Source organism: Pseudomonas sp. NPDC007930 (assembly GCF_042958985.1).
Taxonomy (GTDB): Bacteria; Pseudomonadota; Gammaproteobacteria; order Pseudomonadales; family Pseudomonadaceae; genus Aquipseudomonas.
Genome location: NZ_JBIBKC010000018.1, coordinates 1 through 55,658, shown reverse-complemented (window position 1 = coordinate 55,658; position 55,658 = coordinate 1). Strand labels below are relative to the sequence as shown.

49 protein-coding genes (1 of these 49 running past the window's edge) are annotated in these 55,658 nt (G+C 67.8%); 13 read left to right on the top strand and 36 right to left on the bottom strand.

Annotated features, from left to right (window positions below; translation table 11 throughout):
- The 5 genes in view from ACFZCE_RS23920 to ACFZCE_RS23900 are tightly spaced (at most 26 nt apart) and all read right to left on the bottom strand, a layout consistent with a single transcriptional unit that may run on beyond the window.
- On the bottom strand, positions 1 to 173 hold the 5' end (the start) of the coding sequence (locus ACFZCE_RS23920) for an ABC transporter permease subunit (protein ID WP_390943018.1). It extends 787 nt beyond the left edge of the window; 173 of the gene's 960 nt are visible here — the first part of the coding sequence; its start codon is at positions 171 to 173; its stop codon lies beyond the left edge, outside the window.
- Positions 170 to 1,765 carry an ABC transporter substrate-binding protein gene (locus ACFZCE_RS23915; protein WP_390943017.1) on the bottom strand — a complete coding sequence of 532 codons (1,596 nt, stop codon included), beginning with the start codon at positions 1,763 to 1,765 and terminating at the stop codon, positions 170 to 172. Before ACFZCE_RS23915 ends, ACFZCE_RS23920 begins: the two co-directional genes overlap by 4 nt.
- Before the next feature lie 18 nt (positions 1,766 to 1,783).
- Positions 1,784 to 2,974, bottom strand: a complete 1,191-nt coding sequence (locus ACFZCE_RS23910) for an acyl-CoA dehydrogenase family protein (protein WP_390943016.1) — start codon at positions 2,972 to 2,974, stop codon at positions 1,784 to 1,786.
- A gap of 26 nt (positions 2,975 to 3,000) precedes the next feature.
- Positions 3,001 to 4,380, bottom strand: a complete 1,380-nt coding sequence (locus ACFZCE_RS23905; RefSeq protein WP_390943015.1) for an NtaA/DmoA family FMN-dependent monooxygenase — start codon at positions 4,378 to 4,380, stop codon at positions 3,001 to 3,003.
- A gap of 16 nt (positions 4,381 to 4,396) precedes the next feature.
- On the bottom strand, positions 4,397 to 6,520 hold the full coding sequence (locus ACFZCE_RS23900) for a TonB-dependent receptor domain-containing protein (protein WP_390943014.1): 2,124 nt from the start codon (positions 6,518 to 6,520) through the stop codon (positions 4,397 to 4,399).
- Between the two features lie 195 nt (positions 6,521 to 6,715).
- On the opposite strand from ACFZCE_RS23900, the gene ACFZCE_RS23895 reads away from it, so the two are divergent.
- Positions 6,716 to 7,654: a LysR substrate-binding domain-containing protein gene (locus ACFZCE_RS23895; RefSeq protein ID WP_390943013.1), complete on the top strand. Its 939-nt coding sequence runs from the start codon at positions 6,716 to 6,718 to the stop codon at positions 7,652 to 7,654.
- Between the two features lie 324 nt (positions 7,655 to 7,978).
- Here ACFZCE_RS23895 and ACFZCE_RS23890 read toward each other — a convergent pair whose 3' ends face one another.
- From ACFZCE_RS23890 to ACFZCE_RS23855, 8 genes are all read right to left on the bottom strand, one after another.
- Complete coding sequence (locus ACFZCE_RS23890) at positions 7,979 to 9,658, bottom strand: dipeptide ABC transporter ATP-binding protein (protein WP_390943012.1); 1,680 nt, start codon at positions 9,656 to 9,658, stop codon at positions 7,979 to 7,981.
- Positions 9,655 to 10,494, bottom strand: a complete 840-nt coding sequence (locus ACFZCE_RS23885; RefSeq protein ID WP_390943011.1) for an ABC transporter permease subunit — start codon at positions 10,492 to 10,494, stop codon at positions 9,655 to 9,657. The genes ACFZCE_RS23890 and ACFZCE_RS23885 overlap by 4 nt, the downstream gene beginning before the upstream one ends.
- On the bottom strand, positions 10,491 to 11,450 hold the full coding sequence (locus ACFZCE_RS23880) for an ABC transporter permease subunit (RefSeq protein ID WP_390943010.1): 960 nt from the start codon (positions 11,448 to 11,450) through the stop codon (positions 10,491 to 10,493). The genes ACFZCE_RS23885 and ACFZCE_RS23880 overlap by 4 nt, the downstream gene beginning before the upstream one ends.
- 34 nt (positions 11,451 to 11,484) lie before the next feature.
- A complete protein-coding gene (locus ACFZCE_RS23875; RefSeq protein WP_390943009.1) occupies positions 11,485 to 13,113 on the bottom strand; it encodes an ABC transporter substrate-binding protein in 1,629 nt (542 codons plus the stop codon).
- A 29-nt stretch (positions 13,114 to 13,142) separates the two neighbouring features.
- A complete protein-coding gene (locus tag ACFZCE_RS23870) occupies positions 13,143 to 14,342 on the bottom strand; it encodes an acyl-CoA dehydrogenase family protein (protein ID WP_390943008.1) in 1,200 nt (399 codons plus the stop codon).
- 78 nt (positions 14,343 to 14,420) lie between these two features.
- A complete protein-coding gene (locus ACFZCE_RS23865; RefSeq protein WP_390943007.1) occupies positions 14,421 to 15,602 on the bottom strand; it encodes an acyl-CoA dehydrogenase family protein in 1,182 nt (393 codons plus the stop codon).
- Positions 15,599 to 16,219, bottom strand: coding sequence for a peroxidase-related enzyme (locus ACFZCE_RS23860; RefSeq protein WP_390943006.1), 621 nt, complete (start codon positions 16,217 to 16,219; stop codon positions 15,599 to 15,601). The genes ACFZCE_RS23865 and ACFZCE_RS23860 overlap by 4 nt, the downstream gene beginning before the upstream one ends.
- 210 nt (positions 16,220 to 16,429) lie before the next feature.
- Complete coding sequence (locus ACFZCE_RS23855; RefSeq protein WP_390943005.1) at positions 16,430 to 17,176, bottom strand: SDR family oxidoreductase; 747 nt, start codon at positions 17,174 to 17,176, stop codon at positions 16,430 to 16,432.
- 218 nt (positions 17,177 to 17,394) lie between these two features.
- On the opposite strand from ACFZCE_RS23855, the gene ACFZCE_RS23850 reads away from it, so the two are divergent.
- The 3 genes from ACFZCE_RS23850 to ACFZCE_RS23840 all read left to right on the top strand — a co-directional run bounded on the left by ACFZCE_RS23850 (position 17,395) and on the right by ACFZCE_RS23840 (position 19,289).
- Positions 17,395 to 17,946: a GGDEF domain-containing protein gene (locus ACFZCE_RS23850; protein WP_390943004.1), complete on the top strand. Its 552-nt coding sequence runs from the start codon at positions 17,395 to 17,397 to the stop codon at positions 17,944 to 17,946.
- 96 nt (positions 17,947 to 18,042) lie between these two features.
- Complete coding sequence (locus tag ACFZCE_RS23845; RefSeq protein WP_390943003.1) at positions 18,043 to 18,321, top strand: hypothetical protein; 279 nt, start codon at positions 18,043 to 18,045, stop codon at positions 18,319 to 18,321.
- A gap of 614 nt (positions 18,322 to 18,935) precedes the next feature.
- Positions 18,936 to 19,289 carry a hypothetical protein gene (locus ACFZCE_RS23840; RefSeq protein WP_390943002.1) on the top strand — a complete coding sequence of 118 codons (354 nt, stop codon included), beginning with the start codon at positions 18,936 to 18,938 and terminating at the stop codon, positions 19,287 to 19,289.
- Positions 19,290 to 19,405: 116 nt separating this feature from the next.
- On the opposite strand, the gene ACFZCE_RS23835 is transcribed toward ACFZCE_RS23840, so the two are convergent.
- Both ACFZCE_RS23835 and ACFZCE_RS23830 read right to left on the bottom strand, forming a co-directional pair.
- Positions 19,406 to 20,026: a DapH/DapD/GlmU-related protein gene (locus tag ACFZCE_RS23835; protein ID WP_390943001.1), complete on the bottom strand. Its 621-nt coding sequence runs from the start codon at positions 20,024 to 20,026 to the stop codon at positions 19,406 to 19,408.
- 96 nt (positions 20,027 to 20,122) lie between these two features.
- On the bottom strand, positions 20,123 to 21,841 hold the full coding sequence (locus ACFZCE_RS23830; RefSeq protein ID WP_390943000.1) for a thiamine pyrophosphate-dependent enzyme: 1,719 nt from the start codon (positions 21,839 to 21,841) through the stop codon (positions 20,123 to 20,125).
- A 261-nt stretch (positions 21,842 to 22,102) separates the two neighbouring features.
- Between ACFZCE_RS23830 and ACFZCE_RS23825 the strand changes: the two genes are divergently transcribed.
- A complete protein-coding gene (locus ACFZCE_RS23825) occupies positions 22,103 to 24,298 on the top strand; it encodes a TonB-dependent siderophore receptor (protein ID WP_390942999.1) in 2,196 nt (731 codons plus the stop codon).
- Positions 24,299 to 24,456: 158 nt separating this feature from the next.
- Here the strand turns inward: ACFZCE_RS23825 and ACFZCE_RS23820 are convergent, their stop codons facing one another.
- The 3 genes from ACFZCE_RS23820 to ACFZCE_RS23810 form a co-directional block, all read right to left on the bottom strand.
- On the bottom strand, positions 24,457 to 25,215 hold the full coding sequence (locus tag ACFZCE_RS23820) for a TSUP family transporter (RefSeq protein ID WP_390943036.1): 759 nt from the start codon (positions 25,213 to 25,215) through the stop codon (positions 24,457 to 24,459).
- A 53-nt stretch (positions 25,216 to 25,268) separates the two neighbouring features.
- Entirely contained in the window at positions 25,269 to 26,336 is a 1,068-nt protein-coding gene (locus ACFZCE_RS23815; protein ID WP_390942998.1) for a TauD/TfdA family dioxygenase, read from the bottom strand.
- A gap of 490 nt (positions 26,337 to 26,826) precedes the next feature.
- The gene (locus ACFZCE_RS23810; protein ID WP_390942997.1) at positions 26,827 to 28,821 is read right to left on the bottom strand and encodes a DUF3656 domain-containing protein; all 1,995 of its coding nucleotides are present in this window, start codon (positions 28,819 to 28,821) and stop codon (positions 26,827 to 26,829) included.
- 76 nt (positions 28,822 to 28,897) lie between these two features.
- On the opposite strand from ACFZCE_RS23810, the gene ACFZCE_RS23805 reads away from it, so the two are divergent.
- Positions 28,898 to 29,329, top strand: a complete 432-nt coding sequence (locus ACFZCE_RS23805) for a glyoxalase superfamily protein (RefSeq protein WP_390942996.1) — start codon at positions 28,898 to 28,900, stop codon at positions 29,327 to 29,329.
- Here the strand turns inward: ACFZCE_RS23805 and ACFZCE_RS23800 are convergent.
- Positions 29,326 to 30,651: a sugar porter family MFS transporter gene (locus ACFZCE_RS23800; RefSeq protein ID WP_390943035.1), complete on the bottom strand. Its 1,326-nt coding sequence runs from the start codon at positions 30,649 to 30,651 to the stop codon at positions 29,326 to 29,328. The two genes, ACFZCE_RS23805 and ACFZCE_RS23800, sit on opposite strands and share 4 nt — an antisense overlap.
- A 334-nt stretch (positions 30,652 to 30,985) precedes the next feature.
- Here ACFZCE_RS23800 and ACFZCE_RS23795 point away from each other — a divergent pair, with 334 nt between their 5' ends.
- Complete coding sequence (locus ACFZCE_RS23795; protein ID WP_390942995.1) at positions 30,986 to 32,509, top strand: FGGY family carbohydrate kinase; 1,524 nt, start codon at positions 30,986 to 30,988, stop codon at positions 32,507 to 32,509.
- Here the strand turns inward: ACFZCE_RS23795 and ACFZCE_RS23790 are convergent.
- The 5 genes from ACFZCE_RS23790 to ACFZCE_RS23770 form a co-directional block, all read right to left on the bottom strand.
- Positions 32,506 to 33,474 (bottom strand): sugar-binding domain-containing protein, encoded by a 969-nt coding sequence (locus ACFZCE_RS23790; protein WP_390942994.1) that lies wholly within the window; start codon positions 33,472 to 33,474, stop codon positions 32,506 to 32,508. The genes ACFZCE_RS23795 and ACFZCE_RS23790 overlap by 4 nt on opposite strands.
- 40 nt (positions 33,475 to 33,514) lie before the next feature.
- Entirely contained in the window at positions 33,515 to 34,369 is an 855-nt protein-coding gene (locus ACFZCE_RS23785) for an ABC transporter permease subunit (protein WP_390942993.1), read from the bottom strand.
- 1 nt (position 34,370) lies between these two features.
- Positions 34,371 to 35,333 carry an ABC transporter permease subunit gene (locus tag ACFZCE_RS23780; RefSeq protein ID WP_390942992.1) on the bottom strand — a complete coding sequence of 321 codons (963 nt, stop codon included), beginning with the start codon at positions 35,331 to 35,333 and terminating at the stop codon, positions 34,371 to 34,373.
- Positions 35,334 to 35,541: 208 nt separating this feature from the next.
- A complete protein-coding gene (locus tag ACFZCE_RS23775) occupies positions 35,542 to 36,870 on the bottom strand; it encodes an extracellular solute-binding protein (protein WP_390942991.1) in 1,329 nt (442 codons plus the stop codon).
- 42 nt (positions 36,871 to 36,912) lie between these two features.
- Entirely contained in the window at positions 36,913 to 37,944 is a 1,032-nt protein-coding gene (locus ACFZCE_RS23770; protein ID WP_390942990.1) for an alcohol dehydrogenase catalytic domain-containing protein, read from the bottom strand.
- A gap of 118 nt (positions 37,945 to 38,062) precedes the next feature.
- Here ACFZCE_RS23770 and ACFZCE_RS23765 point away from each other — a divergent pair, with 118 nt between their 5' ends.
- Positions 38,063 to 39,202, top strand: a complete 1,140-nt coding sequence (locus ACFZCE_RS23765; protein ID WP_390942989.1) for a sn-glycerol-3-phosphate ABC transporter ATP-binding protein UgpC — start codon at positions 38,063 to 38,065, stop codon at positions 39,200 to 39,202.
- A 220-nt stretch (positions 39,203 to 39,422) separates the two neighbouring features.
- Here ACFZCE_RS23765 and ACFZCE_RS23760 read toward each other — a convergent pair whose 3' ends face one another.
- Entirely contained in the window at positions 39,423 to 40,064 is a 642-nt protein-coding gene (locus tag ACFZCE_RS23760) for an HD domain-containing protein (protein WP_390942988.1), read from the bottom strand.
- A 120-nt stretch (positions 40,065 to 40,184) separates the two neighbouring features.
- On the opposite strand from ACFZCE_RS23760, the gene ACFZCE_RS23755 reads away from it, so the two are divergent.
- On the top strand, positions 40,185 to 41,144 hold the full coding sequence (locus ACFZCE_RS23755; RefSeq protein WP_390942987.1) for a helix-turn-helix domain-containing protein: 960 nt from the start codon (positions 40,185 to 40,187) through the stop codon (positions 41,142 to 41,144).
- 46 nt (positions 41,145 to 41,190) lie between these two features.
- A complete protein-coding gene (locus ACFZCE_RS23750) occupies positions 41,191 to 41,751 on the top strand; it encodes a DsbA family protein (protein WP_390942986.1) in 561 nt (186 codons plus the stop codon).
- 13 nt (positions 41,752 to 41,764) lie between these two features.
- Here the strand turns inward: ACFZCE_RS23750 and ACFZCE_RS23745 are convergent, their stop codons facing one another.
- The 10 genes from ACFZCE_RS23745 to nac (ACFZCE_RS23700) form a co-directional block, all read right to left on the bottom strand.
- Entirely contained in the window at positions 41,765 to 42,973 is a 1,209-nt protein-coding gene (locus tag ACFZCE_RS23745) for an aspartate transaminase (RefSeq protein ID WP_390942985.1), read from the bottom strand.
- Between the two features lie 22 nt (positions 42,974 to 42,995).
- A complete protein-coding gene (locus tag ACFZCE_RS23740) occupies positions 42,996 to 44,189 on the bottom strand; it encodes a CoA transferase (protein WP_390942984.1) in 1,194 nt (397 codons plus the stop codon).
- A gap of 1 nt (position 44,190) precedes the next feature.
- Complete coding sequence (locus tag ACFZCE_RS23735) at positions 44,191 to 44,985, bottom strand: enoyl-CoA hydratase (protein ID WP_390942983.1); 795 nt, start codon at positions 44,983 to 44,985, stop codon at positions 44,191 to 44,193.
- A 71-nt stretch (positions 44,986 to 45,056) separates the two neighbouring features.
- Positions 45,057 to 45,890, bottom strand: a complete 834-nt coding sequence (locus tag ACFZCE_RS23730; protein ID WP_390942982.1) for a transporter substrate-binding domain-containing protein — start codon at positions 45,888 to 45,890, stop codon at positions 45,057 to 45,059.
- Between the two features lie 104 nt (positions 45,891 to 45,994).
- A complete protein-coding gene (locus ACFZCE_RS23725; RefSeq protein WP_390943034.1) occupies positions 45,995 to 46,765 on the bottom strand; it encodes a 5-oxoprolinase subunit PxpA in 771 nt (256 codons plus the stop codon).
- A 27-nt stretch (positions 46,766 to 46,792) separates the two neighbouring features.
- Entirely contained in the window at positions 46,793 to 47,758 is a 966-nt protein-coding gene (locus tag ACFZCE_RS23720; RefSeq protein WP_390942981.1) for a 5-oxoprolinase/urea amidolyase family protein, read from the bottom strand.
- Positions 47,755 to 48,411 (bottom strand): 5-oxoprolinase subunit PxpB, encoded by a 657-nt coding sequence (gene pxpB / locus ACFZCE_RS23715; protein WP_390942980.1) that lies wholly within the window; start codon positions 48,409 to 48,411, stop codon positions 47,755 to 47,757. The genes ACFZCE_RS23720 and pxpB (ACFZCE_RS23715) overlap by 4 nt, the downstream gene beginning before the upstream one ends.
- Before the next feature lie 139 nt (positions 48,412 to 48,550).
- Positions 48,551 to 49,483 carry a nitrogen assimilation transcriptional regulator NAC gene (gene nac / locus ACFZCE_RS23710; RefSeq protein ID WP_390942979.1) on the bottom strand — a complete coding sequence of 311 codons (933 nt, stop codon included), beginning with the start codon at positions 49,481 to 49,483 and terminating at the stop codon, positions 48,551 to 48,553.
- Between the two features lie 57 nt (positions 49,484 to 49,540).
- On the bottom strand, positions 49,541 to 50,476 hold the full coding sequence (locus ACFZCE_RS23705) for an EamA family transporter (RefSeq protein ID WP_390942978.1): 936 nt from the start codon (positions 50,474 to 50,476) through the stop codon (positions 49,541 to 49,543).
- A 228-nt stretch (positions 50,477 to 50,704) separates the two neighbouring features.
- On the bottom strand, positions 50,705 to 51,622 hold the full coding sequence (nac, locus tag ACFZCE_RS23700; RefSeq protein WP_390943033.1) for a nitrogen assimilation transcriptional regulator NAC: 918 nt from the start codon (positions 51,620 to 51,622) through the stop codon (positions 50,705 to 50,707).
- A 288-nt stretch (positions 51,623 to 51,910) separates the two neighbouring features.
- On the opposite strand from nac (ACFZCE_RS23700), the gene ACFZCE_RS23695 reads away from it, so the two are divergent.
- The 3 genes from ACFZCE_RS23695 to ACFZCE_RS23685 are packed head-to-tail and all read left to right on the top strand — an operon-like array spanning position 51,911 to position 55,130.
- On the top strand, positions 51,911 to 53,431 hold the full coding sequence (locus tag ACFZCE_RS23695; RefSeq protein WP_390942977.1) for an MFS transporter: 1,521 nt from the start codon (positions 51,911 to 51,913) through the stop codon (positions 53,429 to 53,431).
- Positions 53,432 to 53,463: 32 nt separating this feature from the next.
- The gene (pxpB, locus tag ACFZCE_RS23690; protein ID WP_390942976.1) at positions 53,464 to 54,165 is read left to right on the top strand and encodes a 5-oxoprolinase subunit PxpB; all 702 of its coding nucleotides are present in this window, start codon (positions 53,464 to 53,466) and stop codon (positions 54,163 to 54,165) included.
- A complete protein-coding gene (locus ACFZCE_RS23685; RefSeq protein ID WP_390942975.1) occupies positions 54,162 to 55,130 on the top strand; it encodes a 5-oxoprolinase/urea amidolyase family protein in 969 nt (322 codons plus the stop codon). The genes pxpB (ACFZCE_RS23690) and ACFZCE_RS23685 overlap by 4 nt, the downstream gene beginning before the upstream one ends.
- Before the next feature lie 71 nt (positions 55,131 to 55,201).
- On the opposite strand, the gene ACFZCE_RS23680 is transcribed toward ACFZCE_RS23685, so the two are convergent.
- Positions 55,202 to 55,405: a hypothetical protein gene (locus ACFZCE_RS23680; RefSeq protein WP_390942974.1), complete on the bottom strand. Its 204-nt coding sequence runs from the start codon at positions 55,403 to 55,405 to the stop codon at positions 55,202 to 55,204.
- Positions 55,406 to 55,658 lie beyond the last annotated feature (253 nt).

Here is a 55,658-nt window from a genome sequence, read left to right as displayed (position 1 = left end):
TCGAGCCCATAGCTGGCGCGGATTTCATCGATCGAGGCCTGCGACACCTGCCCCTGCAGGGCGTTGGCGATGGGGTCGCCGGGGGCGGCGTGGGCGATCAGGAACACCAACACCGACACCACCAGCAACAGCGGCAGTGCCTGCAGCAGGCGCAACAGCGCGAGCCGGCTCATGCCTGCAACCACACACGGGCGAGGTCGTAGAAGTTCTGCGCCGGTACGTTGAAGCCGCGCACCTTCGGCGCCGTGGTGAAGTACCGGTTGAAGGTCAGCAGCGGGACGATGGCCGCCTGTTGCTGCAGCAAGGCATTGGCCGCGCGCCAATTGTGCAGGGCCTGTTGTTCATCCACCGTGCTGGCGGCGGCGTCGATCGCCGGGCCCAGCGCAGCGCCGAGCAGGGCGCCGCCACCGCCACGGGCGACCACGTAGCCGTCGTAGACGAGCTTGAGCCAGTAGGGCGTGACGAAGCCCCATTCCATGGCGAACAACGCGGTGTCGTCATCCAGCTTGGCCAGCCGCGAGGTGTAGCTCAGCCACTCCTGGGAAACGATCTTCACCTCGATGCCCACCTTGGCCAGGTCATCGCGCAGCCATTCGATCACCGGCTGGTTGGCCACATCGGTGGCAATGGTGAAGCTCACCGAGCCCTCGGCGTGGCCGGCGTCGCGCAGCAGCTTGCGGGCGCTGTCCGGGGCGTAGGGGTAGTCTTGCTGGTGGGGGTCGTAGGCGCTGTTGCCGAGGTTGTAGATGTTGCGGTTGGGCCGCGCGTAGCCGCCGAACAAACTGCTCGCCAGGCCGTCGCGGTCGATGGCGTGGATCACCGCCTGGCGCACGGCGAGGTCTTTGGCAAAGCGATTGTTGAAGTTCCAGCTGAGGAACAGCTCACCGGCGTTGCTGCTGTCGTGCACGGTGAAACCGGCGCTTTGCAGGCTGGGGATGGCATCGGTGGGGGTGCGCGTGAGCAGGTCGATCTCGCCGCCCTGCAGCGCGCTCAGGCGGGTGGCGTCATCGGCGATGGGGCGGAAGATCAAGCGCTCGAGCAGCGGCGCCGGCCCCCAATAGTGAGGGTTGCGCAACAGCTCGGTTTTTTCCCCGCGCACCCGCGCCACCAGGGTGTATGGGCCGGTGCCGCAGGCATGCTCGGCCAGGCCGTTCTGGCCATGGGTTTGCAGCGCCTTGGGGCTGAAGAACCCCGACACGTAGTTACCCTGGGGCAACAGCCGCAGAAAGTCCCGGAACGGCCGGGCGAACACATACTGTACGCGGTGGCTGCCAAGTACGTTGAGCGCCTTGAGCTGGCCATACACTGGGCGCATCGAAGCGCTGGCCTGCACGTCGAAGTACTCGAAGCTGGGGTCGGTGAAGCGCCGCACGTTGAAGCGCACCGCCTCGGCGTCGAACGGCGTGCCGTCGTGAAAGCTCACTTGCTGGCGCAGGGTGAAGGTGAAGGTGGTCTGGTCGGCGCTCACCTCCCACTGCTCGGCCAGCGCCGGCACCAGCGGCGGCGGGCCAGCGCTGGCCGGCTGGCTGAGGTCTTCGCCGACCAGCGATTCATAGATGTGCCGGTCGACCCGGTAGGTTTCCCAGGAGTACTGGCGGTTCGGGTCGTAGAAGGTCGGCTCCTGGTACTGGCCGATCACCAAGGTGCCACCGCTGCGCGGGGCATCGCCGGCGGCGAATGCCCAGCCGTGCTTCAGGGCGAACGGCGCGGCCAGGGCCAGCGAGCCGCTGGCAGTGAGAAAACGACGGCGGGAAATCACAGGCATGGGGGCTCCGGGGCAGGGTTAGAAGGCACGTTGGCGCAGGTCGACGCCGCTGAACCAGGCGCGCAAGGCCACCTCGCCGGTCAACTCGTAGTTGCCGATGGCGCGCAGGCGAAAATCCACCGGGTTGTGGCTGGCCAGGGTGCGGGCGTTGCGCCAGTGGCGGTCCCAGTTGCGGCTTTCGGCCAGCGCCGAGGCGCCGCCGACGTCGAACAGCCGGGTCGCCGCCTCGAGCACCCGCTGCACCAGCAGGTGCTGGGCGCGGAACACGTCATGCTCGAGGCCGTTGAGGGCGTCGGCGTTGGCGCCGGGCTGGGCCAGCCAGGCGACCATGGTGTCGAGGCGTTCGCCGATGTCGCGCACGATCACCGCGCTGCTGTAAGCGGCGCTGCTCAGCTCGCCGACCAGCGCTTGCACCTGGGCGTCGTCCCTGGGCAGTTGGCCGCTGCCATGGCTGAAGTAACGGGTGCGTGCGCGCACGTAGTCCACCGCGTCGGCATGGGCATTGCGGGCGATCCCGGCCAGGGCGATCAGGTGAAAATGCTGGGCCAGCGAGGTGGCATAGGGCGCCAGGCTTTCGAAAATCGGCAGGGCGTTTTCCGCGCCCACCTTGACCCGCTCGAAGCGCGCGCTGCCGCTGGCGGTCAGGCGTTGGCCAAAGCCGTCCCAGTCATCGGGCAGGCTCAGCCCCTCGGCGTCGCGCGGCACCACCAGCAGGGTCAGGCGCTGGTCTTCGTCCTCGGCCAGGGTCGCTACCCAGTCGGCGAACAACGAGCCGGTGGCGTAGTATTTCTCGCCGCTGAGCCAGCGTTCGCCGCCTTCGCTGTGCAACTGGGTGGCGAAGTGATCGGTGTTCACCGGGTTGCGTTCGGTGTGCGCGCCGCCCACCACCGCGCCGGCGGCGATGCGCCGTAGCCAGAGGTCGCGGTTGCTCGAGGGCTCGGCCAGCAGCAGGGATTCCACGAAGATGAAGTGCGCGCGGAACACCTGCACGAAGTTGGCGTCGGCGCTGGCCAGTTGCAGCAGTTGTTCGGTTAGCTGGGCCACGCTCAGGCCGCCGCCGCCCAGGGCGGTAGGCACGCGCAGGGCGCCAAAGCCCAGCGCGGCCAGTTCGGCGACTTCCTGGTAGGGTTGCTCGCGGCGCCGCTCGCGCGCCGCGGCGGTGGCCGCGAGGCGGGCGTACAGGGCCTGCAGTTCGGTGCTGTGGGGCATGGCGGTATCCTCGGTTGAAGTGGCGCTCAGGCGATGCTCAGCCGCCGCGCGTGGTGCTGGCCGGGCAGCCGTGGGCCCTGGCGCAGGAGTTTTTCGCGCAGGGTGCCGGGGTGGTATTCGCGCTGGGCCAGGCCGCGTTGCTGCAGCACCGGCACCACCTGGTCGACCCACTCACCCCACCAGCCCAGGGTGGTCACCGGTACCACGTTGAAGCCGTGCACGCCGGCATCGGCCCAACGCTGTACCAGGCCGGCGATCTGCTCCGGGGTGCCGGCGAAGCGCCCCGGCAACAAGGCGTTGTTGAGCAGGTACTCACCCCAGGTCAGCGGCTTGCCGTGGCCATGGTCGGCGTCGACCGCGGCGCGGAAATTCGAGCGCACGTGGTCGCCCAGTTCGGCGCGGTCCTTCAGCTCGCTCAGTGGCGTGTCGGGGTCGACCCGGGCCAGGTCGATGCCGCTGCCGCCACTGTGGAAGGCTTGTAGCGCGGCGACGTCGATGTTTTCCAGCAGGTGGCGTTGCTTGCGCTTGGCTTCTTCTTCGGTCGAGCCGATCACCGTCGAGAGCATCACGATCTTCTTCAGCGCCTCGCTGCCGCGGCCGTTGGCGCGCAAGGCCTGGTCAAGAATGCCGATGTCGCGGCGGGCGGCCTCGGGCGTGTGCGAGGGCAGGAAGGTGATCTCGGCATTGCGGGTGGCAAAGGCCCGCCCGGCCACCGAGTTGCCCGCCTGGAACAGCACTGGCGTGCGCTGCGGCGACGGCTCGACGATGTGCGGGCCCTCGACCTTGTAGCGCTCGCCCACGTGGTTGATGCGGTGGATCTTCGCCGGGTCGAAGAAACGGTTGCTGGCCGGGTCGTGCAGCACCGCGCCGTCTTCCCAGGAGTGCTCCCAGAGTTTGTAGGCGACGTCTACATACTCCTGGGCCCAGGCGTAGCGGTCGTCGTGGGCGGCGATGGTGTCGTAACCGTAGTTGCGAAAGCCGTTGGAGAGGTACGAGGTGACGATGTTCCAGGCCACCCGGCCGTGGCTGAAGTGGTCCAGCGACGACAACTGCCGGGCGAAGCTGAACGGGTGGCTCTGGATGATATTGCTGGTCACCGCGAAGCCCAGGTGCTCGGTGGCCGCGGCCAGGGCCGAGACGATGGTCACCGGGTCTGGCTCGGGGAACTGCGAGCCGGCGCGGATGGTGGTGGTGCCGTCGCCGAATTCGAGGTCGTACACGCCGACCACATCGGCGATGAACAGCGTGTCGAACAGGCCACGCTCGAGGGTCTTGACCACTTCCAGGTAGGGCTCGAGCTTGCTGTAGCCGTACTGCACGCGGCCCTCTTCGGTGCGCCAGTAGCCGTGGCTGTGGTGGTTGGGGGTCAGGTGCAAAAAGCCGTTGTAGATCAGTTCACGGGCCATGGGCGGGCCTCCCGGGTTAGAAGTGGTAAGAAACGCCGCTGAACGCGGAGAAGCCGTCGCCGGGGTAGAACACCGCCGAATCCTGGCCTTGCAGGTCGTAGGAGTTGCTCACGGCGGTGACGTACTTTTTGTCGGTGAGGTTGCGCAGGTCGAGGTACACGCTCCAGCGCTTGCTCGGCGCCTCGTAGCCGAACTTGGCGCCGAGCAAGGTGTAGGAAGGTGCCTTGAGGGTGTTGGCGTAGTCGGCGTAGTAGCTCGAGCTGTAGCGCAGGTTCAGCCCGGCATAGAAGCCGCGCGTGGCTTGCCAGTGCAGCTCGGCCTGGTACACGGTTTCCGGCAGGCCGGGCAGCTTGTTGCCGCCGAAGGTGCTGTCGTGGCGGTAGAAGTACTGGCTGGCGGTCAGCGCCTGGCGCAGGCTCAGCACGTCGCCGTTGGCGCCCTTCCACAGCTGCGCGTTCAGTGCTGCTTCGATGCCCTGGTGGATGGTCGGCGAGGCGTTCGACCAGCCGATCACCTCGGCGCTGTTGTTGGTTGCCGGCTCCAGCACGGTCGAGAGGATTTCGTCCTTGATCCACGAGCGGTACAGCGCCAGGCTGCCGTCGAAGATGCCGTGCTGGCCACGCAGGCCGAGCTCCGCGGTGGTGCCTGTTTGTGCCTTGCGCGGCTGGATGTAGCGTGTGCCGACCGCACCGTTCTGGTAGTTCCACACCGCCGGGCCATCCACCGAGCGAGTGACGTTGCCGAACACTTGCAATTCGGGGCTGAACTGCCAGCGAAAGCCCAGCCGCGGGGCGAGGAACCACTCGTTGTAATCGACGCTGTCGCGGGTGTGTTCGGCGTCTACCGCCGTGCGGTACGGCAGGCTGACGTCGCGGCCGATGTTGATCGCCGAGAGGCCGCTGACCAGCCAGGTGGTGTCGGTCAGTTGCAGCTCGTTGCCGAACGCCAGTACCGAGTCGTGGGAGTCGTTGTACACGGCTTTTTCGGTGTACGCGCGGTCATCGCCACTGCCGCTGTAGTAACGCGCGTTGCCGTGGCGCAGGCGGATGTCACTGAGGGCGATGGTGGTGTCGCTGTTCAGCCCGAACAATTGGTCGCCGGTGCGCAGGTAACGCAGCGAGGTGCCGATGTCGGTGTAGCGCCACAGGCTGGGGGTGTTGGTGTTGTAGTTCACCTGCAGCGGGTAGCGGTTGTGCTGCAGGCCCAGCTCGAGCTTGGAGCCGTCGTTGAAGGTGTAGGTGGTGCGGTTGCCGAACACCGTGGTGCCGGTGGCGCTGCGCTTGGACACCGCGCCGCTCTGGCGCGGGTCGTCTTTGAGCTGGCGCAGGGTGAGGGTGCCGCCGTTGTACAGCGAGCCCTGACCGAAGCGGAAGAAAAACCGCGTTTCCAATTGGTCGCTCAATTGGTAGCCGAAGTTGCCCACGTAGTACTCGTGGTGGTTGGGCGTGTCGCTCTGGTAGCCACGGCGCTCGTCACTGACCGCGGTGAAGTGGTAGTCGGCGTCGCCGATCACCCCACCGGTGCTGATCTCGCGCTTGCGGTAGCCGAAGCTGCCGCCTTCGAAGCGCAACGTGGTGCCCGGGTCGGTGTAGCCGGTCTTGCTGACGAAGTTGATCGCCCCACCGAGGGAGGTGGCGGTGTAGGCGAAGGCGTTGCCGCCGTAGAGGATCTCGGTGTGGTCCACGCCCACCAGGTTCAGTTGGTCTTCGTGGGTACCGGCCACGCCGGTGACCGGCAGGCCGTCGTAGAGGTATTTGATGCCCAGGCTGTTGCCGCCATAGAACACCCCCAGGCCTGAGCCGCGGATGGAAATCTTGTTGCCAGTGGTGCCGCTGGTGGACTGGGCGAACACCCCCGGTTGCAGGGTGAGTACGTCTTCGGCGTTGGCGCTGCGGCCTTGCTCGACCTTGGCGTTGTCGATCAGCGCGGTGTTGCCGGCCACTTTGTCGAGGGCTTTCTTGGCCTCTTGCTGCTCGGGTTTTTCGCTGCCCTGCACCACCACGGTGGCCAGGTGCGCGTCTTCGGCATGCACCGGCAGGGCGAAGCCGCCCAGGCACAGCGACAACGCGCTGGCCTTGAACAAGGGGCGGTGGGGCAGGGTACGGGTAGGGCTCTGCAACAGCTGTTTCACGTGAGGCATCCTCTTCCGGAATGGAACTCGGGTCAGCGAGCATTTCCGTTGACGGAAGAGAATCGCAGTGATCGACGCATTCGCTATGTGGAATAAAAGTAGAAGTTTTAGTTACTTCTGGTTTGGTTGGCGCAAGATTTATAAGTGGCAGCCCTAGCCGTGGGCAATTGAGAAAAAGCGAATCGAGGGTTGTGAAAAATGCATATGGACCTGCGCACGCTCGGCCACTTCGTGGCGCTCATCGACCACGGCAGTTTTGCCGCCGCGGCCACCGCGGTGAACCTCTCGCAGTCGGCGTTCACGCGGAGCATCCAGAACCTCGAACGGCAGGCCGGGCACTTGCTGGTCGACCGCAACGACAAGGGCCTGCCGCCCACCTCACCGGGGCGCCTGGTGCTCGATTACGCGCGGCCGTTGCTGGAGCACTACCAGGACTTGAAACAGGAGCTCGACCGCTTTTGCGCCGAGGAACAGGGCAGCCTGCGCCTGGCCTGCGCGCCGGCGTTGGTTGGGGCCCTGGTGCCGCAGGCGCTGGCGCAATTGCTGGGCGAGCACCCGGCGCTCAAGGTGCGTTACCGCCAGGCCCGTGGCGCGGCGCTGGAGCGCGCCTTGCACAGCCGCGAGATCGACTTGGCGGTGGCGGAAGTAGGGCAACTGGAGGCCGACCCACGCTACCGTGTGGTGCGCCTGCTGCCGCAGCGCTGGAGTTTCTATTGCCGGCCGGGGCACCCACTGGCGCAGGCGCCGGTGGTCGAGGTGGGGGCGCTGTTGGGCTACCCGTTGGCCACCGCGTTGAGCCTGCGTGAGCTGCGCCGGGGCTTGGGCACGGCGCTGCGCCAGCGCGAGTTCGTGCCGGCGTTCGAGTGCGACAGCGCCCAGGCCGCGCTGGCGCTGGCGCTGAACAGCGACGCCATCGGCCTGCTGCCCCACGCCGGCGGCGCGCCGCAGGCCGCGCAGGGCTTGCAACTGTTGCAAGTGGCCGGGTTGCCCGGCACCGCCGAAGAACGCCAGGCCCGCTACGGCGTCGTCAGCCTGCGCGACTACCCGCTGTCGCCCTGGGCCAAAAGCTTCGTCGAGATCCTTCAGGAGCTCGACCTGCAAGCCGCGCAACAGGCCCTGGCGGGTGCGGCGTTGGCGGTGTAGGCGGCGCTGCCAGCGCAGAGCCCCCCAGGCCGTCAGGTCGCCATCTGGATCAAGCTGTGAAGGCTGATGGTTCAGTACAAGCGCTTCAGTGCCTATCGCCCGGCACAGCCGGCCTCCCACAGGTTCTATATTGCTTCGTATATCAAATATTTATACACATCTGGTGGGAGGCCGGCTGTGCCGGGCGATAGGCACTGAAGTTCATGCACAAATTCAGCAGAGCTCACAGATTGATCCCCTCCATGAAGCCCTGAAATCGCTTAAGTGAACGGCACTCCGGCTGTGCCGGGCGAAGGGCCAGCCAGCGCAGAGCCCCCCAGGCCGTCAGGTCGCCACCCGCAGCACCTCCGGCGCCCTGTGCCCCTGGCCCGCCCGCGCCGCCGCCACCAGCGCCTGGGTATAGGCCGCCTGTGGCCGCAGCAGCACCCGTTCGGCGCTGCCGTGTTCGACCACGCGGCCGTCTTTCATCACCAGCACTTGGTCGCTCACGTGGTGGACCACGTCGAGGTCATGGGAGATGAACAGGCAACTGACCTTCAGCTCCCGCTGTATCTGCCCCAGCAGGTCGAGTATCTGCGCCTGGATCGACACATCCAGCGCCGACACCGCCTCGTCGAACACCAGCAGCGACGGCGCGTGGGCCAGCGCCCGGGCGATCGCCACGCGCTGGCGCTGGCCGCCGGAGAGCCAGCGCGGGCTGCGCGCCAGCAGCGCCTGCGGCAGGCCAACGGCGTCGAGCAGGGCATGCAGTTGTGGCAGCACGGTGCGCGGAGCGCGGCGCTGGCCGAGCAGCAGCGCGTCGGTGAGCACTTGCGCCACCGACCAGCGTGGGTCGAATGAGCCGAGGGGGTCTTGGAACACCACCCCCACCTCGGCCCGCCGCGGCCGCCGCTGCGCCTCGCTGAGCCCCGGCGCCGCCCACGGCTGGCCGTTGAGCAGCACCTGGCCGGCGTCAGGTTGCAACAGCCCGAGGATGATATTGGCCAGTGAAGTTTTGCCCGAGCCGGACTCCCCGACGATACCCAGGGTGGTTCCGGCCGCCAGCTCGAAACTCACCTCGGCCAGTGCCTGGCGCGGCGCTTGCTGGGGCAGGGCAAAGCGCTTGCTCAGGCCCTGCACGCTCAACGCTGCCCCAGCCTTTGCCGGCCCTGGGCGGGCCTGGGCCAGGGCCTGCAACGCCACCGGCGCGGCGTTGCCCAGGCGCTGGCCCTTGCGTTCGGGGCGCGGCACGGCCGCCAGCAGTTGCCGGGTGTAGGCCGAGCGCGGCTGATGCAGCACCTGCGCCGCCAGCCCTTGCTCGACCAGGCGGCCACTGTGCATGACCGCGATGTGGTCGGCCACCTGGGCCACCGCGGCCAGGTCGTGGCTGATCAACAACAGCGCCGTGCCCTGGTCGGCCAGCCGCCGCAGCAGCGCCAGCACCTGTGCCTGCACGCTGGCGTCGAGCGCGGTGGTCGGCTCGTCGGCGATCAGCACCGGGGGGCGCAGCGCCACCGCCGCGGCGATCAACGCCCGCTGGCGCAAGCCGCCGGAGAGTTGCGGCGCGCGCAGGTCGATGCGTTGTTCAGGGTCGCTGATGCCGGCTTCGGCCAGCACCGCCAGCACCTGCTCCCGGCGTTGCGCCGCGCTGAGCTGTGGGCGGTGCAGGCGGAACAGGTCGCCCACCTCGGCGCCAATGCTGCGCAATGGGTCGAGCGACACCAGCGCATCTTGCAGCACGAACCCGGCTTGCTCGCCGCGCAGCCGGCGCCAGGCCCTCCCGCGCAGCGCCAGCAGGTTGTGCCCGGCCAGTTGCAGCTCGGCGGCGCTGACCTGCGCCTGCTCACCGAGCAGCCCCACCAGGCTTTTTGCAATGACCGATTTGCCCGAACCCGACTCCCCCACCAACGCCAGGCACTGCCCGGAGTAAAGGCTCAGGTCTACCCCGTGAACGACCTGGCGCAGCTGCGCGCCGTGGCCAAAGCCGATGGTCAGGTTGCGCGCGGTGACGATCGCGTGGCTCATGGTTGCAGGCTCCTGCCTTCCAGATGGCGCCCCAGGGCGGTGGCGGCGATGGCGGTGGCGGCGATCAACGCGCCAGGGAAAAACGTCAGCCACCACGCCGAATAGATGAAATTCTTGCCGCTGGCCAGCAACAGGCCCCACTCCGAGGCCGGCGGCGCCGCGCCCAGGCCCAGGTAGCCGAGCGCCGCGCCCCAGATGATGGCCTGGCCAATGCCCAGGGTGAACAGCGCCAGCAGCGGCCACATCACGTTCGGCAACAGGTGCCGGCAGAGGATGAACCCCGGCCCGCGCCCCAGCGCCACTGCCGCCTTGATGTAGTCGGCGCGGCGCTGGCTGCGCACCTGGGCGCGGATGATCCGGGCAAAGCCGGGGAACAGCGACAGCCCCACCGCCAGCCCGGTGCTGTAGGGCCCGCTGCCCATCACCGTGATGAACAACAGCGCCAGCACGATCGACGGGAAGGCGAACATCACCTCCACCAGCCGCGTCGCGGCCCAGTCCAGCGCGCGGTTGCCGAGCCCGCCGAGCACCCCGAACAGCAGCCCCAGGGCCAGCCCCAGCAGGGTGGCCAGTACGCCGATCGCCAGCGAGTCGCGGGTGCCGTAGATCACCCGGCTGAGCAGGTCGCGGCCGTTCTCGTCGGTGCCCAGCCAATGGCCGGCGGCGGGCGGGCGCAGCACCGCGGAGGTGTCCATGGCGGTCGGCGCGTACGGCGCCAGCCACTGCGGCAGCAGCGCCGCGGCCAGCAACAGCAACCACACCGCCAGGGCCGCTGCCGCCCCCAGCGGCAACCGTGGCAGTTGCCAGGCCGGGCGCCGCGCAAGGGTCAGGCTCATGGCTGGGCCTCCCCTTGGCCGCGTGGGTCGAGGGCGCGCAAGGCAAGGTCGGCGAGCAGGTTGGCGACCACGTACATCAGCGCCGACAGCGTCACCACCGCCGCCACCAGTTGGATGTCGCGGCTGTCGACGCCAGCCATCAACACCCGCCCCAGGCCCGGGCGGCTGAACACGTTCTCGACCACCACCGCGCCGCTGAGCAGCGCCCCGACAAAACTCGCCGACGCGCTGATCGCCGGCGCCACGGCGTGGCGCAGGGTGTGCCGCAGCAGCACCCCGGCTTCGCTCTCGCCGCGGCTGCGGGCGCTGAGCACGAACGGCGCGCGCTCGGCGTGCTGCAGCGCGCCGCGGAGGATTTGCGCCAGGTACCCGGCGCAGGGCAGCGCCAGGGTCAGTACCGGCAACACCAGCCCGGCCACACTGTGGGCGTCGCTTACCGCCGGCAGCCAGCGCAGCTTGACCGCGAACAGCATGATCAACAGCGCCCCCAGCCAGAAGTGCGGCAGCGAGGCGCCGAGCACTTCGAGCCAGGCGCCAAGCCGCGCCGCCCAGCGCCCGCCGTGGCTTGCCCCGGCGACGAAGGCCAGCGCCAGCAACCAGGCGCACAACAGCGCCAGCGCCGCCAGCAACAGGGTCGGCCCCAGGTAGCGGCCGAGCAGCGCGGCGATGTCATCGCGCAGGCTGTAGGCGTAGCCAAAATGCCCCTGGGCAAAGCCCAGCAGCATGTTCAGGTACTGCTGCGGCAGCGGCAGGTCGAGGCCATACTGGGCGCGCACCTGCGCCAGCACCGCTTCCGGCACGTCGATGCCGCTGCCGCCGCCGGCAATCAACCGCGCGGGGTCCCCGGGGACCACCCGCAGGGCGATGAAGGTAATGCTCACCACCGCCCACATCACCAGCGCCGCGCCGAGCAACTGGCCGGGCAGCGGGCGTAGGGTTCTCAACAGCCTGGCCATCGTGGTGGCCCTCCTTTTGTGATCAGCCCAGGGCTCAACGCTGCGGCGCCAGCCACACGTCATACAGCCCCACGTAGTTCGACGCCGGCCACACCCGCAGCCCGTGCACCTGCGGCTTGTAGGCCAGGCGGGTTTGCTGGTCGGCCACTGGCAGCAGCACCGCCAACTCGCCCAGGCGTGCCTGGGCCTGCTGGTAGAACGAACGCCGCTGGGCGTCGTCGCTGGCGCGGGTCGCTTGTTCCAGCAGGTGGTCGAGGGTGGCGTCGAGCACCGGGGTGGGCGCCTTGTGCGAGCCATCCGGGTTGGCCGTGGCGTTCTCGGAATGGAACATCGCCCGGAGAATGTCGGGTGAGTTCTTGCTGTAGCTCATGCGCACCACGTCGTAGCGCCAGGCGTAGGCGTTGGCCAGCGCGGTGGCGCCATCGACCTGGCGGATGTTCAGCGCGAAGCCCACCTGCTTGAGCGCCTCCTGTGCCTGCTGCAGGGTCGAGACGATCGCCGGGATCTCACTGGCAGCCAGCACGAAGGTCGCCTGCAGGCGTTGGCCGCCCTGGGTGCGGTAGCCCTCGGCATCGCGCCCGGTCCAGCCGGCAGCGTCGAGCAGGGCGTTGGCCTGGGCCGGGTCGTGCTGGTAATACTGGGGCAGGGCCTGGTGGTAGGTGGTGGTCGAACTGATCGGCGAATACAGCGGCGGGTACTGGCCGAAGTACGCGGTTTTCAGCGCCGTGGCGATGTCGACCGCCTTGATGAACGCTTGGCGCACCCGCTCATCGTCGAACGGCGCGTGGGTGCGGTTGAGGAAGAAAATATCCGCGATGCCCTTGCGCGCGGCGGTGATCAGGCTGATCGACGGGTCGGCGCTGAACGCCGCGGTGTTTTCCACGTTCGCCCCTTCGATGGCGTCTACCGCGCCCGACTGCAGCGCCGCCAGCCGCGCGGCGTTGTCGGTGATGAACCGATAGTCGACCTTCTCCAGGTACGCCGGGCCCTGATGGCTAACGATCGGCGGGCCCTGGGTGAAGTGCTCGTTGCGCACGAAGCTCACCCCGGCCTGTTGGTCGAACGCCGCCACCTTGAACGGCCCGGTGCCCGACGGCGTGGCGCAGTTCTGCGCCGGGCCCTGGGCGATGGCTTTGGGCGACTGCATCGGCACGATCGGGTCGGCCAGCGCCTCGAGGGTGCCGCTGTCGGGCTCCAGCAGCTTGATCGCCACCTGGTAAGGGCCCAGCACCTCGGCCGAGGCCACGCGCAGCAGGGAGATACGCGTCCATGAGGTGCTTTTGAGGATGTAGTCGATGTTGCTCTTCACCGCGGCGGCGTCGAACGCTGTGCCGTCGGAGAACACCTTGTCGTGGCGCAGGTTGAAGGTGTACGTGAGGCCGTCGGCCGACACCTGCCAGTCTGTCGCCAGCCAGGGAGGGATGGCGCCGTGTTCGTCTTGGAACACCAGGTTCTCGAAGTACTGCTGGGCGATGGCGCCGGCGGCGCGGTCAGCGTACTGCACGGTGTCGAGGCATTTGACCACCTCGGAAATGGCAAAGCGCAGGGTGCCCCCGGCGACCGGGCCGGTGCTGGCGGTTTTCGGTTCATCGGCCGGGGAGCAGCCGAGCAGGCCGCCGCACAGCAGCAGGGGCAGCAGGCGGGGGCGGAACAAAGCGGTCATGGCGGTCCTTGCAGAGGGGTAGGGGAGGGTCAAAGCCGTTGGCTGAGGTCCACGCCGCTGTACCAGCGGCGCAGGGCAACGGTGCCGTTGAGGTCATGGGCGCCGATCGCCTTGAGGCGAAAGCCGATCGGGTTGTGGCTGGCCAGCGTGCGTGCATTGCGCCAGAAGCGGTCCCAGTTTTTCTGGGCGTCCAGCGCCGAGGCGCCGCCGACGTCGAACAGCCGCGTAGTGGCCTGCAACACGCTGGCGCTGATGCTGTGCTGGGCGCGGAACACGTCGTGCTCGATGGCTTCGATGGCGGCCTGGTCCTGCTCCGGCGCCGCCACCAGCATGCCGAGGGTATCGAGTTGGCGGCCGATGTCGCGCACCAGCACTTCGGCGCCATAGGCGCTGCTGCTCACCTCGCCGACCACGGCCTGGATGATCGGGTCATCCTTGGGCAGCGCGCCGCCGCCCTGGGCAAAGTAACGGGTGCGCCCGCGCACGTAGGCAAGCACCTCGCGGTGCGCGGCGCGGGCGATGCCGGCCAAGCCGATCAGGTGAAAATGCTGCGCCAGCGAGGTGCCGTAGGGGCCCAGCCGGTCGAAGCTGGGCAGGTGGCTGGCCGGGCTCACCGGCACCCGCTCGAAGCGCGTGGTGCCGCTGGCGGTCAGGCGCTGGCCGAAGCCGTTCCAGTCGTCGAGCAGGGTCACCCCTTGCCCTTGGCGCGGCACCGCGACCAGCAGCAGGCGGTCATCCTCGCCCTCGGCGAGGGTGGCGATCCAGTCGGCGTAGAGCGAGCCGGTGGAGTAGTACTTCTCGCCGCTCAGCCACTGGCGCTCGCCGTCCTGCTCCACGCGGGTGGCGAAATGGTCGCTGTTGGCGCGGCCCCGCTCGGTGTGCGCGCCGCCGATCAGGGCGCCGGCGGCGACCCGTTCCAGCCACAGCTCACGGGCAGCCGAGGGCGCCGCCAGCAGTAGCGATTCGACGAAAATAAAATGCGCGCGCAGGATTTGCGGGAAGTTCGAATCCGCCTCGGCCAAGGCCAGCAGGGCCTCGGTCAGCTCGGCCAGGGTCAGGCCACTGCCGCCCAGTTCCAACGGCAAACGCAGCGCGCCGAAGCCGGCTTCGGCCAGGGCCGCGACTTCGGCGTAGGGCAGGGTGCGCAAGCGGTCACGCTCAGCGGCGCTGGCCTGGATGCGCTCGAATAGCGCGCCGAAGCGAGCGTGTAATGCGGGGGTTAAAGCCATGGTGCAGGTCTCGCGGTGAGCCGCCCGTGCCGGGCGGTATCGTCGGGCCGGCGGCGCTGGGCAGCGCCGCCGGTAAGGTCAGCCGAGCAGGTAGGATTGCCCGATCGCTTCATAGCTGGCGTGGGCGCTGGGCGGGTGAAAGCCCCCGGCGCGCACGTCGCGGTACAGCCGCTCCAGCTCGTTGCCGCGCGCCAGCGAGGCGGCGCCGGCGATCTCCAGGGCCAGGTTGACCACCTTCTGCGCCGCCTCTACCGCGTACTGCTTGGCGCCGAGAATCTTCGCTGGCCACAGCGCGCCATGGTCGACGCCGGCGTCCAGCTCGGCGGCCACCTGGTGCAACAGCGCCACGGCGCTGTCGAGGCTGATCGCCGCCTGCGCGGTGGCGTATTGGGTCAAGGGCTTGTGGGCAAAACTTTGCCCACCCAATACCCGCGAGGGGCGCTTGCGCGCGCTGGCCACCGCCAGCTCGAAGGCGCGCTGGGCGATGCCCAGGTAAACCGCGGCAATGCCAGGGATCGCCGCCGCCAGGATGGCATCGGTAAACGCCGAGGCCGGCGGCCCCGGTGGCAGCACCAGGGCCACCTGGGCGGCCGGCGCGACCACCCCTTCAAGCAGCGTGTCGTCGCTGCGGGTGGCGCGCAGGCCAAGGGCGTCCCAGGTTTCAACACTGCGCTGGCCAGGCCAGGCGCGGGCGATGAAGGCGTGGACGATTTTCGGCTGGGCGGGGTCCGAATCGTCGCGGCCATGAATCCCCAGCCAATCCCAGGCGGGGCTGAGCGAGGTGAGCACCTTGCGCCCCTCGAAGCGGTAGCTGCCATCGCCCAGGGGGATGGCCTTCACGTTGGAGTCGGCCAGGCCCGCATCGTTGCCCGGTTCGCCGTGGCCGGCGGCGAACAGCTTGCCCCCGGCCACCTCGCGCAGCACCCACTCCAGGCTGCGGTCACCGGCGTACCACAGCCGCGCGGCGGTGCCCACCCAGTACTGGTGCATGTTGATCGCCAGCGCGGTGGCCGGCGCCCTGGCAGCCAGCGCGCTGTGCTGGCGCACGTACTCCGCCAGGCTCAGGCCGGCACCACCGAGCGCTTGCGGCACCAGCGCCTTGAGGTAACCGGCCTGCTGCAGCTCGGCGAGGTCTTCGTGGAAAAACTGGTTGGCGCGGTCGTACTCGCCCGCGCGGCTGGCGATGCGCTCGAGCAGTTCAGGGCTGAGCAACGCCTGCGCGGTGGCGCTGGGCGCCGGGGTCGGGGTAAGGGCTGTCATGGGGTGGCCTGTTCAAAGAAAACACGGTCGGGGGTCACGCGTAGCGCGGCGGTCAGGCGGTTGGCGTAGGCGAAAAACGCACTCACCTCGAAAATCTCCAGCACCGCGGCCTCGTTGAAGCCGTTGCTGGCCAGCGCGGCGAAGTCGTCGGGGTTGAGGCTGCGGGCGTCGCGGGAGAGTTTTTCCGCCACGTTGGCGAGGATCCGTTCACGCGGGGTGAGGGCGATGTCGTGGTGGTCGCGGGCGATGCGCTGGGCGCGGATCGGGTCGTTCAAGGCGGCGCTCAAGGCCACCGTGTGGTTGAACACGCAGTAGCTGCAGCCGTTGGTGGCCGAGCTGACCACTGCCAGCAGTTCGCGGTCCTGGGCGGTGAGCTGGCTGTGGCGGGGGTCGAACAAATGCTCATAGAACGCCACCAGGCGCACTGCGGTGCCCGGGTTGGTCGACAGCGCGGCCAGCCAATTGGGCACGAAGCCGTAGTGGGTTCTGAACTGCCTGAACAACGCGGCCACCTCCGCCGGCTGCTCAGCCTCGGCGGGGATCGGCAAACGCGAAACCGGTTCATGAAGGGGCGTGGCCACCAAGGGTGGCGCGGGCGCTGCGAGCGGCGCTGGCATAGCGGTTCTCCTGGCCATTACGGGGAAGGGCGAGCCGCTGTTTTGGCGGGTTTTCAGGAGGGTGACAAATGCAACTTTCGCAAGCGGCCGATGCAGGGTTTGCATAGGCCGCCGTTTGGGTGTTTGCCGGGGTTGTTAGCGCCGTTGGTTATGAGGGTGTGCGTAAATGATTGGCTGCACAGCGTTGCACCTAGGCTCGCGACGCCTGGCCTAGGCCCCAAAGCCGCCGTCGATGGTCAAACTGGCCCCGGTGATATACCCCGCCTGCGGGCTGGCCACGAACGCCACGAAATCGGCGATTTCCTCGGCGGTGCCGTAGCGGTCAAGCGCCATCAGGCCGAGCATGCCTGGGGCCATCTCACCGTCGGCGGGGTTCATGTCGGTGTCTACCGGCCCCGGCTGCACGTTGTTCACGGTGATCTTGCGGGGGCCGAGGTCGCGGGCCATGCCCTTGGCCAGGCCGGTGAGGGCGGCCTTGCTCATGGCGTAGGTGGCGCCACCGGCGAAGGGCATGCGCTCGGCGTTGGTGCTGCTGATGTTGATGATCCGCCCACCTTCGCCCATGTGCCGCAGCGCCGCCTGGCTGGCGACGAACACGCTACGCACGTTGATCGCCAGGGTGCGGTCGAAATCGGCCAGGGCCAGTTCTTCGACCGAGCCCAGCGCCAGCACCCCGGCGTTGTTGACCAGAATGTCGATGCCGCCGAAGGCCTCGGCGGTGGCGGCGACCGCGCGCTCGATGGCCGCGGGGTCGGCGCTGTCGGCCTGGATCGCCAGGGCCTGGCCGCCGCCGGCGGTGATTTCATCGCGCAACGCCTCGGCCTTGGCCGCCGAGCTGGCGTAGGTAAAGGCCACACGGGCGCCGTCGGCGGCCAGGCGCCTGGCGATCGCCGCGCCAATGCCACGGGAACCGCCCTGGACCAGGGCAACTTTATCGGCGAGTAGCTTGGAAGGCATGGGAAGCTCCTGAAAGGTGTTCAAACGAAGGTGCCCGCCCCGGATTACCTGCGGTGTGAGCTTGCCAGCATAGAAGGTTTTGCGTGCCGCGCCGGGCCGTGTTACTGAGTCAGCGAAGCGGCGGCAAGGAGTACCCCACCGCCCCACGTAGTCTTTGAGTTCGCGGATGCAGTGGCCAGACCAGGACGGCGCCGAGCCATCCGCCGAGGCCGCCTGCCATGCACGGTACCGACACCAGCCTGGAGCAACACTGCTTCGCCCAGCTGCGCCCGCTGAAAATCTCCAGTGAGATCCTCGCCACCTTTGCCTGCACCCTGGCCGTGACCCTGGTCAGCCTGAGCCAGGCGGTGCCGCCCTGGCTGTACGGCTACTGCGGGGTGGCGGCGATCACCTGCTACCTCACCGTGCGCGCGCGCAGCACCCGCCAACTGTGGCTCAGCGGCCTGCTCTTGCTGTGCACCTGCACCGCCTGCCTGGGCGCGCTGGCCAGCGCGCTGGGCAACCCGCTGCTGTGGTTCCTGCCGATCGGCCTGGTGCTGAGCCTGCCGGCCGCGATCAATGCCAGCCCCTTGGCCGGGGTGCGCGTTACGCTCAGCGCCGGCCTGGCCCGGCATGTGCCAGGCGAGCCGGTGGTGAGCCTGATGCGCCGGGCCGACCATGCGTTGTATAGCGCCAAGAGCGCGGGGAAGAACCGCTATGCGATAAGCACCGCGGGCACCGAGTGCGGCGCGCTGAACTCAGCCCGCGCAGTCGGCAATGTCATTGATTGACAATCCGCCGGGATCGCCCAAGTGGCTTAGCGGTACTGGCAAAATGGCATGCCATCGGCTAAATAGGCTGTTACAAAGGCCAAAAGGAGCTTGCCGATGCGCCGAGCCATGGGGTGCGCGCTACTGATGTTGCTATGCTCGGCGGCCGCATGGGCCAAGCCCGCGCAGCCGGCCGACGATGAAATCGCCCAGCGGATCATCCAGCAGTCGATGGCCGAGTGGCGCGGCAACTGTGCCTGCCCGTACCAGTTGGCGCGCAACGGCAGCCAGTGCGGCCGGCGCAGCGCGTACAGCAAGCCGGGCGGGTATGCGCCGAAGTGTTATCGGGAAGATGTCAGTGACGAGGACATCGCCCGGTTTCGCCGGCGGGAATAACCGGGGGAGGTGCAGCAGGGCGGCCGGCCCTTCGCCCGGCACAGCCGGAGTGCCGGACCACGGCCTCCCACGAGATTTGTGTAAGTACTTGATTTACGAGGCAACACAGAACCCGTGGGAGGCCGGCTGTGCCGGGCGAAGGGCCCTGAAGCCATGCGCACGGTTCGAAACCCGCGATTTCCGCCCTGATTGGCCTGCCATTCAAGCGTCGGCTTGATGGCTAATGGCCTTAAACCCACCCTGGCGGTAAGCTTCACGTTAGCGCTACGCACTGCCGTTGCGATGCTTCTGAAGGATTCGCCATGCTCCCCACCGACCACCGCGAGCAAACCGAACGCTGGCGTGAAGGCCAAGCCCGCCGCCGGCCGCGACGCTCCACGGCGACCGGCTACTACCTGTTCGCCATTGCTGCCCTGGCGCTGGGCGCATTATTCGCCTGGCCGCGGGTCAACCAATGGCTGCATCACACTCCGGTCGTAGCCGGCGCCCCAACACCCCCTGCGCCCCTCCCACGGGTGCCGGCGCCGCCCCCGCCCGTTGTTGCTCAACGCGAAGCCCCCCGCCCGGCGCCCCCGCAGGTACGTGCGGCCGAGCCTCGCCCCGAGCCCCAAGGCATGGTCTCTGCCCAGTACCTGGCCAACTTCCGCGCCGAGCGAGCGAGCCGCCAAGCGCAGGCCCGCAACCTGAGCCGCGATGTAGACCAGCAATGGATCAACGGCTGGGACGGCCGCCATCGCTACCTCGCCCAGTGGGTGGTGGTGAACAACGCCATCGATGGCGGCAGCGTGTGTGAAAACCAGGGCAGGGGGTCTATCGATTACCGGGAATGCCGCAAGGGCGCCAAGGTGTTTTTTCGCGACCAATGCCGGGCCTGGGCTGCGCGCGCCGCGCAAGAACAGCAAACCTGGAGCGACCAGATGAAGGACCGCTATTGCCACGCCGAGAGCGGGTTCAATCCGTTGGGGTGAGGTGGGGGCAACCGCTCACCTTTACCGCGCGCGATCAATGCTGTGTGCCAGGCCTTACCTGTTTCGTGATAGGCGCGGTGCAGGAGGGCAATGGGCCACCCAGGCCACCCCCAGGCTCACCCGCGCCGCGCCACATACTCGAAGAACCCATCGAAATCCGCGCTGCAAAGCATCGGCGATATGGCCGCCACCTCATCGCTGGGCCACGCCCACCACGCGCTGGCCAGCAGCCGCTGGCGAAGGGGCTCATCGAAGCGCCAGCGGATCACTTTGGCCGGGTTGCCGCCGACGATGGCGTAGGGCGCCACGGGCTTGGTCACCACTGCGCCGGCCGCTACTACCGCGCCATGGCCGATGGTCACCCCCGACATGATCGTGGCCCGCTCGCCGATCCAGCAGTCGCTGCCGATCACCACGTCGCCCTTGCTGTAGCTGAAGTCCTGAACCTGCTTGGCTTCCTTGAACACCAGCGGGAAGGGGTAGTTGGAAATCCAGTCGGTACGATGGTTGCCGCCCAGCAGGATGGTCACGTCGCCGGCGATGGAGGTGTAGGCGCCGATGCGCAGCGTGGCGGTTTCACCGTTGAACTGGCGCACGAAAGGTACGCCGTAGGTGCCGGCGCCGACTTCGAACTGGGGGTACTTGAGGCGGATTTTTTCCGGTAAACGGTCGACTTTTTCCAGCTTTGCCAAGTGCCTGCGCTCATGGCGGTTTTGAAATTTCTGCCAGATTTTCATTTTTATAGGCCTGCCGGCGTATCGAGGGAAACACAATAGCGGCTGCACAGGTTTTTGAACACGCCGGCGCCCAGGCGGCGCCGGCTCCGTCGCGGCTCATTTCACGAAGTTGTCCACCAACAGGTGCGCCACATCCCCGGCGCGGCCACCGAGCACCGCCTTGGCCGAATACAGCGCCATGCCGCTGACTTGGGCGATTTCCACTTTGGGCGGCATCACCAGTTCCTCGGGGTTGACCTTTACATCCAGCAACGCGGGCCCGGGGTAGGCGAGAAACGCCGCCACTGCCTGCTCCAGCTCGGCGGCTTCGCTCACCTGCTGGCCGTGGAAGCCCATCACCTGCGCCAGCGCGGCGAAGTCGGGGTTGTGCAGGCCGGTGTAGTTGTCCAGCAGGCCTTCGACCTTTTGCTCGATCTGCACGAAGTTGAGCGAGGCGTTGTTGTACACGACTACCTTGATCGGCAGATTTTCCTGCACCGCCGTGAGCAGGTCGCCGAGCAGCATGGCCAGGCCGCCGTCTCCGCACAGCGCCACCACCTGGCGCCCCGGGTAGGCCTTCTGCAGGCCCAGGGCCTGGGGCATGGCGTTGGCCATGGTGCCGTGGCGCAGGCTGGTGAGGGTGCGGCGTTGGCCGTTGACGTTGATGTGCCGCAGGATCCACACCATCGGCGAGCCGCCGTCGGCGGTGAACAGCGCGTCGCTGCTGGCGTGGGTGTCGAGCAGGTGGGTCAGGTACTGCGGGTGGATCAACGCGCCGTCGCTGTGGCGTTGGTCGTGGGCGAGGGTTTTCAGGGTTTTCTGGCGCACCTTGAGGCATTGCTCGAGGTAGCTGTGCTCGCTGCGTTCTTCGATCAGCGGCAGCAGGCCTTGCAGGGTGGGCAGCACATCGCCGACCACGCCCAGGTCGATCGGGTGGCGCCGGCCAAGGTGGGCGCCCTTGCGGTCGACCTGGATGATCTTCGCCTTGGCCGGGTAGAACTGCGCCCAGGCGAAGTCCGCACCGAGCAGCAGCAGGGTGTCGCAGTTCATCAGCGCATGGTAGCCAGACTCCACCCCGAACACGCCGGTCATGCCCATGTTGTAGGGGTTGTCGTACTCGACGAAGTCCTTGGCGCGGGAGGTGTGGGCGATCGGCGCCTTGAGCCGGCGGGCCAGTTCGACCAGTTCATCGTGGGCGCCTTCGCAACCAAAGCCTGCGTAGATGGCGATTTTCTTCCCCGCTTGCAGCAACGCGGCCACCTCGGCCAGCTCGCCATCGTTGGGGCGCAGCACCGGGCGTGGGTGGTAGGCGTTGAAGGGGCGGTCGTCCTTGGCCTCGGCGTGGCTGATGTCGGCCGGCAGGATGATCACCGCCACGCCGCCTTCGTTGAGCGCGGTTTGCGCCGCCATCATGGTCACCCGGCGCGCCTGCTGCGGGGTGTACACCTGTTCGCAGAACACTGTGCAGGGGCCGTAGATGGCCTTGAAGTCGACTTCCTGGGGGAAGTCCATGCCCAGCTCGCTGGTGACCACCTGGCTGGCGATCAGCACCATCGGCGCGCCGTTGCGCTGGGCCTCGAACACCCCGTTGATGAAGTGCAGCCCACCCGGCCCGCAAGAGCCGGCGCAGGCGGTCAGGCGGCCACTGATGAACGATTCGGCGCCGGCGGCGAAGGCGGCCACCTCCTCGTGGCGCACGTGCACCCAGGCCATGTCGCTGCGGTGGATGGCGTCGGTGACGTGGTTCAGGGTGTCGCCGACGATGCCGTAACAGTTGCGAACCCCGGCGTCGATCAGGGTTTGCACAACGATTTCAGCGACTTTTTTTCCGGCCATGGGCGGCTCCTTTCACTCTGCGCGGTTGGGCTTGCAGGTTTAGGGGGCGGCCGCAAGCGCGAGTTCAGAGCGATTGCGCGGTGCTGTGATGAAAACCCGTTCAGCCAGGGCGACGGGCACGCGGTAGGCGAATGTATCAAAAAGTATATATCGCATATAGTAATGATAATGATTCTTTGTTAACGTCCATCGCCTTTTGACATATTCAGTCAACTATCGGGCTGGGGCCCCGCGCCGTTTACAAGGAATGGAACGTTTCAGATGCCTAACAACACCTATCATCTGCGCATCAACGCCCTGGCGGTGGTCGTCGCCAGCCTGGCCGCCCAAGGGGCCTGGGGGGAGGGCAGCGCCGCCACGCCCATCCAGTTGCAGGCCTCGCAGGTCACCGGCGAGGCGATCGGCGACGGCGCCGACAGCGGTTACCAGGCCACCAGCAGCACGGCCGGCACCAAGACCAGCACGCCGCTGGCGGAAACGCCCCGTTCCGTGTCGGTGGTCACCCGCCAGCGCCTGGCCGACCAGAACGCCCAGACCCTCACCGAGGTGCTGGGCTACGTGCCGGGTATCTTCGCGCCGCCGTTCGCGGTGGGCGACGGCCTGGCCGGCGACCTGTTCTCGATCCGTGGCTTCAACGCCACCGACTACGGCTACGGCCTGCTCAAGGACGGCCTGCGCCTGCAGGGCAACCGTTACGACACCACCACCGAGCCCTATGGCCTGGAGCGCACCGAGGTGTTCCGCGGCCCCAGTTCGATCCTCTACGGTGAAAACGCCCCCGGCGGCTTGGTCAACCTGGTCAGCAAGCGCCCCACCGAACAGGCCCGTGGCGAGTTGGCGTTCACCTATGGCAGCGACAACCGCCGGCAACTGGCGCTGGACGTGTCCGGCCCGCTGGCCGACGACAAGCGCATCCTCGGGCGCCTGGTGATGCTCGGGCGCAATGCCGATACCCAGGTCGACTCGGTGCCCGACGACCGCCTCTACCTGGCGCCGTCGCTGACCTTCAACTTCGATGCCGCCACCTCGCTGACGCTGCTGTCGAGCTACCAGCGCGACCGTACCCAGTTGCTGCTGGGCTACCCAGCCGCCGGCACCCTGCTGAACAACCCCAACGGCAAGATCGGCAAGCACCAGTACAACGGCAACCCCAACTGGGATGACTTCGAGCGCGAAACCTGGACGCTCGGCTACGAGTTCAGCCACCAGTTCAACGACACCTGGCAGTTCCGGCAGAACTCGCGCTACCTACAGTCACGCCTCGACCGCCATGAAACCTGGCCGAACAACCTCAACCAGGGCGGCTTTGGCAGCACCCTGAGCAGCCTGGCCTACGACCGCGACAACAAGTCGGTCACCTATTCGGTCGACAACCAGTTCGAGGGCCACTTCAATGCCGGGGCGCTCGAGCACACCCTGTTGCTCGGCGCGAGCTTCGACCGCACCTCGTTCAACCAGGACTGGAACGCCGGCCTGGGCGGCACTTACAACGTGTTCGACCCGGTGTTTTCCAGCACCCCGCCGAACACCAGCCAGTACGTGCAGAACTCCCAGCTCGAGCAGCACATGATGGGCGCCTATGGGCAGCTGCAAAGCCGCTACGGCGGCTGGATTTTCCTGCTCGGCGGCCGCCAGGACTGGGTGCACAGCGAGTACCGCAACCGCGCCAGCGCCGCCCGCCCCGGCAGCGCCGCGGTGGCCGGCACCGCGCTGGACGGCTGGGACCAGCGCCTTAGCTGGCAAACCGGCTTGATGTACCAGTTCGACAACGGCCTGGCGCCGTACCTGAGCTACTCCACGGCGTTCACCCCCAGCCAGCAGGCCTCGCAACCCGACGGCGGGCTGTTCGACCCGATCCTCAGCGAACAGTACGAAGCCGGCCTGAAGTACCAGCCCAAGGCTTGGAACACCACCTTCAGCGCGGCGGTGTTCGAGCTCACCAAGAACGACGACGTGGTCGCCGACACCACTGGCTTCAGCCGCCAGGTGGGCAAGAGCCAGGCCCGCGGGGTGGAGCTGGAAGCCAACAGCGACGTGACGAAAAACCTCAGCCTGACCGCCGCCTACACCTACACCGATGCGCGGGTGCTTGACGATGTGCCGGGTTCGCTGTTCAAAGACCACCAACTCACCGGCATCCCGCGCAACCAGGCCTCGGCCTGGGCCACCTACCGCTTCCTTGACGGCCCGCTGCGTGGCCTGCGCCTGGGCGGTGGGGTGCGTTACTTCGACAACACCTTCGCCTACACCGCGCCCACCCTCTACGGCAAGCTGAAAACCAGCGACGTCACCCTGGTCGACGCGTTGGTGGGCTATGACATCAACGCCCACTGGGCGGTGGACGTGAACGCGAAAAACCTGTTCAACAAGGAATACGTGAGCGGCTGCAACAACGCCGGGCGCTGTTACTGGGGGCAGGAGCGCACGCTATTGGGTACGGTGGCGTTTCGTTGGTAAGGGGCTGGGGTTGAGGGCCCCTCGCCCGGCACAGCCGGAGTGCCGGACCACGGCCTCCCACTAGATTTATGTAAGCCCCTGATTTTCAGGGCAATACAAAACCCGTGGGAGGCCGTGGTCCGGCACTCCGGCTGTGCCGGGCGAAGGGCCCTCAACCCTTACCCCGGCAGGTTCAGCCAACCCGCCCAAGGCCCTTGCGGTGCCATCAGCAATTTGGCCGCCATGACACAGCACACGCCGATCAACAAGGGTTTGATCAGCCGCGAGCCAAACCGCACAGCACACCGCGCACCCAACTGTGCGCCGAGCAACGCCGCCGCGCCCATGGCCAGCGCCAGCGGCCAGAGAATGTTGCCCGCCAGTGCGAACACGCACAGCGCGCCAAGGTTGCACGCCGCGTTGAGCAGCTTGCTGTTGCACACCGCGCGCAGAATGCCTTGGCCCATGACCAGCACGAACGCCACCATGAAGAACGAGCCCACCCCTGGGCCGAATACCCCGTCGTAGAAGCCAATCAACGGCGCCAGCGTCAGGCAGAAGGCAGCGGCCCCCAGCCGGGCGCGGCGTTCCTGATTGTTCAAGGTGGGGCTGAGCGCGAAGTACAGCGCGACGGCGATCAGTAACGCTGGGGCGAGCGCTTCGAGCAGCGTGCGTGGCACCAGGTTGACCGACAGCGCCCCGGCGGCGCCGCCGAGGAAGGCCATCGCCGCCATGGGCAGGCCCCGGCGCCATTCGATCATGCCTTTGCGGGCAAATGCCGCGGTGGCCGAGACGGTGGCCGAGGCGGCCTGGAATTTGTTGGTGGCCAGCGCGGCGACGGGGTCGATGCCGGCCAACAGCAGGGCAGGCAGGGTAATCAGCCCACCGCCGCCGGCAATGGCGTCGAAAAAGCCCGCGGCCAGGGCAATGCCGGCCATCAGCAGGATCAGTGAAAGGTCGAATTCCACGTAGGTTCCTTAAAGGGCCAGGCTCAGCCCTTGACGATCAATGGGTCGGCGTTGAGCACGATGGGCGTGGCGAAGCGTGAGTAGCCGAACAGGCGGATTAGCAGGCGGCGGTTATCGCGCACGCTGTCGCGGCAGTGCAAGGCGCGGTAGTTGTTGATCAGCAGTGCTTCGCCAGGGCTCAGGGCGAAACGCAGTACGTCAGTGGCCGCCAATGCGCTGGCCAACGCCTCGAGGGCTTCGCCGGCGGCAGGGCTGGCCTGGGCGTTGAGCGTATGCCGATAGCTGTTGTAGCGCAGCGCGAAGCCGCCATGGGGGTCGAACTGCAGCAGTGGCACGCCGCTACCGCCGGTTCCCTGGCCGTGCAGGAAGCAGTCGCTGCGGCTGTAGTCGAATGAGGGGGAGGCCAGTGCCAGCGCGGCCTGTGCGCCGAGGCGGTCGATCACCGGTGCCATCGGGATGATGCTCGTGGGCTCGGCCAGTGGGTTCCAGCGTGCGCTGAGGATCAGCGAAGAGGGCGCGGGTGAATGGCCGCCCTGTGCGTGTACCGCGCAGTGATAAGGCGCCTCGGTGTGCGGGCCGAGGGCCAGCCCGGAGTGGGAGCTGAGCGCTGCGGGCTGCCCGGGCGCTTCCCCGGGCCTGGGCTGTACCCCGCCCCCGGCAAAGTTACCGACGAAGCGGATCAATTGGCCGTCGTTGTCGAGGTCGTAGGCAAAGGCGCGGTGCTGTACCAGGTGCAGCAGGATTTCGCTGCGGGCGGCTAGCAACAGGCAGTACGGGTCGCCTTGCAGGGCGGGTAACGCCGGCAAGTGCGTGGGTGGCGGGGCAGGGTCGGGGTCGACCAGGCCGCGGCACTCGAGTACCGCCAGTTGGCCGTCGGCGTAGTGGCGTACCACCGCTTGTTGGGTACTCTCGAGGTTGCGGTAGAGATGGCGCGCTGCGAGGGCCGCGCGGCTTGCCGCGCCAGGGCATTCCGGGCCACCGGTGGCGGCCACGGCCTGGGCTTCGCAGTGCAGCAGCATGGCTTGGGCAGGGTTGAACTGCAGGCGGCAGAGTTCGGGGTTGTCTAGCGGTTCGGTGCAGGGAGAATGCATGGAGGCGCTTCCATTCTTGTTATTTTGAAGGAGGAGGGGCGCGCCTAGAATCGATTCAGTTCGCGGTGGTGTAAACCGCTGATGAGGATCCAATATATTGCCGAATATGACGATGTAACTGATTGTTTCTGAAGGGAATACGCTACAGAGGTCACGCAGCGGGCCCCTGGCCCGGCTGCGCCGTAATGCTGTTCATTTAAGCAATTAGAGCGCTAATTGAGGGTCAAAAGCCCCGATTTCTCCCGATGATTTTACCGAGCGCATGATCCGACCGGCCCTTCGCCCGGCACAGCCGGCCTCCCACGGGTTCTGTATTGCCTCGTCAATCAAGGATTTATACAAATCCAGTGGGAGGCCGGCTGTGCCGGGCGATAGGCCCTGAAGCTCATGCACAAAATCAGCAGAGCTCACATGTTCATGCCCTCCACGAGGCCATGAAGTTGCTTAAGTGAACAGCATTACGGCTGCGCCGGGCTAAGGGCCCTTGAACCTAGCGCCGAATCGTTTTCAGCAGGTCTTCGGGCGAAATGTGCCCCACCACCTGCTTCACCGCGCTACTGCCCGGCAGTGGCAGGTCGAGGATGTGCCCCTTGATCTTGCCCACTACGTGCATCTCGCACGGCTTGCAGTCGAACTTCAGCGTCAGCACTTCATCGCCATGCACCAGCTGCATTGGCGCCACCTTGGTGCGCACGCCGGTCACGCCCTTGGCCTGCTTGGGGCACAGGTTGAACGAGAAGCGCAGGCAGTGCTTGGTGATCATCACCGGCACTTCGCCGAGCTCTTCGTGGGCCTCGTAGGCGGCGTCGATCAGCTTGACCCCATGGCGGTGGTAAAAGGCCCGGGCCTTCTCGTTGTAGACGTTGGCCAGGAACGACAGGTGCGACTCGGGGTACACCGGTGGCGGGCTGGTTTCGGCCTTGCGGTAGCCGCGCGGGTGGGCGGCCACGCGGGCGCTGTCGAGCGCCTCGATGGCTTCGCGGCGCAGCGCCTTGAGCTGCGAGTTGGGCACGAAATACGCCTGCGGCGCCACCAGCTCGACGGCCGTGGCGTGGTAGGCGGTGGTGCCCAACTGGCCGAGCAGGTCGTGCAGTTGCTCCAGCGCCTGCTCCGGTTTGTTGGCCACGCCGAACGGGCCGTCGAGGGCCACGCTGACGCTCACGCCTTCTTCACTGGTGGCGGTGAGGGTCAGCGCGTCTTCCAGCAGCACGGCGTGCCAGGCCAGGCCGATGCGGCGCTCGGCGGAGGTTTTCTGCAGGGCCTGCTGCCAGTTGTGGTCGAGGTTGCGGCTCAGCGGGTGGTTCGGCCGCAGGCGGTACAGCCCGGCGGGCATCTCGTTGGGTTCGACGCGGTAGCGGTAGCGCGGCGCGCCGTCTTCCTCGAACTCGCCGCGGGCTTCGGCGATGTTGGCGCGAAAGCCCACCACTTCGCGCTTGACCAGCACGTTCAGGCCGTCGCCGTTGCTCAGCGGCTCATGGGTGACCACCAGCATGTCGTGCTTGTTGACCTTCTCGACCACGCCCACCGGCAGGCCGGTGAAGGTCGGCGAGTCGAAGGCGCCGATGTCGATCTTGCGGTCGGTGACGAAGTAATCGGTGCTGCCGCGGTGGAAGGTTTTGTCCGGGTCGGGCAGGAAGAAGTGCGCGGTGCGGCCGCTGGAGGCCGGCGCCAGCTCCGGGCGGCCTTCGAGGATGTTGTCGAGACGCTGGCGGTAATAGGCGGTGATGTTCTTCACGTAGCCCATGTCTTTGTAGCGGCCTTCGATCTTGAACGACCGCACGCCGGCATCGACCAGCGCGCTGAGGTTGGCGCTCTGGTTGTTGTCTTTCATCGACAGCAGGTGTTTTTCGAACGCCACCACCCGGCCCTGGTCGTCTTTCAACGTGTAGGGCAGCCGGCAGGCCTGGGAGCAGTCGCCACGGTTGGCGCTGCGCCCGGTTTGCGCGTGGGAGATGTTGCACTGGCCGGAGAACGCCACGCACAGCGCGCCGTGGATGAAGAACTCGATGGCCGCGTCGGTTTCGTCGGCAATCGCGCGGATTTCCTGCAGGTTCAGCTCGCGCGCCAGCACCAGTTGGGAGAACCCGGCCTGGTCGAGGAATTTCGCCCGGGCCAGGGTGCGGATGTCGGTCTGGGTGCTGGCGTGCAGCTCGATCGGCGGGATATCGAGTTCCATTACGCCGAGGTCCTGCACGATCAAGGCGTCGACGCCGGCGTCGTACAGCTGGTGGATCAGCTTGCGCGCCGGTTCCAGCTCATGGTCGTGAAGGATGGTGTTGATGGTGGTGAACACCCGCGCATGGTAGCGGCGGGCGAACTCCACCAGCGCGGCGATCTCGCCCACCTCGTTGCAGGCATTATGGCGCGCGCCGAAGCTCGGGCCGCCGATGTACACGGCGTCGGCGCCATGCAGGATGGCCTCGCGGGCGATCGCGGTATCGCGGGCGGGGCTGAGCAATTCGAGGTGGTGTTTGGGCAGCGGCATTTTTTCTATTCTGGCGGATCACGGTAGGCGCGCATTGTAGCGGCCAAATGCGCCGGAGGCACGGGGCGCCTGCCCGATGGTGCGCGGCGGCTACGCGGCGGGTATGCTGCGCCACGCCCTCACACCTCGCACAAGGACCTGCCCCGTGATCGCCTTCATGCAAACCTCGCCCATCCTGCGCAGCTTCGACGCCGCCAAAGCCAAGGCTTTCTACCTGGAGTTTCTTGGCTTCAACCTCGACTGGGAACACCGTTTCGAGCCTGAACTGCCGCTGTACATGCAGGTGTCCCGCGCCGGGCTGGTGCTGCACGTGAGCGAACACCACGGTGATGCCTGCCCGGGCTCGACGGTGTACGTGACCATGACCGGCGTCGAGGCTTACCAGCAGGAATTGCTGGCCAAGCAGTACGGCTACCAGCGGCCGGGCATCGAAGTGCAGGCGTGGGGCCGGGTGATGACGGTCACCGACCCGTTCGGCAACCGCATCCGCTTTTGCGAGCCGAGTTAAAGCTCTTTTTTCATGTATTTTTCGATCTGTTCCAGCGACTTGCCGCGGGTTTCCGGCAGGCAGAAGCACACGAACAGCAGCGAGGCCACGTTCAGCGCCGCAAAACCGTAAAACGTGGCGTTGCCGAACCACTGCAGGGCGATCGGGAAGGCAAACGCCACCAGCGCATTGAACAGCCACTGCATCGACACCGCCACGCCGGTGAGCAGGCCGCGCACCTGGTTGGGGAACAGCTCGCTCATCAGCAGCCAGTACACCGGCGAGATGCACATCTGCATGAACAGCAAGAACACCAGGATGCAGGCCAGCGCCAGGTAGCTCTGGGTGAGGTCGTTGGGCAGCAGCAACAGCACGCTGCCCAGCGCCAACTGGGCGACGATCACCACGCTCAGGCCGCCCATCAGCAGGGTGCGCCGGCCCACCCGGCCGATGGCCCAGATGCCCAGCAAGGTCGCCAGCACCGACACCACGCCGTTGCCGATGGTCGCCGCCAGCGCGGCGTGGGTGCCCATGCCGGTGCTTTTGAGGATGATCGGGGTGTAGTACATGAAGGCGTTGACCCCGGTGAACTGGATCACGAAGCCCAGGCCGACACCGATCAGCAGCAGCTTGACCACCCAGCCTTGGTGCAGCAGTTCGCCCACCGGCGGGTGATGCTTGGCGGCCTTGGCGTGTTCGTGCAGTTCGTTGGCTTCTTTCTCGGCTTGTTCGGGGGTATCGCGCAGGCGCTCGAGCACCGCCTTGGCGTCTTTGATCCGGCCCTTGGCGGCCAGCCAGTGCGGTGAGCTGGGCACAAAGAAGGTGCCGATGAACAGCAGCGCGCCCGGCACCGCGGCGATCGCCAGCATGTAGCGCCAGATGTCGTTGCGCTGCAGGGCGTAGGCCAGCACTGCGCTGAGCACGTAGGCCATCAACTGCCCAGACACGATCATCAGCTCGTTGCGGCTGACCAGCCGGCCGCGGCGCTTGGGCCCGGCGATTTCGGCGATGAACACCGGCACCGTGGCCGAGCCGCCGCCCACGGCGATGCCGAGCACGAAACGCATGGCGACCATCACCGTGACCGACGGCGCCACCGCCGTGCCCAGCGCGCCGAGCACGAACAGCACCGCCAGGGTGCGCAGGGTGGTACGCCGGCCGAAGCGGTCGGAGAGGTAACCGCTGGCCAACGAGCCAATGGCCGCGCCGACGATCAGCGAGGCGGTGATCAAACCCTCGGTGACCGGGTTCAGGCCCAGCCCGCCTTGCTCGGCGGGCAGGGTCATGAAGGGCAGGGCGCCAGCGATGATGCCGGTGTCGTAGCCAAAAGCCAGGGCGCCCATGGTGGCGACCAGTACAGTGATGAAGATCAGCCGCCCCGCGGGGGGCGTGGCGGCTTCCTGGGTGGGGGTGGCAACGGCTGCATTGGGCATGAAGGGGTAATCCGAAAAGCGAACGAAGGGGCTAGAGAAGTCTATGAACCGTGTCTGCAATGGGAGTTCCGCCGAGATGGCGGTTTGATAGCGCACGGCGATATGCCGCCTTGCACGGTGCACCCCGTGGGTTCATGGGTATTCCAATCCCTCTACTGGATTGCCACCGATGGCCCCTTCGCGCGCGAGCGCGGCTCCTACACTCTTGGCAGCACGCAGAATAATTAGACCTGGAGCCCCCGCAATGCTGCCGCCGTTGATCATCACCCTCGACCTCAGCACCACCGCCTGCAAGGCCATCGCCTGGGGCCCGCGGGGCCAGCTCATCGCCCAGGGCCGGGCGCCGCTGCAGATGCTACGCCCGGCCGCCAACGCCTACGAGCAGGCCCCCGAAGCCTGGTGGGCGGCGGCCCAGGAGGCGTTGCGGCAGTTGTTCGCCGAGGTGCCGGCGCGTGGCGTGGCGGCGCTGGCGATCACCACCCAGCGCGAAAGCGTGGCGCTCACCGGTGCCGATGACCAACCGCTGCGCCCGGCCATGCTCTGGCTCGACGAGCGGCGCAAGGCTGAGGTCAGCGCGCTGTGCCAGCGGCTGCCGAACCTGCACGCCGTCAGCGGTAAACCCTGCGACTGGTCGCCGGCGGTGTTCAGCCTGGCCTGGCTGGCGCGCCATGAGCCGGCGCTGTTCGCCCAGGTGCGCCACGTGTACGACCCCCACGCCTGGCTGGTGCGCCAGCTCACTGGCGAGTTCGCCACCAGTTGGGCCAGCGCCTGCCCGTTCGGTTGCTTTGACATCACCCACTACCGTTGGGCCGATGAGGTGCTGCAAGCGCTGCCGTTGGCCGCCAGCCACTTCCCGCCGGCGCAGGCGCCGGGCAGCCTGCTCGGCGAGGTGAGCGCGGCGGCCGCGGCCAGCACCGGCCTGCCGGCCGGCACCCCGCTGATCGCCGGCGGCGGCGATGGCCAGGCCGGTGGGCTGGGCAGCGGCGTGGTGCGCCCGGGGCTGGCGTACCTCAACCTGGGCACGGCGATCGTTTCCGGGGTGTACAGCCCCAGCGCGCGCATCGCCCCGGCGTTTCGCACGCTGTGCGCGCTGGACCGCGAGGGCTACATCCTGGAAACCTCGCTGCGCTCGGGCACCTTGCTGATCAGCAGCCTGCTGCGGCAGTTTTTCAATATCGACCTGGCGCAACAGCCCGAGCGCCTGCCGCGCCTGGAGCGGCGCGCGGCGAGGGTGCCGGCCGGCAGCGGCGGCCTGCTGCTGTTGCCGTACTGGAACGGGGTGATGAACCCCCACTGGGACGCCGACGCCCGCGGCTGCCTGCTGGGCCTGAGCCCGGACCACGGCCGTGGCCACCTGTACCGCGCGGTGCTCGAGGGCATCGCCCTGGAACAGGCGCTGGCCACCCATGCCGTGGAGGCCGCCACTGGCCAGGCGGTGCAAGCCTTCGTGGCCATGGGCGGCGGCGCCGCCAGCCGCCTGTGGTGCCAGATTTTCGCCAATATCTGCGACCGGCCGTTGCTGCGCGCCGCCACCCAGGAGGCCTCCAGCCTCGGCGCCGGCATGGCCGCGGCGGTGGGGGTGGGCTGGTATTCGAGCTTCGGCGAGGCGGCCGCGGCGATGGCGCCGAGCGGCGAACGCTTCGAACCGCACGCCGCCTTGCGCGGCTTTCACCAGGAGCTGCTGGGGCTGTACCGGGACCTCTACCCCAGCGTGCGCGCGCTGTACCCGCGGCTGGCGCGGCTGGCCGCTGGGCCGGGTACGCCTTAACCCTCGGCCAAGCGCAGCGCCGCCGCCTCGTCAATCACCAGTTCATGCACCAGCCCACGGCCGAGTACCGCGCGGATGATGTCGGCCTTGTACGGCCCGCCGCTGACCAGCACGACCTTTTTGATGTGCGCCAGGTCTTCGAGGCTCAGCCCCACCGCGCGGCGGTTGAAGGGGTGGTCGACCTCGCGGCCGTCGCGGTCGAGCCAGCGCCCGAGCAGGTCGCCCACCGCCCCGGCGTCGCGCAGCGACTGCGCGCTGGCCGGGTCGACCAGGCCCAGTTCGAGCATCAGCGAGCGCTCGGTCAGGTCGCCCACGGTCAGCAGCGCCAGGTCGGCCTCGCGGGCCTGGCCCAGCACCGCGCGCACCGACTGCTCGGCGAGGATCATGTCGCGGTAGGTTTCGCTCGGCGCGAACACCGGCGCGGCCAGGTAGTAGTAGGCGCCGCCGAACAGCCCGGCCAGGCTCGAGGCAATCTCCACGGTGTTGTTCGCCGAGCCATAGTGCAGCCCACCGAGCAGGCTGAGCACGGTGAGCCTGGGCAGGCTGCGCGCCTCCAGCTCGCGCACCGCCTGGCGCAAGGTGCGGCCCCAGCCCACGGCAACCGTACAGCCGTCACGCAGCTGCGCCTCGACGGTGGGCGCCACGCCCACGCCAAGCACGCGGAAGATCTGCGCCGGGTCTTCCGGGGAGGGCACCACGGTGGCCCGCTGCAGGCCGAAGCGCGCTTGCAGCGCATGCTCCAGCGCCACGCAACTGGCCAGCGGCGAGTTGATGCGAAACTGCACCAGGCCGGTTTCCCGGCAGGTCGCCAGGGCCTTGTTGACCCGCACCCGGGTGATGCCGAAGTGGTCGGCGATCTGCTGCTGGGTCATGTGGGTGACGTAGTAGTACCAGGCGATACGGATGTTCAGTTGGTCGTCGGGGTTGCCGGCTGCAACGGCCAGCGGCGGCTGAGGGATCTGCACAACGGTCCTCGCGGGCGCTCGTTCTAAAGGCTGTGCGGGGTTATTTCACCGCACCCATGGTCAGACCTTGCACCAAGTGGCGTGACACCATCAACGCAAAAATAATCACCGGGCACACGATCAGCGTGCCGGTGGCCATGATTTCCCCCCAGGGCAGGTCGTAGCCGCTCATGAAACTGGTAGCCGTGACTGGCGCGGTGCGCGCGGCGTTGCGGGTCAGTACCAGGGCGTACAGCAGCTCGTTCCAGCTGAAGATGAACGAGAAAATCGCCGACACCGCCACCCCCGGCATCGCCAGCGGCAGGGCGATGCGCCAGAAGATGGTAAAGCGCGAGGCGCCGGCCAGCCGCGCGGCTTCGTCGAGGTCGCGTGGCACGCCGCGAAACTGGTCGGTGCAAATCCACACCACGATCGGCAAGTTGAAGGTCAGGTACACCAGGATCAGCACCAGGTGGGTGTCGATCAGCCCCAGGTTGCGCGCCAGCAGGAAGATCGGCAGCGCCACCACGATCGGGCTGAGCATGCGGTTGGTGATGAACCAGAACCACAAGTCCTGCTTGCCGCGAAATTCGAAGCGCGCCAGGGCGTAGGCCGCCGGTGTGCCCAGGCCCACCGCCAGTACCGTGGTGCTCACCGCGACGATCAGCGAGTTGCCCAGCGAGTGCAGCACGTCGCGTTCGAACAGCACCTTCAGGTAATTGCCCAGGTGCGGGGTGAAGGTCCACACCGGCGGCGAGGCCAAGGCCTCGGCCTGGGTTTTCAGGCTGGTGGCGACCATCCAGTAAAACGGGAACACCGCGAACAGGAACACCGCCAGCAACCCCACCAGGTGCCAGGCATGCAGGCGGATGCCGGCCACCGCGGGGGTGGCGGGGGCTGCGATTGAGCTGGCCATGCTAGATCTCCCGGTACACGAACTTGATGTAAAGGCGCGCCAGCACGATGGTCAGTGCCAGCAGCAAAATGGCCTGGGCCGACGCCACGCCCTGGTCGAACACCCTGAAGCCGATGCGCTGGATGTACACGCTGACCAGCTCGGTGGCTGCCCCTGGGCCGCCGCGGGTCATGGTGAACACGGTGTCGAACATCTTCAGGATGTCGGCGGTGCGCAGGATCAGAATCACCGTGGCGCTGGGCAGCAGGAAGGGCAACTGCACGTAGCGCACCACCTGCCAGCGGCTGCGGGTTTCCAGGCGCGCGGCTTCTTCGATTTCGCTGGGCACCATGGCCAGGCCGGCCAGCAGCACCAACGCGCAGAAGGGCGTCCATTGCCAGATGTCCATCAAGGCCACCGCGATGAACGCGCCGCTGGTGCTGCCCAGCCATTCCACCGGCGCCGCGCCGAGCCAGGCCAGCAAGGCGTTGGCCACGCCAAAGTCGCGGTTGAAGATCAACCGGCCGATCAGCCCGGCCACCGCCGGCGCGGTCGCCAGCGGGATCACCAAACTGACCCGCGCCAGCCAGCGCAGCCCGCTCAGGCCCGGCTTGTGCAGCAGCAGGGCGATCACCAGGCCGAGGGCCATCTGCACCGGCACCACGCTGAGCAGAAACAGCCCGGTACGGCCCAGCGCCGCCCAGAACGAGCCGTCGCCGAGCACCGCCAGGTAATTGCCCAGGCCAATGAACGGCGTGGCGTCGCGCGGCCGCGCCAGGTTGTACTGGCGGAACGAATTCACCAGCGCGAACACGGTCGGGAAGATCCCGATCAACGCCAGCGCCACCGTGGCCGGGGCCAGAAAGGCCCAAGCGGCGCGGGTGTTGTTCCACAGGGTGGGGAAGGGTTTTTGCATCGTTCGAACCTGCTTGTCGATGGCCAGGAGGGAGGCCGGCTGTGCCGTGATGATTTTCACTGAAGCCATTTCAGGGCTTCATGGAGGGGATCCATCTTGATTTTGTGCATGAGCTTCAGGGCCTATCGCCCGGCACAGCCGGAGTGCCGGACCACGGCCTCCCACGGGGTCTGTGTTGCCTTGAAAATCAGGGACCACACAAGACTGGTGGGAGGCCGTGGTCCGGCACTCCGGCTGTGCCGGGCGAAGGGCCCTCCAGCCAGGCACAGCGCTTCAATCACTTCAGCAACTTCGCCTTGCCGTCGTAATACCCGGCCTTCTGCAGGATGCCCTCGACCTTGCTGCCAATCGCCTTGGCGCCGTCGGCGGTGGTCATCTTGCCGAGCAGCATTTGCGTGCCGTTCTCGCCGATCACCTCGCTGATTTCCGGCCACTGCGGGAAGCGTGGGCGGTAGTCCGGCACGCCGCCTTCCCACGACGCCACCATCGGCGCCACGAACGGGTATTGCTGCTGCACGGCGGGGTCTTTGTACACCGCCATGCGCCCGCTCACGCCGCCGGCGTCGAGGTACGGCTTGGCCAGCGCTTCGGACGTGACCCACTGGATGAACAGCCACGCCGCGGCTTTTTCGTTCTGCCCGGCATTGGCGTTGACCCCCAGCGAGAAGCCGCCCAATGCCGGTTTCAGGCCCGCCGGGCCCTTCGGCTCGGTGGCCACTGCCAGGCACTCGGTGACCTTGGATTTTTCCGGGTTGGCCAGGGTGGCGTAGAACGCCGACCACTCGGTGATCATCGCCACCTTGCCCTGGGCCAGGTCGTTCACCGCCTCGTTGTGGTCATAGTCGACAATCCCCGGCGGCATGAACGGCAGCAGCGCCTGGCGGAACTGCAGGCCCTCCTGGGAGGCCTTCGAATTGAGGTTCGATTTGAACTGCGCATCCAGCAACGAGCCGCCGAACGGCCACAAAAAGCGCATGAAGCTGTCTGCCGACTGGGTCTCGCCGCGGCGCGACTGCAGCGCGTAGGCGTACTTGCCATCGTGGGTGAGCTTGGGCGCGTACACCTTGAGCAGCTCGTCCCAGGTGGCCGGCGGCTTGTCGAAACCGGCGTCTTTGAGCATGCATTTGTTGTAGAACAGCAGCCCCGAGTAGTTATCGAACGGCAGGCCGTAGGTGGTGCCGTCCCAACTGCCGAACGACTCCAGCAGGATCGGGAAGAAGCCCTTCAGGTTCAGGGCCGGGTCCGCCAGCTTGGGGTTGTCGGTGAAGGTCTTGATCGGCTCGAGCCAGCCGTTGCCGGCGAACTCGCCGATCCACACCACGTCGGTGAGCACCACGTCCATCTGCTCGTTGGAGGTAAAGCGCAGCACCTCCTGCTCGCGGGTGTTCTCGTAGGGCACGATCTCGGTGGTCACCTTGATCCCGGTTTGCTGTTCGAACTGCGGCAGCAATTTGAGCGCCGCGGCATAGCCGGGGCGGTCGAGGAAAATCGCCTTGATTTCAGTGCCCTTGTAGGGCGCGGCGGCTTCCTGCAGCGTCCAGGCATGGGCGGCACTGGCGCTGAGGGCAACGCACAGCGCCAGGGCATGGCGGGCCGGTGTGTTCATGACGCAAACCTCTTCTTGTTGTTGTGGGGTAAGGGGGGCAGCTCAATCCGGATGCGGCAGGATGATCGTCTTCAAGGCGCCGTCGTGAAAATCCGCCGGGAACCGGAACGCCTCCTGGGCCTGGCCCAGTTCGAAGCGGTGGCTGATCAAGCCTTCGACGTCGACCGCGCCGCGCGCCACCAGCTCGATGGCGCGCGCATACACATGGCCCATGCGCCGCGCCAGGCGCACGTCGAGGCCCTTGCGCCGCAGCAGCGAAGCACTCAGCGGGGCGTACTGGTCGCCGTCGGGGATGCCCACCAGCACCAGCCGCCCGCCGATGCGCGCGGTTTGCGCGGCGGCCTGGAAGCCCTCCGGCGAGTTGGTCGCCTCCAGCACCAGGTCGACGCCGCGCCCGCCGGTCCACTCGGCCACCGCGCTGTGGTGCGCGGCGCACTGGTCGGCGCCGAGCTGGCCGGCCTTGGCCGCGCGGTAGGCGATCGGGTCGATGGCGTACACGGCTTTTTTGCACATCAGCCGGGCCAGTTGCAGCAGGCACAGGCCGATCGGCCCGCAGCCGAGAATGGCTACGGTCTCGAAGGTTTTTTTCGAGCCGGCCAGGTCCATCGCGTGGATCGCCACCCCGAGCGGCTCGAGCATCACTGCCTGGGCCGCGGTGAAATGCGCCGGCACCGGGTACACCTGGCTCGGCGCCACGCTGATGTACTCGGTCATCGCCCCATGGGTGTGCGGCGGCGAGCCGAGAAACTCCACGTGCGGGCAGAGGTTGACGTGGCCGCGGGCGCACCATTCGCACTGGCCGCAGGGCTTGGCCGGGTCTACCGCGACCAGTTGCCCGGCGGCCAGCCCCAGCCCGGGGTGGGCATGCACCAGGCGCCCGGCGAACTCGTGGCCGGCGATGAACGGCTGGGTCACCCGCGCGCTGCCGATGGCGCCTTCCTTGAAGTAATGCAGGTCGCTGCCGCACACGCCCACCGCGCTCACCCGCAGCAGCAGCTCATCGCCGCGTGGGGTGGGCAGGGGTTTGTCACCGATGCGGATGTCCCGGATCCCGTGGAGGTAGGCCGCGCGCATGGTGGGGCTCCTTGCACATTTGTAATTTTGGATTTACAAATGAATGTAGGGCGAATCCTTCGGCTGTCAAGCCGGCTGGGCGCGCTTGCCCCCATAACAACAACAGCGGGAGCACCTTGTGGCTGAGCTCACCTTGCGCGGCATCGAAAAGGCCTATGCGGGCCTGGCGGTGCTGCACCAGATCGACCTGAACATCCACAGCCGGGAATTCGTGGTATTCGTCGGCCCCTCGGGCTGCGGCAAGTCGACCCTGCTGCGTTGCATCGCCGGGCTCGAAAGCATCAGCGCCGGCGAGGTGCGCATCGGCGGGCGCGACGTGACCCGCCTGGAGCCGGCCGAGCGCGGCGTGGCGATGGTGTTCCAGAGCTACGCGCTGTACCCGCACATGTCGGTGTACGACAACATCGCCTTTGGCCTGAAGATGCAAAAAGAACCCAAGGCGCAGATCGACGCCAAGGTCCGCGAGGCGGCGCGCATCCTGCAACTGGAGCCGCTGCTCGAGCGCAAGCCCAAGGCGCTCTCCGGCGGCCAGCGCCAGCGCGTGGCGATCGGCCGGGCGATCGTCCACCAGCCGCAGGTGTTCCTGTTCGATGAGCCGCTGTCCAACCTCGACGCCTCGTTGCGGGTGCAGATGCGCATCGAGATCGCCAAGCTGCACGCGGCGCTGCAAGCGACCATGGTCTACGTGACCCACGACCAGGTCGAGGCGATGACCCTGGCCGACAAGATCGTGGTGCTCAACAAGGGCCGGGTGGAGCAGGTGGGGGCGCCGCTGGAGCTTTACCATCACCCGTGCAACCGCTTCGTGGCGGGGTTCATTGGCTCGCCGCAGATGGTCTTCCTGCCGGTGCAGGTGCTGGCCGCCAGCGCCGAAGGCGTGCAGGTCAGCCTGCCCGGCGGGGCGCGCTTGTGGGTGCCGGTGCAGGCCGGCGCGGTGGCGGTGGGCGCGGCCCTGACCCTCGGCCTGCGCCCCGAACACCTGGCCGAGCAGGGCGGTGGCGACGCGCAATTCAGCGTCACCGCCCAGGTGGTCGAGCACCTGGGCGGCGAAACCTTCACCCACGCGATGACCGCCGATGGCGACCCGGTGATGGTCAAGGGCGACGGCTTGTCACGGGTGGCCGCCGGGCACAGCCTGAACGTGGGCGTGGTGGGCGCGCGCTGCCATCTGTTCGACGCCGAGGGCGTGGCGCTGGCGCACCTGCGGCATTACACCGAGGGGCAGTTGCCGCCGTTGCCGGTGGCCGGGGTGGGTTGAGGGCCCTTCGCCCGGCACAGCCGGCCTCCCACGGGTTCTGTGTTGCCGCGTAAATCAAGCACTTACACAAATCTGGTGGGAGGCCGGCTGTGCCGGGCGATAGGCCAGTCAGGTCATGCGCCCGGTAAAATCCCAGGGAGAGATCAAGGCTTTATACTTCAGATTTAGCGCTTTGATTGCTTAGGTGAACAGCACTCCGGCTGTGCCGGGCGAAGGGCCCTCAACCCACCCACGCCGACCCACGAATCACCTCGCAAAAATTCCCCGGGCGGAAGCTGGGGTCCTTGGCGGCGATCACATCGGCCTTGACGTTGCCGAAGGTGGTCTGCGGCTTGTGCCGAATGCCCTGGTAGAACGCCTCGATGATGGCTTCCTTGAACTGCGGCCCACGCGGGTGCGCGGCCACGATCGCCTCGCGCTCGGCGTCGCTGTACTGCGGGTAGGTCAGGCCGAGCACGTCCATCTCTACCCCGGCGGTCACCAGCGCCACCACCGGGTGCATGTGCTGGGGGATGCCCGGGGTGGTGTGCAGGGCGATGGCCGTCCAGACCGTGTCGATATCCGCCTGGCTGATGCCACGGCCGTTGAGAAAATCCCGCGCGGCATTGGCGCCGTCGACTTCGAAGCGCTCGCAGGCGCTGCTGTGCTGGTGGGTCAGGCCCATGTCGTGGAACATGCAGCCGCAGTACAGCAGCTCGGCGTCGAACTTCAGCCCGCGCTGGCGGCCAGCCAGGGCGGCGAAGTAGAACACCCGGCTGGAGTGGTGAAACAACAGCGGCGAGGCGGTGCTGCGCACCTGCTCGGTGATTTCGCGCGCCAGGGCGCTGTCGGGGATTTTGATACCGTTGAAGTCCAGGCTCATGGTTGGCTCCGCAGTGGGTGGGTACGGGGCCATTGTGCGGCCGATCGGTGGTGGCCTAAAGTGGCGTGATACGCCATATACTGCCATTTTGCGTGATCACCGGCCGCGGGAGGCCCTGGCATGAAAAACATCGCGATGGTGGCGTTGCCCGGCGTGCAACTGCTGGATGTATCCGGCCCGCTCGACGTGTTCGCCCAGGCTAATGCCGAAGCGGGCAGGGCGGTGTATGCCCTGCGCGTGCTGGCGTGCGAGAGCGGCCCGGTGCGCAGCTCGTCGGGCACCCGGCTGCTCGCCGATGGGCTGCTGGGCGGCGCCGTGGGGCCGGTCGACACCCTGCTGGTGGCCGGCGCGCCCAGTGCCCCAGGCATGCACTTCAAGGCGCGCACCCTGGCTGCCCTGCGTGCACTCGCCAGCCAGGCGCGGCGCTACGGTTCGGTGTGCACCGGCGCCTTCGCCCTGGCCGCCACGGGCTTGCTCGACGGCCGCCGCTGCACCACCCATTGGGCCCACGCCGAGGCGCTGGCTGCGGCGTACCCGGCGCTGAGCGTGGAGGCTGACGCGCTGTACGTGCGCGACGGCGCCCTGCGCACCGCCGCGGGGGTCACCGCCGGCATGGACCTGGCCTTGGCGCTGGTCGAAGAAGACCTCGGCCGCGAGCTGGCCGCCCAGGTCGCGGCGCAACTGGTGATGTTCTTCAAGCGCCCGGGCGGGCAGTCGCAGTTCAGCCGCCACGGCCAGGCCCAGGCCCAGGGCCGTGGCGCGTTGCAAGGGGTACAGCGCTGGGTCGCGGCCAACCCGGCGCTGCCCTTTACCGTGGAGGCGCTGGCCGAGCACGCCGGCCTCAGCCCGCGGCACTTCGCCCGGGTGTTCCACGCCGAAGTGGGGCTCACGCCGGCCGCCTGGGTCGAGCTGGCCCGGGTCAACGCGGCCCGCGCCCTGCTCGAAGGCGGCCAACTGCCGCCCAAGGCGGTGGCGGCGCGCTGCGGCTTTGCCAACGCCGACACCCTGCGGCGGGCGTTTGCCAAGCATGTGGGGGTGACCCCGGCGCAGTATCGGCGCGGGTTCACTGTACCGGCGTAGCAAGGGGCTTTAAGGTAAAGCCTTTTACCCTCCAAGGAGCCCCACCATGCAAGCGTCTACCTGGCACGCCGACCCCCTCACCTGGGGCCATGGCCCACGCGTTCTGGAAGTGTTTCTCGAGCCCACCTGCCCCTTCTCGGTCAAGGCCTTCGGCAAGCTCGACGCGTTGCTGGCGGCCGCCGGCCCCGAGCGGCTGACGGTCAAGGTGCGCCTGCAGTCGCAGCCGTGGCATTTGTTTTCCGGGGTGATCACCCGCTGCATCCTCGCCGCGTCCACCCTCGAAGGCGGCAAGGCCACCGCGAAAACCGTGATGGCCGCGGTGGCCGCGCACCGCGCCGAATTCGAGTTCGAACACCACGCCGGCGGGCCGAACCTGGAGGCCACGCCCAACGCGATCATCGCCCGCCTCGAAGGTTACAGTGGGGTGAAGTTGGCCGAGGCGTTCGCACTCCCGGACCTCGACCGGGAGATCAAATGGCACTGCAAATACGCCCGGCAGAACGGCATCCATGTGTCGCCCACCTTTATCGTCGACGGGCTGGTGCAGGGCAATATGAGCAGTGGTGACAGCATTGAGCAGTGGCTGGAGGCATTGCAGTTGGGCTAGGCGGTTGCGCGCCCTAGCTCAAGGCCGCCACTGCCCGCGCGATCCGCCCAATCCCTTGCTCGAGGTTCTCCAGCGAGGTCGCGATTGACGCGCGAAAGTACGGCGATAGCCCATACGCCGCCCCCGGCACCAGCGCCACCCCGGCCTGTTCGAGCAGGTACAGCACCACCGCCTGGTCATCGCTGAGCAGCGTGCCCGCGGGGGTGCGCTTGCCCAATAGCCCGGCACAGTTCACGTACAGGTAGAACGCCCCCTCCGGTGCCAGGCAGCCGAGCCCGGGGATGGCGTTGATCAGCGCCACGGCGCGGTCGCGGCGTTGCTGGTAAACCTCGCGGTTGTGCGCCAAAAAGCCTTCGTCGCCCTCGTAGGCGGCCACCGCTGCGGCTTGGCTGATCGAGCAGGAGGTGCCGGCCGATTGCGACTTGAGCTTGGCGATGGCCTTGACCAGGGGCAACGGCCCGGCCACGAAGCCGATGCGAAAGCCGGTCATGGCATAGGTTTTCGACACCCCGTTGACGATCAGCACGCGCTCGCGCAAGCGTGGCTCTACCGCCACCAGGTGCGGGTTGGCGCGGCCGTCGTAGCGGATGTGCTCGTAGATCTCATCGGTCATCACCATCACCTGGGGGTGGGCCAGCAGCACCTCGGCCAGGGCGCGGTACTCCTCGGCGCTGTAGGTGGCGCCGGAGGGGTTGGCCGGCGAGTTGATCAGCAGCCAGCGGGTGCGCGGGGTGATCGCCGCGGCCAGTTGCGCGGCGCTGAGTTTGAAGCGCGCCGCCTCGCTGCACGGCACGATCACCGGGGTGCCGTCGCAGGCCAGCACCATGTCGGGGTAAGACACCCAGTACGGCGCCGGGATGATCACCTCATCGCCGGCATCGAGGGTCGCGCTCAGGGCAAGGAAGATCGCCGCCTTGGCGCCGTGGGTCACCAGCACCTGCTCGGCGCCGTAGTCGATGCCGTTGTCCCGCGCCAGCTTGCGTGAAATCGCCGCGCGCAGGGCTGGGGTGCCCCAGTTGTGCGGGTAGCGGGTGTCGCCCTGGCGCAGCGCGGCGATGGCCGCTTCGCGCACGTGGGCCGGGGTGTCGAAGTCAGGTTCGCCGACCACCAGGTTGACCAGGTCGCGGCCTTCGCGCTTGAGTTCCTGGGCACGGTCGGCGGCGGCGCCGCTGGGCGAGGGTTTGATGCGCTGGGCGCGTTGGGCAATGCGGATCGAAGTCACGGTAGGCTCACTGTTCAGAGGGTCAGATCACGCCGGCGCTGCGCAGGCGTTCAATGTGTTCAGCGCTGTAGCCGCAGCCGGCGAGAATCTGCGCGCTGTGCTCGCCACGGTCCGGCGCGACGCTGCGCAACTGGCTGGGGGTGCGGCTCAGGCCGAACGGTTGGGCCACCACCTCCACCTCGCCCAGGCGCGGGTGCGCCAGCGGTTGCGCCATGCCCAGGTGGCGCACCTGTTCATCGGCGAACACCTGGTCCATGCGGTTGATCGGCCCGGCGGCCACATGGCCGGCCTCGAAGGCGGCGATCCACTCGGCGCTGCTGCGCTGGCGGGTGATCTGCGCCAACAGCGGATTGAGCGCGTGGCGGTTGAGCGAGCGGCCTTCTTCGCTGTCGAAGCGCGGGTCTTGCATCAGGTCGGGGCGCTGCAGGGCGTCGCAGAGGCGGCGGAACATCGCCTGCTCGCCGGCGGCGATGTTGATGTGGCCGTCGGCGGTGGGGTACACCCCGGTGGGGATCGAGGTCGGGTGGTCGTTGCCGGCCTGCACCGGGATTTCCCCCAGGAACAGCCAGCGCGCGGCCTGGAAGTCGAGCATGGCGATCATCGCCTGCAGCAACGACACCTGCACCCACTGGCCCTGGCCGGAGGTTTGCCGTTCGAGCAGGGCGGTCATCACCGCCATCGCGCAGTACAGCCCGGCGCCCACGTCGGCCACGGCGATGCCGGCGCGCATCGGCCCGCTGTCGGGGTGGCCGGTGACCGACATCAACCCGGCCATGCCTTGGACGATATGGTCGAAGCCCGGGCGCTTGGCGTAGGGGCCGTCCTGGCCGAAACCGGAGATGCTCGCGTAGACCAGTTTCGGGTTGATCTTGCGCAGGGTTTCGTAATCGATGCCGAGGCGGAACTTCACGTCGGGGCGGAAGTTTTCCGCGACCACGTCAGCGCTTTCGACCAGCTTGTAGAACACCTCGAGGCCGGCGGGGTCTTTCAGGTTCAGCGCCAGCGAGCGCTTGTTGCGGTGCAGGTTCTGGAAGTCCGGGCCGTCGCGCAGGCCGCCCCAGCCATCGCTGACTTCCATGTGCTCGGGGCTTTCGATCTTGATCACGTCGGCGCCCCAGTCGGCGAACTGGCGCACGCAGGTCGGGCCGGCGCGCACGCGGGTCAGGTCGAGCACCTTGATGTGGGCCAGCGGGCCCTGGCGGGTGGCGGTGGTCATGTCATTGCCCCTTGAAGTTCGGTGCGCGCTTGGCGGCGAAGGCCTGGCGCCCTTCGTGGTAGTCCTGGCTCAAAAAACACGCGTCGATCAGCGCCTGGGCACGGCCCATGTCGCGCTCGGCTTCGTCGCGTTCCAGCTCGATAAAGCCCTGCTTGAGGGCCTTGAGGGTCATCGGGGCGTTCTGCGCGATGGCCGCGGCGTACTGCTCCACCCGCGCCTGCAGGTGCTCGGCGGGCACCACTTCGTGCACCAGGCCCATGGCCAGGGCTTCCTGGGCGCTGTACTGGCGGCCGCTGAAAAAAATATCGCGGCCGTGCATGGGGCCGACGATGCGGTTCATCCGCACCTGGCCCTGGTAGCCGTAGCCCAGGCCCAGGCGCACCGCCGGGATGGCGAAGCGCGAGTGTTCCGAGCAAATACGAATGTCGCAGCTGGTGGCGAAGTCCAGGCCGCCACCGATGCAGTAGCCGTTGATCATCGCCACGGTCGGCTTGCTGCAGGCGTACACCGCGTTGTAGGCCGCTTCGTTGATCTCGTGGTAGTGGCGGTTCTGCGCGGCGTCGTTGCGCACGTTGCCAAACGCGGAAATGTTCGAGCCGGCGGCGAAGGCCCGCTCGCCGGCGCCACGCAGCACCACCACGCGCACGTTGGGGTCGGCGTCGAAGGCTTGCATCACCGGCGGCACGGCTTGGGCCATGGCCATGGAAATCGCGTTGTGCTTGGCCGGGTCGTTGAAGGTCATCCAGCCCAGTGGGGCGCTGGTGGCGGCGGTAAGTTGCGGGCAGTTGCTGGTCATGGTGGGCCTTTTTTCAGGGTGAGCGCGGCCGCCGAAGGCCGGGAGGGCCTTCGCCGGTGGCGCGGGGGCGGTTAGGGCAGTGGTTCGAAGGCGATCGCGGTCATCGGCTGGACCTTGTCCTGGCGCACCATGTTGTAGGCGGTACCGGGGCCGATCCATTTGTTCCAGAGGCCGGTGAGTTCGCCATCGGCTTCGAGCTGGTTGAGGATTTCATTGACCTTGGCCAGCAGCCGCGGTTGTTCGTGCTGCAGGCCGATACCGATCGGCTCGAGGGCCAGCGGCTCGCTGATGGCCGCCAGTTGCACGCCGCTTTGCGCCGCGCGCTGGATGTACTGGCGGGCGGTCATCTCGTTGTTGACGAAGCCGGCGGCCTTGTTCTGGATCACCGCCAGGTAGGCCGAGGCGGGGTCCTGGAAGGTGATCGGCAGGCCGCCGTTGAGTTTCACCGCCAGCTCCGAGGTGGAGCCCTTGCTGGTGGCGATGCGTTTGCCCTTGAAGCTGGCCAGCGGCTGGCTGCCGCTGGCGGCGGGCACCACCAGGGTTTCGCGGGTGATGTAGTACGGGTCGCTGAACTGCACCTGTTCGCCGCGGCTGCGGGTGTAGGCCAGGTTGGCCACGCCGATGTCGACATGCCCGAGCTTGATCTCCGGCACCTTGGCGTCGGTGGACAACGGGCGGATTTCCGCGGCCACGCCCAGGCGGGCGGCGATCAGCTTGCACAGGTCGACGTCGTGGCCCACCTGCTGGCGGCTGTCGGGGTCGGCGTAGCCGAACGGCGGGGTCGCCGCCTGCACGCCGCAGACCAGTTTTTTCTGGGCGAGGATGTCGTCCAGGCGGTCGGCCCAGGCGGTGAAGGGCACGGCCAGGGCCAGCAGGCCAGCCAAAGCGAGGTGAGAGGTGCGCATGTTCGTTCCGTCCTTCCAGGGTGAGCAGAGGTGCGCCGCGGTTCAGGCGGCAGGCCCGGCAGACTACAAAGCGTTACGTGCAGCAAGGTTTCTAGGTATGGGGGTCAGGCGGCCAGCTTCGACAGCGGCACCACGCGGCCGCCGGCGCGTTCGACTTCGTCGCGGATCGCCCTGGCCAGGGCCACGGCGCCGGCGGTGTCGCCATGCACCAGGATCGACCGCGAGGGGATCGGCAAGCGTGTGCCGGCCACGGTGGTGGCGCTGCCGTCTTCGAGAAACTGCCGCACCCGCGCCATCACCACCGCGTGGTCGTGGATCACCGCCCCGGGCAGCTTGCGCGACAGCAGCAGGCCGTCGGCGGCATAGGCGCGGTCGGCGTGGAACACCGGCTCGACCCGCACGTTGCCGCACTTGGCCGCGGCCTCGCGCACACAGGGGCTGATCGACGACTTGATGATCAGGCTCGGGTCGAAGGCGGCCACCGCGGCCACCAGGGTGTCGGCCAGTTGCGCGTCCTCGGCGATCATGTTGCCCAGCGCGCCATGAAAGCTCATCAGCTTGAGCGGGTGGTCGATCTGCCGGGCCATGCCGGCCAGCGCCGCCAGTTGGTAGGTGACCAGCGCGGCCAGTTCGTCGGCGCCGATCTGCATGCGCCGGCGGCCGAAACCGACCAGGTCGGGAAAGCCCACATGGGCGCCGGCGTCGATCCCCAGGGCCTTGGCCCGGGCCAGGGTGGTCTGCATGATCAGCGGGTCGCCGGCATGGAAGCCGCAGGCGATGTTGGCCGAGGAGATGATCTCCATCAGTTGCGCGTCGTCGCCCATTTGCCAGGGGCCAAAGCCTTCGCCGAGGTCGGCGTTGATGTCTACTTCCAGCATGGAACACTCCTCATCGGGAAATACTCAGGCCACCGCGGCCAGGCGTTGCGCGCTGTCGCGCACGCTGGCCAACCAGGCCTGTTGTTCGTCCAGCGCGGCCAGGCCTTGTGGGTAGTCGGCCTGGATAAACCGCAGGCTGCCGCCCAGCGGGATGTGGCTCAGGCGCCAGAGGTCGGCCTCGATCACCGCACCGATCTTCGGGTAGCCGCCCATCGGTTGGGCATCGCGCAACTGGATGATCGGCTGGCCGCCGTGGGGCACTTGGATCACCCCTGGGACGATGCCGTGGGATTGCATTTCCAGCGGCCGCCGCGGCACCAGCCCGGTGCCGGCCAGGCGGTAGCCGTAGCGGTTGCTTTGTGGGGTGATCTTCCACGGCTGCTGCCACAGCACCTGCTGCGAGGCCTCCTCGAAGGCGGCGTATTCGGCGGCGGGGATCACCCGTACCGCCGGCAGGCCATCACAGGCCAGCGGCAGGTGCTGGCTGGGCGCAACGATGCCGAAACCGCCTGGCCCACGGTCACACGCCGCGGCCAGCGGCAGGCGGTCGCCCAGGCACAGTTGGCGGCCTTCGAAGCCGCCGAAGGCGCCGCGCAGCTGGGTGCTGCGCGAGCCGAGCACTTCGGGCACCTCAACCCCACCGGCCAAGCACAGGTAGGCCCGCACGCCGTGGCGTGGCAGGTTGAAGGTGAGCACCTGGCCGGCCTCGGCGCGGGCCACCCACCAGGGCAGCAACGGCTGGCCGTCGAGGGTCGCGAAGGCGTCGGCGCCGGTCAGGGCGAAGGTCGCCGCGCACCTGAAACGCAGGCTGAACGGGAACACCTGCACCTCGATCGCCGCCGCGCCGGCCGCGTTGCCGAGCATCAGGTTGCCAGCGCTCAGCGCCAGCGCGTCCATCGCCCCGGCGGTGCCGACGCCTTGGCCGAGGTGGCCGAAGCGGCCGAGGTCTTGCACGCTGGCCAAGGGGGTGTCGCTCATCACTTCGATCATGCCAGCACCTTGCCTGGGCAGAAGCGGATACGGTCGCCCGGCTGCATCACCGCCGGGGGCGTGGCGCGGGCGTCGAAAAAGTCGAAACGGGTACGGCCGATGCCGTTCCAGCCGCTCGGGCCCGGGGAGGCCGCCACGCTGGTCTGGATGCCGCCGATGGCCACCGAGCCGACCGGGTTATCGAGGATCGGCACCTTGCGCCGGGGGGTTGCCAGGCGCCGGTCGAGGCCTTCGAGGTAGCAGTGGCCGGGGTGGCTGCCCAGGCCGAACACCACGTACAGCGGGGTGGTGTGCAGCGCGACGACCTCGTCCACGCTGAGCCCGGTGTGTTCGCACACGTGGGCCATGCGCAGGCCGAACTCGCCGCCGTAGTCGACCACCAGTTCGACCACCTTGCCCTCCAGGTGCAGGGTGCGGCCGCTGGCCCAGGCCTCGAGCAGGCGCGCCTTGAGCGGCTCGATGTCACGCGGCGGCTGGCGGAACGACAACAACAGGTTGTTCAGGCACGGCACTGCTTCGCGGATTTCCGGCCAGCCGGCGGCGCTGTCGGCCAGCGCCCAAATGCGTTGTTGCAGTGCCAGGGTCAGCGGGCCACCGGGGTCGAACAGCAGCGCGCTGGTGCCCAGGCAAGTGATGGCGGGAACGTCGGTCATGGCGAGGCTCAGGCTCCGAAGGGGGGCGGCAAGGCACTCTGAACGCGCTGGGCGTTCGGCTTTGCCGGGGGTGTTCGAAGGCTATCGCTCTGGCCGCGGGCACAGAAATACCGGTGATGTATGTTGTGATAAACGCCGGTTATGCATGCAGCGCCGGCAGGCCCATGGCCTGGGCGTGGGCCTGCACCACCTCGAGCAGGATCTCCCGCACCGCCCGCGCCGGGATCGACAACACATGGGCCTCGGACTCGCACAGCGCCAGGTTCGCCTCCAGCGCCGGCTGGCTGATCGGCACGTCGGCCACGCCATGGGCCAAGCGCATCTGGGTGGCGATCGAGGCCGGCAAAATGGTTGCGCCCACCCCGGCCAATACCGCCTCGATCAGCGTGACCTGGGTGGAAATCTCCGCCACTACCTGGGCCTTGGCGCCCAGCCGGTCAAAGGCATCGTCGATGGTTTTGCGCAGGAAGTGGTTGCGGTTGGGCAAGATCAACTCCAGCGCCTGCAACTGCGCCAGCGCCACGCTGGCGCTGCTGAACAGCGGCGTGGCCGAGACCAGGTGCAGCGCCTCGCTGACCAGCGGTAAAAAGCGAATGCCGTGGGGGATGTGCGCGCCGTACAGGCTGGTGCCCAGCAGTGCCATGTCGATGCGCCCGCTCATCACCAGTTCACTTTGGCGCACGCCGGAGTTCTGGTTGAGGTTCAGGGTGATCCCCGGGTGCGCGGCGCGCACCGCGCGCAGCAGCGGGATCGCCAGTTGCTCGGCCATCGAGCATTGCGACAAGCCCACCGCGACACTGCCGGTCAGGTGCTGGCCGGCGTTCTGCACCTCCTGCTCGGCCTGCTCGCACTGGCGCAGGATCAACTGCGCGTTGCGGTACAGCACCTTGCCCGCTTCGGTGGGCTGCACACCGCGCTTGTTGCGGATCAGCAGCGTTTGCTTGAGCTCATGCTCGAGCACCGACAATTGCTGGCTGAGCGCCGGTTGCGCCACGTAGAGGATTTCCGCCGCTTGGGTGAGGCTGCCGATCTCGACGCTCTTCACGAAGTACTTGAGGCGGCGCAGGTTCATGGGGGCTCCTGAAGCAGGTGGGGGGCTTCAGGCACCTGCAAGCATCGTACCGGTGCTTCAGCTGCTGCGTTCCGCCTGGGCCAGGGCTTGCGTGCCGGCGCCGCGGCGGGCACCGCCACGGCGCTCTTGCCACAGGGTGAACACCCCGGCCGCGGCAACGATCGAACCGCCGGCCAGGGTGGTCCAGGTGGGCAACTGCGCCAGCAGCACAAAGCCCAGCAGCGACGACCACAGCAAGGTGCTGTACTCGAACGGCGCCAGCAGCGAGGCATGGGCGTGGCGCAGGCTCAGGGTCACGAGGATTTGCGCGGTGCCGCCAAAGGCACCGATGCCCAGCAGCAACAGCCACTGGGTGCCGTGTGGCATCACCCAGCCGAACACCCAGGTGGCGGCGCCAACCAGGGTGGTCAGCAGCGAAAACCACAGCACGATGGCCCCCGGTTGCTCGCGGCCGTTGAGGTAGCGGATCTGCACCGTGGACGCCGCCGAGCTGAACGCCGCCAGCAGCGCGCAGCCGCTGCCGATGATCGACGCACTGGCGCCCAGCGCTGCCGCGCCGGCCAGGCTCAGGTGCGGCGCGAGCATCACCAGCACCCCGGCAAAGCCCAGCGCGATCGCCAGCCAGCGCAGCGGCCGCACCCGCTCGCCGAGCATCAGCGCCGCCAGGATCACCGTGAACAGGGGTGCGGCGTAGCTCAGCGCGGTGGCGTCGGCCAGCGGGATGAAACTCAGCGCCAGGTAGTTGAAGTACATGCCGCAGGTGCCGGAAATACTCCGCCCGAGGTGGCCGAGGAGGTTTTGGGTGCGGGTCAGGGCAAACACGTTGCCTTGCAGCCCCAGCCACACCAGCAGCGGCAGCAGGGCCACCAGCGAGCGGAAGAACACCACCTCGCCGGTCGGCACCTGGCCCTCCAGGCCCTTGACGCAGGTGAGCATGGCGGTGGAACAGAGCGTGGCGGCAATTTTCAGTACGATGGCTTTGCGCGGGTTCATCAGGCGCCTTCAGCAGTCCGGGCAGGGGTGGCGCGGATGCTAAAGCGCTCGAGGGGGTGGCGGCCAAGAGCGGTTGGTTCTGTACCGAGAAGGGTTGCTTATGGATCGGTGCTGGATGGCGGGCCTCTCGCCCGGCACAGCCGGCCTCCCACCAGATTCGTGTAAATACCTGATTTACGTGGCAACACAGAACCCGTGGGAGGCCGGCTGTGCCGGGCGATAGGCCCTCTACCCCTGCGCCGAACTCAAGGTCCCGCGCATCTGCGCGATCAACTCCAGCAAGATCGTCTTCACCGCCTGCCCCGGCACCGACAACGGCAGGTGCCCGGACAAACACAGCGTCAACGGCGCTTCGATCTGCGGCTCGACGATGCGGCTCAGGTGCACCGCCTGGTGCGCCTGCAGGCCGCGGGCGGCGGACTCCGGCAGGATGGTCGAGGCAAAGCGCTCGGCCACCGCCGTGGCCAGGGTGGTGGCCGACTCCACTTCGGCGATCACCTGGGGCTGGCGGTCGATGCGCAAGAAGGCTTCGTCGACCAGCCGGCGCATCACGTTGTAGGTGCGCGGCAGCAGCAGTTCGAGCTCGGCCACCTCAGCCAGGGCGATCTGCTCGCGGCCGGCCAGGGCCGGGGCGGCGCTGACCAGGTAGAGCTGCTCGCGCAGCAACGGGGTGAAGCTCAGCCCGTGGATCTCCCGGCCGCCGTAGAGCACGGCCATGTCCATGCGGCCGTTCATGATCAGCTCGCTGAGGGTGGTACCGAAGTTCTCGTTCAGGTACAGGGTAATGCCCGGGTGCAGCTCGCGCACCCGCCGCAGCAGCGGCACCGACAGGCTCGAGGCGGCGGTGCCGGGGGCCAGCCCTACCGAAACGTTACCGCACAGCGCGTGGCTGCTGGAGGTCACGTCGCTCAGGGCCTGTTCGCACTGGCGCAGGATCAACTGCGCATGGGCGTACAGCACCTTGCCCGCTTCGGTGGGGGTGACCCCACGCTTGGTGCGGATCACCAGTTGCTGTTGCATCTCGGCCTCGAGGGTTACCAGCTGTTGGCTGAGCGCCGGCTGGGCGATGTGCAGCACGTCGGCGGCTTGGGTCATGCTGCCGATGTCGACGATCTTCACGAAGTATTTCAGGCGGCGCAGGTTCATCCGGGTCAGGCCTTGGCAAACGGTCATGAGCAGGCATTTGCAAGCACCGCGCCAGCCCGGCAAACCGTCATAAGGCTTTGCTATGACGCCGCCCGGCGCACCAGCCTGGCGCGCGCGGGCCTTGCCAGGCGGGCAGGGCGGGCGTTTTTGGGGCGCCGGCGGGGGCGGGTCATAAGCGCGGCTTATCCGTCCAGAGTGAAGTCCTCTTTTGCGCGCGGCGGCCGCCCTCGTAACGTAGGCTGCATGTTTGTTCCGGGCGCCTGGCGCCGGTTTTATGCGAGTGTACCGATGACCCCCGAACCCGCCGCGCTGTCGTTTCGCCAAGCCTTGCTGGCCATGCTGGGGGTGTCGCTGGTGCTGATGCTCTCGGCGCTGGACCAGACCGTGATCGGCAATGCCCTGCCGAGCATCGTTGCCCAGTTGCAGGGCTTCGAACTGTACGCCTGGGTCGCCACCGGTTACCTGCTGGCCTCGATCGTGACCATTCCGATCTTCGGCCGGCTGGGCGATTACTTTGGCCGCAAACCGTTCGTGCTGGCGGCCACGGTGCTGTTCACCGGCGCTTCGTTGATTTGCGCGCTGGCCCCCAGCATGCCGTGGCTGGTGGCCGGCCGCGCGTTGCAGGGCATCGGTGGCGGGATGCTGGTGGGCACCGCGTTCGCCTGCGTGCCGGAACTGTTCCCCGACACCACCCAACGGTTGAAGTGGCAGATGCTGCTCAGCGCGATGTTCAGCGTGATCAACGCCATCGGCCCAGGCCTGGGCGGTTACCTCACCGGGCAGTTCGGCTGGCGTTCGGTGTTCTGGCTGAACCTGCCGCTGGGCGCGCTGGCGTTGTTCTTCGCCTGGCGCTACCTGCCCTGGTACCGGCCGCTGCGCAGCGCGCCGGTGCGGCTCGACTGGCTCGGCGGCGGCTTGATCGTGCTGGCCCTGGGCGGCTTGCAGTTGCTGGTCGAGGGCCTTGGCCGCAGCCCGGCGCTGGCCAGCCTGGGCCTGGCGGCGCTGGCGGGCCTGGCCTTGCTGGCGTTGGCCTGGCACGAGCGGCGCTGCGCCGACGCGCTGCTGCCGGCGGCGTTGTTCCGCCAGCGCAGCGTGCGCTTGATGTTCGTGCTGGCGATGCTCGCCGGCGGGGTGATGTTCACCTTGCTGTTTTACCTGCCGCTGCTGCTGCAGGGCGGCTATGGCTACAGCCCTGAGCAAGCCGGCGTGTTGATCACCCCGCTGGCGTTGAGCATCACCCTCGGGGCGATCATCAACAGCCGGCTGATGACCCGCCTGGCCAACCCCAACTGGCTGCCGCTGGGCGGCTTCACGGCGCTGCTGTGTGCCTGCGCCGGGCTCGCCGCGGTCGGCCTGGGGGGCAGTTTCGCGCTGCTGCTGGGGCTGGTGCTGCTGGCCGGGCTGGGCCTGGGCTTCGTGCTGCTGAACCTCACCGTGTTCACCCAAACCCTGGCCGAGCGCCAATACCTGGGCATCGCCACCGCCTTGCAGCAAAGCCTGCGGCTGGTCGGCGGGCTGCTCGGCACCGCGCTGATGGGCGCGCTGGTCAACCTCTTGTATGCCCACCACGTGCAGGTGGCGCTGGCCGCCGCCGGCCGCCTGGAGGCGCTGCCACAGCTGCTCGACCCGCAGGTGCTGATGAGCGTGCCGGCCGGCCTGGCCGCTGATTTGCTGCACATTGCCCGCGCGGCGCTGGCCCAGGCCATCGGCACCGGGCTGCTGTTGTGCGCCGCCGCGGCGCTGCTGGCGCTGTGGGTGATGAGCCGCCTGCCGGCGGTCGAGCTCAAGGCGGGCACGCCGCGGCGCTGACCTTTTTTTTTCACCTGTGACAGGAACCCACCATGACTCACACCTCGCAGGCTGCCAGGCCGCCTGCGTCCTACCTCCCCGAGGCGGCCGCGCGGGTTTCGATGATCGGTGCCCGCGCCTACTTGCTCGAGGCCCCGGGTGCCCTCGACCTGGAAGCGCAGCGGCGGATCTGGGCGCTGGCGCAATTGCTCGAGGGCCAGCCGGAGGTGGCGGCCACCGTACCGGGCATGACCAACCTGCTGGTGGTGTACCACGCCATCCCGCCCGAGCCGGCGCCGGTGATCGAAGCCCTGCAGCGGCTGTGGCGCCAAGCCGACCCGCTGCACCGCAGCGGCCGCCTGATCGAGGTGCCCACCTGCTACGGCGGCGAGCACGCAATCGACCTGCCGGCGCTGTGCGACTTCAGCGGCCTGAGCGCCGCCGAAGTGGTGCGCCGCCACCACCAGGGCCAGTACAGCGTGTTCGCCGTGGCCAGCGCGCCGGGCTTCGGTTACCTCGGCGGGCTCGACCCGGCCATCTACATGCCGCGCAAAAAGGTGCCGTCGCTGCACATGCTCAAGGGCATGGTGACCATCGGCGGCCTGCAGTCGGGCATCGCCGTGCTCGACGGCCCCAACGGCTGGAACGCCATCGGCTTTGCCCACACCGCGATGTTCGACGCCCACGCCGCCCAGCCGGCGTTGCTGGCCCCCGGCGACACCGTGCGCTTTTTGCCTGAGAGGATCGAGCTGTGATCGACGTGATTGCCAGCGGCCCGCAGAACACCGTGCAAGACCTCGGCCGCCCGGCCTGGCGCAACATCGGCGTGGCCACCGCCGGGGCGATGGACGCTCTGGCGCTGCGCACCGGCAACCTGTTGCTGGGCAATGCCCAGGGCCTGGCGGCGCTGGAACTGCAAACCTTCCCGGTGCGCCTGCGCTTCACCTGCGCCACGGCCATCGCCCTGACCGGCGCCGACGGCCAGGCCAGCCTCGACGGCCGCCCGCTGTTGCCGTGGTGGGCCTGTAGCGTCAAGGCCGGGCAAGTGCTGGAGGTGAACTACCCACGCCAGGGCGCGCGGGTGTACCTGTGCGTGGCCGGCGGCATCGAGGTGCCAGAGGTGATGGGCTCGCGCAGCACCTCGCTGCGCGGCGGCTTCGGCGGCTTCGGCGGGCGGCCGCTGCAGGTTGGCGACCAGTTGCCACTGGGCCAGGCCCCGGCGTCGCGCTTGAGCGCGGCGGGCCTCGGCGTGCAACCGCCGGCCCAGGCGCTGGCGGCGGCGTTCCCGCTCAGCAGCGACGGTAGCCTGCTGCTGCGGGCGATCCCGGCCGGTGAGTACGGCTTGTTCAGCCGTGACCACGCGCGCTTCTGGGCGCAGCCGTGGAAGGTCTCGGCGCAAAGCAACCGCACCGGCTACCGCCTTGCCGGCGAGCCGATCGTGGCCGAGACCGCCGTGGAGATGCGTTCCTATGGCCTGGTACCCGGGGTGGTGCAGGTGCCACCGGGGGGCGAGCCGATCATCCAGCTCAGCGACGCCAATACCGCGGGTGGCTACCCGAAGATCGCCGGGGTGATCGACGCCGACCTCTGGCGCCTCGGCCAGGCGCCGATCGGCAGCCGCCTGCGTTTCGTCGAGGCCAGCGCGGCCGATGCGATCGCCGCCGAACAGGCGGTGGAAGGTTACCTGGCCAATGTAGAACGGCTGCTGGGCGGCTTGTAAGGCTAACCGGCCAGGCATAAAAAAACCGCGCATCGAGGGATGCGCGGTTTTTTTATGCCCGCGGGCATGGGTCAGCCAAAGGTGAAGCCAGTGATGATGGCATCGGCGTCAGCGACGATGCGCACGCGGTTGAGGTCGAACTCGTGGGTCGCGATGTCATTCGGGCCGACCACCCGCTCGCGGCCGGTCAGCTCGGTGATGGTCGCCTTGACGTCTGGGGTGTAGGGGGTGCCGATCAGGTGTTGCAGGGTGCGGATAACGGTTTCGTTGTCCATGGTCAATCTCCTCGGGGGTAGGGTGCCCGTGATGGGCCGGAGATTGTCGCGGGGTGAGCGGGGGGCGGGCGCGTTAGATAGCTAATACGTGGGCAGGGCACCCGGCCTATCGATGGTTTTATCGAGCGCTTGACCTGACTGGCCCATCGCCCGGCACAGCCGTAATGCTGTTCACTTAAGCCATTTCACGGCTTTACGGAAGAGATCAATCTGTGAGCTCTGCTGATTTTGTGCATGAGCTTCAGGGCCCATC

Excerpts from the sequence above, each read along its gene's own strand:
- ACFZCE_RS23915 (WP_390943017.1), bottom strand. The coding sequence starts at position 1,765 with ATGCCTGTGATTTCCCGCCGTCGTTTTCTCACTGCCAGCGGCTCGCTG.
- ACFZCE_RS23910 (WP_390943016.1), bottom strand. The coding sequence starts at position 2,974 with ATGCCCCACAGCACCGAACTGCAGGCCCTGTACGCCCGCCTCGCGGCC.
- ACFZCE_RS23905 (WP_390943015.1), bottom strand. The coding sequence starts at position 4,380 with ATGGCCCGTGAACTGATCTACAACGGCTTTTTGCACCTGACCCCCAAC.
- ACFZCE_RS23900 (WP_390943014.1), bottom strand. The coding sequence starts at position 6,520 with ATGCCTCACGTGAAACAGCTGTTGCAGAGCCCTACCCGTACCCTGCCC.
- ACFZCE_RS23895 (WP_390943013.1), top strand. The coding sequence starts at position 6,716 with ATGGACCTGCGCACGCTCGGCCACTTCGTGGCGCTCATCGACCACGGC.
- ACFZCE_RS23890 (WP_390943012.1), bottom strand. The coding sequence starts at position 9,658 with ATGAGCCACGCGATCGTCACCGCGCGCAACCTGACCATCGGCTTTGGC.
- ACFZCE_RS23885 (WP_390943011.1), bottom strand. The coding sequence starts at position 10,494 with ATGAGCCTGACCCTTGCGCGGCGCCCGGCCTGGCAACTGCCACGGTTG.
- ACFZCE_RS23880 (WP_390943010.1), bottom strand. The coding sequence starts at position 11,450 with ATGGCCAGGCTGTTGAGAACCCTACGCCCGCTGCCCGGCCAGTTGCTC.
- ACFZCE_RS23875 (WP_390943009.1), bottom strand. The coding sequence starts at position 13,113 with ATGACCGCTTTGTTCCGCCCCCGCCTGCTGCCCCTGCTGCTGTGCGGC.
- ACFZCE_RS23870 (WP_390943008.1), bottom strand. The coding sequence starts at position 14,342 with ATGGCTTTAACCCCCGCATTACACGCTCGCTTCGGCGCGCTATTCGAG.
- ACFZCE_RS23865 (WP_390943007.1), bottom strand. The coding sequence starts at position 15,602 with ATGACAGCCCTTACCCCGACCCCGGCGCCCAGCGCCACCGCGCAGGCG.
- ACFZCE_RS23860 (WP_390943006.1), bottom strand. The coding sequence starts at position 16,219 with ATGCCAGCGCCGCTCGCAGCGCCCGCGCCACCCTTGGTGGCCACGCCC.
- ACFZCE_RS23855 (WP_390943005.1), bottom strand. The coding sequence starts at position 17,176 with ATGCCTTCCAAGCTACTCGCCGATAAAGTTGCCCTGGTCCAGGGCGGT.
- ACFZCE_RS23850 (WP_390943004.1), top strand. The coding sequence starts at position 17,395 with ATGCACGGTACCGACACCAGCCTGGAGCAACACTGCTTCGCCCAGCTG.
- ACFZCE_RS23845 (WP_390943003.1), top strand. The coding sequence starts at position 18,043 with ATGCGCCGAGCCATGGGGTGCGCGCTACTGATGTTGCTATGCTCGGCG.
- ACFZCE_RS23840 (WP_390943002.1), top strand. The coding sequence starts at position 18,936 with ATGGTCTCTGCCCAGTACCTGGCCAACTTCCGCGCCGAGCGAGCGAGC.
- ACFZCE_RS23835 (WP_390943001.1), bottom strand. The coding sequence starts at position 20,026 with ATGAAAATCTGGCAGAAATTTCAAAACCGCCATGAGCGCAGGCACTTG.
- ACFZCE_RS23830 (WP_390943000.1), bottom strand. The coding sequence starts at position 21,841 with ATGGCCGGAAAAAAAGTCGCTGAAATCGTTGTGCAAACCCTGATCGAC.
- ACFZCE_RS23825 (WP_390942999.1), top strand. The coding sequence starts at position 22,103 with ATGCCTAACAACACCTATCATCTGCGCATCAACGCCCTGGCGGTGGTC.
- ACFZCE_RS23820 (WP_390943036.1), bottom strand. The coding sequence starts at position 25,215 with ATGGCCGGCATTGCCCTGGCCGCGGGCTTTTTCGACGCCATTGCCGGC.
- ACFZCE_RS23815 (WP_390942998.1), bottom strand. The coding sequence starts at position 26,336 with ATGCATTCTCCCTGCACCGAACCGCTAGACAACCCCGAACTCTGCCGC.
- ACFZCE_RS23810 (WP_390942997.1), bottom strand. The coding sequence starts at position 28,821 with ATGCCGCTGCCCAAACACCACCTCGAATTGCTCAGCCCCGCCCGCGAT.
- ACFZCE_RS23805 (WP_390942996.1), top strand. The coding sequence starts at position 28,898 with ATGGTGCGCGGCGGCTACGCGGCGGGTATGCTGCGCCACGCCCTCACA.
- ACFZCE_RS23800 (WP_390943035.1), bottom strand. The coding sequence starts at position 30,651 with ATGGGCGCCCTGGCTTTTGGCTACGACACCGGCATCATCGCTGGCGCC.
- ACFZCE_RS23795 (WP_390942995.1), top strand. The coding sequence starts at position 30,986 with ATGCTGCCGCCGTTGATCATCACCCTCGACCTCAGCACCACCGCCTGC.
- ACFZCE_RS23785 (WP_390942993.1), bottom strand. The coding sequence starts at position 34,369 with ATGGCCAGCTCAATCGCAGCCCCCGCCACCCCCGCGGTGGCCGGCATC.
- ACFZCE_RS23780 (WP_390942992.1), bottom strand. The coding sequence starts at position 35,333 with ATGGCTTCAGTGAAAATCATCACGGCACAGCCGGCCTCCCTCCTGGCC.
- ACFZCE_RS23775 (WP_390942991.1), bottom strand. The coding sequence starts at position 36,870 with ATGAACACACCGGCCCGCCATGCCCTGGCGCTGTGCGTTGCCCTCAGC.
- ACFZCE_RS23770 (WP_390942990.1), bottom strand. The coding sequence starts at position 37,944 with ATGCGCGCGGCCTACCTCCACGGGATCCGGGACATCCGCATCGGTGAC.
- ACFZCE_RS23760 (WP_390942988.1), bottom strand. The coding sequence starts at position 40,064 with ATGAGCCTGGACTTCAACGGTATCAAAATCCCCGACAGCGCCCTGGCG.
- ACFZCE_RS23755 (WP_390942987.1), top strand. The coding sequence starts at position 40,185 with ATGAAAAACATCGCGATGGTGGCGTTGCCCGGCGTGCAACTGCTGGAT.
- ACFZCE_RS23750 (WP_390942986.1), top strand. The coding sequence starts at position 41,191 with ATGCAAGCGTCTACCTGGCACGCCGACCCCCTCACCTGGGGCCATGGC.
- ACFZCE_RS23740 (WP_390942984.1), bottom strand. The coding sequence starts at position 44,189 with ATGACCACCGCCACCCGCCAGGGCCCGCTGGCCCACATCAAGGTGCTC.
- ACFZCE_RS23735 (WP_390942983.1), bottom strand. The coding sequence starts at position 44,985 with ATGACCAGCAACTGCCCGCAACTTACCGCCGCCACCAGCGCCCCACTG.
- ACFZCE_RS23730 (WP_390942982.1), bottom strand. The coding sequence starts at position 45,890 with ATGCGCACCTCTCACCTCGCTTTGGCTGGCCTGCTGGCCCTGGCCGTG.
- ACFZCE_RS23720 (WP_390942981.1), bottom strand. The coding sequence starts at position 47,758 with ATGATCGAAGTGATGAGCGACACCCCCTTGGCCAGCGTGCAAGACCTC.
- pxpB (WP_390942980.1), bottom strand. The coding sequence starts at position 48,411 with ATGACCGACGTTCCCGCCATCACTTGCCTGGGCACCAGCGCGCTGCTG.
- nac (WP_390942979.1), bottom strand. The coding sequence starts at position 49,483 with ATGAACCTGCGCCGCCTCAAGTACTTCGTGAAGAGCGTCGAGATCGGC.
- ACFZCE_RS23705 (WP_390942978.1), bottom strand. The coding sequence starts at position 50,476 with ATGAACCCGCGCAAAGCCATCGTACTGAAAATTGCCGCCACGCTCTGT.
- nac (WP_390943033.1), bottom strand. The coding sequence starts at position 51,622 with ATGAACCTGCGCCGCCTGAAATACTTCGTGAAGATCGTCGACATCGGC.
- ACFZCE_RS23695 (WP_390942977.1), top strand. The coding sequence starts at position 51,911 with ATGACCCCCGAACCCGCCGCGCTGTCGTTTCGCCAAGCCTTGCTGGCC.
- pxpB (WP_390942976.1), top strand. The coding sequence starts at position 53,464 with ATGACTCACACCTCGCAGGCTGCCAGGCCGCCTGCGTCCTACCTCCCC.
- ACFZCE_RS23680 (WP_390942974.1), bottom strand. The coding sequence starts at position 55,405 with ATGGACAACGAAACCGTTATCCGCACCCTGCAACACCTGATCGGCACC.